The organism is Streptomyces atratus, from assembly GCF_900119365.1.
In the GTDB taxonomy this organism is placed as follows: domain Bacteria; phylum Actinomycetota; class Actinomycetes; order Streptomycetales; family Streptomycetaceae; genus Streptomyces; species Streptomyces atratus_B.
Genome location: NZ_FPJO01000017.1, coordinates 117181 through 164390, shown reverse-complemented (window position 1 = coordinate 164390; position 47210 = coordinate 117181). Strand labels below are relative to the sequence as shown.

Genomic DNA, 47210 nt, shown 5'->3' with positions numbered 1-47210 from the left:
GGCCGGCTACACGATCTACTTCACGACCCTCGACGACATGGTCCGCCAGCTCAAAGCCGCCGACTCCATCGGCCGCCTGGCCAGCAAACTCCGCACCTACCTACGGCCCAACGTCCTCGTGGTCGATGAGGTCGGATACCTCCCACTGGAACGTGACGAGGCGAACCTCGTCTTCCAGATGCTCTCCAAGCGCTACGAAAAGGGCTCCACCTTGCTGACCTCGAACAAAAGTTTCAGCGAGTGGGGTCAGGTCTTCGGCGACGACGTCCTGGCCACCGCCATCATCGACCGCCTCCTCCACCACTGCGAAATCCTCGCCATCAACGGCGCCAGCTACCGCCTGAAGAACCGCCTCACTGCCATCGAAGGCGGCATCACCGCCGTCAGCTGACACAGTCTCAAGCTCTGTACATCAGCCCGTACATACCTCTGCACTACAGCCCGTACGCCGACAGCGGGCCGAAGGAGCCGGACCCAGTCGCGCGGAATATCGGCTTCTGGTTCCTTCTTGCGCCTTGCTCCGGCATGTCGGGCCAGCCCCAGCTGGGGCAACAGTTCGCCCATAGGCGTGTGGAGCCGGTGTGCCATCGCCTCGAACCACGAGTCGAGTGCCTCTCCTGGAAGTGGCATGACCCTGATGGAGAACGTTCGCAAAGCGGGACGGCTCATGATGCTTTGCATCGCTGCAGTTTGGGGAGGCTGGTCAGCTTGCTGGTCTCGAAGGCCAGTTGCAGCTCTCGGCGTGCCTCGTCGGATGCGGCGTCGTTCTTCACTTGGTCCAGCAGTTCCCTCTCCAGCCGTTCGACGCCGACGCGTACCGCTCTCTGGCAGCTGCGGTTGATCAGCGTCATGAGCGAGCCGATGTGTCCGGTGCTGCGGGCGAAGAGGTAGTCGGACAGGTCGTCCGCGAGCATGCCGGGGTACTTGTTCGCGAGGATGACGCGTTCCTCGATCGCGAGAAGGGTGTCGCGCCATCCACGGCGCCCCTGCTCGGTCCTGATATCGAACGGTTCCATGCCCAGCCGGGTCGTGCGGCGTCCGGTCTGGGCGAGGACTCCGTCCTCGTAGGTTGCTCCCTCGCTGAACAGGCCCCGCTTCTCCAGCCCGACTCCGACCATCAAGAGGGTCACCGGGAATTCGTTGGCGATGTATTTGAAGTGGTTGCTGACCTCGATCCCGCTCTTGTTCCGCCACTTCAGGAAGTGCAGAACAAGACGGAGTCGAGAGCGCGATAACCGAAGTCCGCGGTGGTACCGCGGAAGCGGCCGGGGTGCCCGAAGTACTCCAAGATGGCCCGGTTGAAGTCGCGCATCCCGGTGTTACTGGTCAGACCGACTCGGCAGACGGGCCAGCGCTCATGTCCGTCGTCGGTGTACTGGCCTTCCTCCCGCATGACGCGGCGGTGGAGCTTGCGGGCGAAGGCCAGCACGGCAGTGGTCTTGCCCAGCCCGGGAAAGGCGTCGAGGGCGATCCCGCCCTTGACCTTGTCGCTGTCCTGGTCATTGCTGTCGAAGATGTCCCAGAGGTCTTCGTGCAGGGCCTTCATTTGCGGGGTTCCCAGCGGGCCGAGGTTCGCGTGCCATTTGCGGCGGGCCCGGTTGTACTCGGTCAGCGCTTCGTCGCACAGCTTCTTCAGCTGCCGGTGGGACAAGAGCTCCGGACGGATCCGGCGTGGGGCGCCCGCGAGGCGGGCGAAGCCTTCCTTGCGGGACAGCGTGAGGTGATCCAGCCGGGACCGCAGATCGGCTCCCTCGGCCTGGGCGCAGGTCGGCTTACTCGTCATCGATGTCCTTCAAGGCGGTGGCGTAGAAGTCGAGTTCCTCTTTCAGCTCCTCCAGGCCGTCGGCGTCGTCATCGCCCGCCTCCGGCGCCTGAACCTGGGTGGCCTCGATCGCCGGAGGCGCAGGCTGCTCGGGAAGGGACAGCACCCGGGCAACCGACGGCAGCGAACTGACGGCGTCGGCGCGGGTATTGGGGAGTTCCAGGGCCGCCTGTTCCCGGGAGAGCCGCAGGGCCATCCGCCGCTCGACCAGGGAAGTGCCCAGGCCGAGGTTCCACCGCTTCAGCAGCAAGGCGATGGCGAGCCGGTCGTCAGGATAGGTGTACTCCTTCGCCACCAGGCGCCGGGCGAACTGCAGCGCTTCCTCGCTCAGTGGCATGTCCAGGCTGGGCGCGTGCTCCCACTCAAGGGTGTGCCAGACGCGTTCGTGATCGCGGAAATGAATCCGGGTGGCGTCGTCGGGATCAGCGAAGAACTCCAGCCGCCGCTTGTCCAGGTCAATGTCGGAGCCAGCCATGTCGCGCAGCCCATCGAGACAGTCACCGTTGTAGCGGCGGCCGTTGATCTCGACGCCGTAGGGCTGGACCGTGCGCATCGTGACGTTGAGGAACTCGAAGGCGAGATGCGGGTCGCGGGGCACCTCGATGTAGCCCGCCCGGGCGAGCCCGTGCTCGAACATCCTCGCTGGAGACAGTTCCACCTTCGGCAGGTAGGGGTCGAGCAGTCCTTCATGTGGCGTGCGGTGATAGTCCACTGCGATCCACTCGCGGATGATCGCCTCAAGCTCGTGGTGGAAGAAGAAGGCGTCCTTCTCCGGGTTCAAGCCACGCGAGTGGATGTTGGGGCCCTTGTAGCCGGGCAGCCGCTGTAGCAGGTCCTCCCGCAGGGTTCGGAAAAACCGCTCCACCGGGCCCTTGTCCCGGCCCGTGCGTAGCCTCGCTGGCTGCACCGAGATCCCCATCCGATGACAGACGCTGGTCAGATGCGCTGACAAGTAGATCTTGCCGTGGTCGACGATCAACGTCTCCGGCGCAATCTTCGGCCCCCAGACCCCGGTGACGGACCCGTGGACGGCCTCGGCCTCCACCAGTACCCCGCGGGGAATCCCGTGTTCGGGCCAGGCCGCGTCTTTCGGCCAGCTCTCCGGAGCCGGCTGGGGACGGTAGGCCTGATAGAGCACGGCCGCCGCGTCGATGGCCTTCGTCGACACTGGGGTCACCCGCAGACCGATGATGCAGCGGGTGTACCAGTCCATCGCGACGGTCAGCTCCGCCTGCATCCACCGCAGCGTAACCGGGTCGAGCGCGAACACGTCCAGCCGCGTGGTGTCCATCAGCACGTACTCGCCCGGCCGCGTTGGCCGCAGCTTCCCGTAGACCCCTTTCGGGCGGGAGGCGATATCCCGATTGCGTTGGGTACTGAGCCGGAAGGTCGGATAGCGCCGTTCCAGCTCCTTCATCAACCGATAGCCCGTCGCCTGCGATGGCACAGGCACCTTGACCAGCTTGAACTTCGTCTTGACGCGGGCCTCGACCTCCTCCAGCACTACCTTCACCGAGGGCCGCGACTCTTCCTCGTACTCCTGCAGCACCTCCACCGCCGCTTCGATCCAACGCGGATCAGCACCGCCAAGTCCGTAGTCCGCCTGCGCAGTCTTCGGCACCAGTCCCGCCTCGCCCAGCTCACGGAACGCGCGTGCCCATCGGCGCACCGTCCGCTCGGTCACCCCCAGTTCCGCGGCCTTGGCCTCATACCGGGCCTTCAGAGGCAAGGCAGGGGCGTACTGAGGGCGCGGCTCATCCGGCCGCGCAAGATCCTCGCTGCCGGAGCGGTATCCCGTCACCATCTCCCGGACGTGCTCGGCACGTTCCAGAACCTCCTTCTTCTCATGCTTGGCCAGCCGGTTCAGCACCACGGCCGCGACGTCTTCGTCATCGGCAGAAGACGGGCCCGATCTGTCATGGATCAGTTCGGCTCGATCCGAGGTCAGCAGCTCACGCACCGACATCCGGGCCAGCCGGTCCCGCCCGTCCTTGAGAACGACCTCCATGCCCGTGGCCAGGATGGCGAAATCCAAAACTTCGACCGTCTCACCGTCCAGGCGGAAGTGTGTCCCGACCCCCAGCTTCGTCCCCGCACCACTCATGCAGCCCTCCGCAGCACGTGCCCCGCACTCAGCGGCCGGTCCAACACGGTCGTCACATGACCGGACCACAACAGGTGCAGCACCGCCGACTTCACCAGTGGGCGAGGACAGCCAGGCAGCAGCCGGAAGGCATCTCCCAGCAACATCCCATCCAGATCCGTGGCTCTCAAAGCGCCGATCAGGTCAGGGTCGAACAGCCAATCGCGGCGGTAGCCGGCGAGAAATCTGATGTTCTCCAGCACGGCTGGGTCCTGCTCGCTCCATACCTCGTACCGCCACCCCCGCGAAGTGACCGCCTCCTGTGTCCAAGAGAACGTGAAGGCGACCTCCGGCTTCTTCAACCGGTGGCGCGGCTTGACGTCCACGACCAGTGGACCGGCATCGGTCAGCAGCAGGTAGTCCGGGATGTGTTTGCGGACCTTGCCATCGATGTCGGCCTTGAGCAGGAACGGCTGGGCGACGATGTGCCGCACCTCCGGGGCGAAGTCAGCGAACAACAGCCGACCCAGCTCCAGCCGGGACTCGTAGATCACATGGCCGCGCACGGTCGCCGACCAGTACGTGCCTGAGTAGTGCTGCTGCCCCTTGTACCAGCGAAACGTCCGCCACGGCCGGGCCTCCCGCAGCAGTCCGAGCGGCACCGACTGCCACTCCAGGTTCTCCACCACGGCCTCGTCACCACGCCGGACACTCAGCCGTACCGGCGTGGCCACAGCTGTACTCATCGGACCGACCCCATGTCTTCCGAAGCGGCCCCGCCGGCCGCCGAACACTGGGGTCCTGCCCTAGTCACGCACGCGGAAGACAACGGGGGCAGTCCCGTACACGAAGAGGGGAATCACTCGATCAAGAGGCATTGTCCCGTCGAAGTGCATCTGTCAGATGGCGAGCCGCTGACCTGGTGGGCTGTCACGTCGATTGAGAACGCTGACTCTCAGCGTTCTCAACGGACATGGCTTTCACGGAATCGTTCTGACGGATGGGACGGTTGACTCAGCCGTCTTGCTCTTCAGCGAAGCTGCCCATGGTCTCCCTCAGGCGGCGCCGTGCTGCATCCAGACGCTCCGCGTAGTCAGCAGCGGAGATCCCGGGAAGTGCCTTGTCCAGCGTCCCCGCGAGCTTGTGGATCAGGGCCCACGCGGCCGGGGCGTCGACCAGACGCCTGAGGTCGGTCATCTGGACTCGCTCCAGCCAGTCCGAGAGGACGAGGGCTTCGTCGGGGGTGAGCTTGATGGTGATCTCAGTGGTCGTTTGTTGAACCGCGACGCGCTCGGAGGAGCTTGGTGCTTCCGACTGTCAGAAGCACCGCACCGAGCAGTGCGACCCCAGCACAGAACCAGGCAAGTTCGTCCCATCCGACACTGGGCACCAGGACCGCGAGCGACCCGACTCCGCCGATGAGGCAGAGTGCACCGCCAAGAACTGGTCCACCCGGCCCTGGTGTGGGTGTGTGCTCCCAATCGGTCATGGGGCCAGTATCCCAATACGAACGAGAAGCCGTGAGAATCCGACAGCTTCAGTGCGACAGGACAGGCATGATTCTCACCTCCCTGTCCTATTGGCCACGCGGTGGACATCCCGGATGAGAAAAGGACATGGGATCTGAGAACCTACACCTGCAGCCGTCAGGTCTGCGCCATGTCGACGAAGCGCGAGTAGTGGCCCTGGAAGGCCACCGTGATCGTCGCCGTCGGGCCGTTACGGTGCTTGGCCACGATCAGGTCGGCCTCGCCGGCGCGGGGGGACTCCTTCTCGTACGCGTCCTCACGGTGCAGCAGGATCACCATGTCGGCGTCCTGCTCGATGGATCCCGATTCACGCAGGTCGGAGACCATCGGCTTCTTGTCCGTGCGCTGCTCGGGACCACGGTTCAGCTGGGAGAGCGCGATGACCGGGAGCTGCAGCTCCTTCGCCAGCAGCTTGAGGTTTCGGGACATGTCCGAGACTTCCTGCTGGCGGCTCTCGGCGCGCTTCGAGCCGCCGGACTGCATCAGCTGGAGGTAGTCGATGACCACGAGCTTGAGGTCGTTGCGCTGCTTGAGACGGCGGCACTTCGCCCGGATCTCCATCATGGAAAGGTTCGGGGAGTCGTCGATGTAGAGCGGGGCTGCCGAGACATCCGGCATCCGGCGGGCCAGGCGCGTCCAGTCCTCGTCGGTCATGGTGCCGGAGCGCATGTGGTGCAGCGCCACCCGCGCCTCGGCGGAGAGCAGACGCATCGCGATCTCGTTGCGCCCCATTTCAAGGGAGAAGATCACGCTGGGCAGGTTGCTCTTGATCGAACAGGCCCGGGCGAAGTCGAGGGCCAGCGTGGACTTACCCATGGCGGGACGGGCCGCGATGACGACCATCTGGCCCGGGTGCAGGCCGTTCGTCAGAGCGTCGAGGTCGGTGAAGCCGGTCGGCACCCCGGTCATTTCGCCGCTGCGCGAACCGATCGCCTCGATCTCGTCGAGCGCGCCCTCCATGATGTCGCCGAGCGGCAGGTAGTCCTCGCTGGTGCGCTGCTCGGTGACGGCGTAGATCTCGGCCTGCGCGGAGTTCACGATGTCGTCGACATCGCCGTCGGCCGCGTATCCCATCTGCGTGATCTTCGTGCCGGCTTCGACGAGCCGCCTCAGGACCGCCCGCTCGTGGACGATCTCCGCGTAGTACGAAGCATTGGCCGCGGTCGGCACGGACTGGACGAGGGTGTGCAGATACGGTGCCCCGCCCACCTTGGTGATCTCGCCGCGCTTGACCAGCTCGGCCGCCACCGTGATCGGGTCGGCCGGCTCACCCTTGGCATAAAGGTCGAGGATCGCCTGGTAGACGGTCTCGTGCGCGGGACGGTAGAAGTCGTGGCCCTTGATGATCTCCACGACATCGGCGATGGCGTCCTTGGACAGGAGCATGCCGCCCAGTACCGACTGCTCGGCATCGAGGTCCTGGGGCGGCACCCGCTCGAAACCGGGAGAACCGCCGTCCCATCCGCCGCTCTCCCTTCCGCGCTCGTGCTGCTCGCCGCGGTCCCGGCCTTCACCGCGACGCTGCCGGGAGACGGGCAGACGGTCACTGGGACCGGTCTCGGCCCAGGGGTCGTCCAAAGGCTCGGGAATGCTCACCGGGCCACCTCCTCCCGTCCGCTCCGCGGACCTCGCCATGCCACTCTTTCTTACGGCACAGCACCGACAAACAAGACGCCCGACTCCGGTTCCGGCGCGTCGAGTTCTGCGTGGTTCCAGGACGGAAACGGGGTGCGGGCGCCGGTCCACGGTAGGCCGCTCGGCACCGTCAGCCAATCTGGTTATCCACAGGGCATGTGGACGACCGACCAGATGCTGTGGAGAACTCCGCAGAACCTGTGCACGGAGCGGGGGACAGCACTGTGGACAAACTCATAGGGCCTGGGCCATCACCGCGCTGACCTGGACTTTCCCCATCCACGGGCTGTGGGGGAGAAAAACTTTCCACCTCAGCTCAAGATCACGACAAACAACACACAGGAGAACGCTGAACCCCAGCAAACGTAAGGACCACTAAGCCATTGCATCCATTACCTGTGGAAGATTAGATTGACCCCCATGATCCAGGCCCCGGCACCACCGCCGTCCAGTCGCCGACGGCACGACCGCGAGATCATCTCGCTCGCCGTCCCTGCCTTCGGCGCACTCGTCGCCGAGCCGCTCTTCGTGATGGTCGACAGCGCAATCGTCGGCCATCTCGGCACCCCGCAACTGGCCGGCCTGGCCGTCGCCGCCGCCCTGCTGACCACCGCCGTCAGCATCTTCGTCTTCCTCGCGTACGCCACCACCGCGGCGGTGGCACGACGGGTCGGGGCGGGCGATCTGGCCTCCGCGATCCGGCAGGGCATGGACGGCATCTGGCTGGCACTCCTGCTGGGCGTCGTCGTCATCGCCGTCGCTCTCCCCACGGCCCCCTGGCTGGTGGACGTCTTCGGGGCCTCCGACACGGCGGCCCCCTACGCGACCACGTATCTGAGGATCTCCAGCCTCGGCATCCCGGCCATGCTCGTGGTGATGGCCGCGACCGGTGTCCTCCGCGGCCTGCAGGACACCAGGACTCCGCTGTACGTCGCCGTCGGAGGTTTTGCCGCCAACGGAGCCCTCAACGCGGGACTGGTCTACGGTGCCGGTCTCGGTATCGCCGGATCGGCCTGGGGCACCGTGATCGCACAGGTCTCGATGGCCGCCGCCTATCTGATCGTGGTGGTACGGGGAGCGCGACGGCACGGCGCCTCGCTGCGCCCCGATGCCGCGGGTATCAGGGCCAGCGCCCAGGCAGGCGTTCCACTCCTGGTCCGTACGCTGTCGCTGCGCGCCGTCCTGCTGATCGCCACGGCCGTCGCCGCCCGCCTCGGCGACACCGAGATCGCCGCGCACCAGATCATCCTGTCTCTCTGGAGCCTGATGGCTTTCGCCCTCGATGCCATCGCCATCGCCGGCCAGGCGATCATCGGCCGCTACCTGGGAGCCGATGACGCCACGGGCGCACGCGAGGCATGCCGCCGCATGGTGCAGTGGGGCATCGTTTCCGGGGTGGTGTTCGGGGCACTGATCGTCCTCGCCCGCCCGCTGTTCGTGCCCTTGTTCACCGGAGACCGGTCCGTGCAGGACACCCTTGTCCCGGCGCTGCTGGTGGTCGCGCTGTCCCAGCCGATCGCCGGCGTGGTCTTCGTCCTGGACGGAGTCCTGATGGGTGCCGGTGACGGCCCGTACCTGGCCTGGGCCATGCTCGTCACGCTCGTGGTCTTCGCCCCGGTCGCGCTGCTGGTGCCGGTGATCGGTGGCGGCCTGACGGCGCTGTGGTGGGCGATGACCCTGATGATGGTCGTCCGCCTGGTGACGCTCTGGCTGCGCACCCGCTCCGGCAAGTGGATCGTCACCGGGGCCACACGCTGAGCCACCGGCCGTTGCCCCGTTTCACGTGAAACCGTGAATCCGTGAAACCGGGCAAAGGAGGCCGGAGCAACGAGGCAACGAGGCAACGGAGAGGCCATGAAACCCGGCCAGGGCCGCGCGGCCAGAAACGACGAAGGGCCGCACCCCGCGGGGTGCGGCCCTTCAGCTGCTCAGGTGAGCTGTGCCCTTAGGCAGCAACGACCTCGATGCCGAGGTTCGCAGCGACCTCGGGGTGCAGACGCACGGACACCTGGTGTCCGCCGAGCGTCTTGATCGGCGAGCCGAGCTCGACGCGACGCTTGTCGACGTCGGGGCCACCGGCGGCCTTGATCGCCGAGGCGATGTCGGCCGGGGTCACGGAGCCGAAGAGACGGCCGGCGTCGCCGGAGCGAACGGCCAGACGGACCTTCACGGCCTCGAGCTTGGTCTTGATCTCGTTGGCCTGCTCGATCGTGGCGATCTCGTGGATCTTGCGGGCGCGGCGGATCTGCGCCACGTCCTTCTCGCCACCCTTGGTCCAGCGGATGGCAAAGCCACGCGGAACCAGGTAGTTACGGGCGTACCCGTCCTTGACGTCGACGACGTCGCCCGCAGCACCGAGGCCGGAGACCTCGTGGGTGAGGATGATCTTCATGATTCGGTCACCCTTCCCTTATCGCGCGGTGGACGTGTAGGGCAGCAGCGCCATCTCACGGCTGTTCTTGACTGCCGTGGCGACGTCACGCTGGTGCTGCGTGCAGTTGCCGGTCACGCGGCGGGCACGGATCTTGCCGCGGTCGGAAATGAACTTCCGCAGCATGTTCGTGTCCTTGTAGTCCACGTACTGGGTCTTGTCCTTGCAGAACGCGCAGACCTTCTTCTTAGGCTTGCGCACAGGCGGCTTCGCCATGGTGTTTCTCCTGTGTGATCAAGAAGTGGGGGTACGAGCTGCCCTAGAAGGGAGGCTCGTCCGAGTAGCCGCCGCCGGAGCCGCCGGAGCCGCCGGAGCTTCCGCCCCAGCCGCCTCCGCCGCCCTGCTGGCCCCCGCCCTGCTGACCGCCGGACGGCGCACTCGTGGCCCACGGGTCGTCGGCGGGAGCGCCGCCACCACCCTGCTGGCCACCACCGGGACCGCCGCCCCAGTTGCCGCCGCCCTGCTGGCCGCCGCCGTATCCACCCTGGCCGCCCTGGCCACCGCGACCGGTGGTCTTGGTGACCTTGGCCGTGGCGTTCTTCAGGCTGGGGCCGACTTCCTCGACATCCAGCTCGTAGACCGTGCGCTTGACGCCCTCGCGGTCTTCGTACGACCGCTGCTTCAGCCGGCCCTGCACGACGACGCGCATGCCTCGCTGGAGCGACTCGGCGACGTTCTCCGCCGCCTGCCGCCAGACCGAGCAGGTGAGGAACAGGCCTTCGCCGTCCTTCCACTCATTGGTCTGCCGGTCGAAGATGCGGGGAGTGGACGCGACACGGAACTTCGCGACCGCCGCACCGGACGGGGTGAAGCGCAGCTCGGGGTCGTCGACGAGATTGCCGACGACCGTGATGACGGTCTCGCCTGCCATGGATGAACCTCTCGGCGGGGATTGCTTCTGGCTGCTTGCTGCTACTCGAACCCGATGACCACTGAGCTAGATGCTCAGTGGGACTCGGGACGGAGGACCTTGGTCCGGAGGACCGACTCGTTCAGGTTCATCTGGCGGTCGAGCTCCTTGACGACCGCAGGCTCGGCCTGCAGGTCGATGACCGAGTAGATGCCCTCGGGCTTCTTCTTGATCTCGTAAGCGAGACGACGACGGCCCCAGGTGTCGACCTTCTCGACCTTTCCGTTGCCCTCACGGACGACGGAGAGGAAGTTCTCGATCAGCGGGGAGACAGCGCGCTCCTCGAGATCGGGGTCGAGGATGACCATCACCTCGTAGTGACGCATGTGGAACCCACCTCCTTTGGACTCAGCGGCCACGGTCGTTCCGTGGCAGGAGGGTCGTGATGCGTGAGCATCAGTGTCTCCGAGTAGAACAGCCGCCACTGACAACACCCTCCATCGAGAGGGGGCCGACGTGCTGGTCCGGGCAGACACCGGTGCAGACCGTACAGAGTACCCGCACACCCGCTTCCGGTTGAAATCCGGTGCTCAGGAGACGCAATCTGGACACATCGGGTGTGACCGGCGCCACCGCGCGCCCCATTTCGGCCAGGAGGTACTCCATGGCACAGGCAATACGACCCCGTCCCCCCGTCTCCCTTCTCGCCACGGACGGCAAGCCCCATCCCCGCCAGGAGGTCCTGGTGGCGGTGACGCTGATCCTCGGTGCGCTCGCCTTCGTGACAGCGATGTTCCACAACCTGCATCTGATCAGCTCGTGGGCCGGACTCATCGGGATCCTCACGGGTGCGTACGGGCAGTACATCTCGGTGACCACGCGTGAACGGTTCCCGCTGATCATCGGCATGGGCGCAGCCGCCATCGGCTTCTTCCTGGGCATGGCCCACGGCGGCCTCTTCGGCGGCGTGGTGGGCTGACGCACGGCGGACAGCAGGTGATCCCCGTCCGGTAGCAGGACGGACGGAACGGCGCGAGGACCCACACAGGGACCTCGCGCCGTTCCTCGTGCCAGGGACCTCGCGCCCCTGCCCGTGGGGGACACGGAAACCCGGGGCGCGGCGGTGGCCGGGCGGCAAGGTCCCATAGGGCCAGACGGCGTGCTGGTCGGTCACAGTAGGCTTCGGCGCGAGAGCCGGAGCCCCTGGACCGATGGGGACACACCTGCCGAGGAGCGCCCCGCATGAGCCTGACCCTGAGGACCATCAGCCGAGAGCAGCATCTGGCATACATCCAGAGTCTGCCTGCGGCGAGTCACATGCAGGTCCCGGCATGGGCTGATGTGAAGGCGGAGTGGCGCTCGGAGAGCCTCGGCTGGTTCGACAAGAGCGGACAGCTCGTCGGCGCCGGCCTGGTGCTCTACCGGCAGTTGCCCAAGATCAAGCGCTATCTCGCCTATCTGCCCGAGGGCCCGGTCATCAACTGGTTCGCCCCGAACCTGGACGACTGGCTGCGGCCGATGCTGGCGCATCTCAAGCAGCAGGGCGCCTTCTCCGTGAAGATGGGCCCGCCGGTCATCATCCGTCGCTGGGACGCGCCCGCCATCAAGTCGGGCATCCAGGACCCGGAAGTGAAGCGTCTGCGCGACGTCGAGGCCACCCACATCGAGCCGCGCGCCTTCGAAGTGGCGGACCGGCTGCGGAAGATGGGATGGCAGCAGGGCGAGGACGGCGGCGCCGGTTTCGGTGACGTGCAGCCGCGCTACGTCTACCAGGTGCCGCTGGCGAATCGTTCGCTCGAAGACGTCCACAAGGGCTTCAACCAGCTGTGGCGACGCAACATCAAGAAGGCCGAGAAGGCCGGCGTCGAGGTCGTCCAGGGCAGCTACGCCGAGCTCGACGAATGGCAGCGGCTGTATGAGATCACGGCGGAGCGCGACCACTTCCGGCCGCGTCCGCTGGGCTACTTCCAGCGCATGTGGACGGCCCTCAACACCGAGGACCCCAACCGGATGCGGCTGTATTTCGCCCGGCACGAGGGCGAGAACGTCGCGGCCGCGACCATGCTGATCGTCGGCGGGCACGTCTGGTACTCGTACGGCGCGTCCGCCAACCACAAGCGCGAGGTCCGGCCCTCGAACGCGATGCAGTGGCGGATGCTGCGCGACGCGTACGCCATGGGGGCCACCGTCTACGACCTGCGCGGCATCTCCGACTCGCTGGACGAGACCGACCATCTCTTCGGTCTGATCCAGTTCAAGGTCGGCACCGGCGGACAGGCGGCCGAGTACCTCGGCGAGTGGGACTTCCCGCTCAACAAGCTGCTGCACAAGGCGCTCGACATCTACATGTCGCGCCGCTGATACGCCTCGTCCGATACGCGTCGTCCCGGTGACGAAACCGGCTTCATTGGTTTCAATGGGGACTTCGGCTCCACACACCTCCCACACAGCAGCCACCAGAAGGGTTCCGGACCGGCCATGGCGCTCTCCCTCTACGTCGACACCGCGCGCTGGCGGGCGCACCAGAAATCCGTCCTCGACCAGTTCCCGGGCCTCGTCCCGGTCTGCAAGGGCAACGGATACGGCTTCGGCCACGAGCGGCTGGCCGACGAGGCAATCCGCTTCGGCTCCGACATGCTCGCCGTCGGAACCACCTACGAGGCGGCCCGCATCAAGGACTGGTTCAGCGGCGACCTCCTGGTCCTCACCCCGTTCCGCCGGGGCGAGGAGCCGGTGCCGCTGCCCGACCGCGTCATCCGGTCCGTGTCCTCCGTGGACGGCGTGCACGCTCTGGTGGGCGCCCGGGTCGTCATCGAGTGCATGAGCTCGATGAAACGCCACGGCGTCAAGGAGGAGGAGCTCGGGCAGCTGCACGCGGCCATCGAGGACGTACGGCTCGAAGGCTTCGCCCTGCACCTTCCGCTGGACCGCACGGACGGCTCGGACGCGGTCGAGGAGGTCATCGGCTGGATGGACCGGCTGCGCGCGGCCCGGCTGCCGCTGCACACCATGTTCGTCAGCCATCTGCGCGCCGAGGAGCTGGGCCGGCTCCAGCAGCAGTTCCCGCAGACCCGTTTCCGCGCCCGCATCGGGACCCGCCTGTGGCTCGGCGACCACGAGGCGACGGAGTACCGGGGTTCCGTCCTGGACGTCACGCGGGTGGTCAAGGGCGACCGCTTCGGCTACCGCCAGCAGAAGGCCGCCTCGGACGGCTGGCTGGTGGTCGTCGCCGGTGGTACGTCGCACGGCGTGGGCCTGGAGGCCCCGAAGGCCCTGCACGGTGTGATGCCGCGCGCCAAGGGGGTCGCCCGCGCGGGCCTGGCCACCGTCAACCGCAACCTGTCGCCGTTCGTCTGGGCGGGCAAGCAGCGCTGGTTCGCCGAGCCGCCGCACATGCAGGTGTCGATCCTGTTCGTCCCGTCGGATGCCCAGGAGCCGAAGGTCGGCGACGAGCTGGTGGCCCATCTGCGCCACACGACCACCCAGTTCGACCGCCTCGTCGACCGCTAGCCCGTCGACCGCCAGGACGGCGCCGGGTCTCTCCGGACGGGAGGGACCCGGCCCTCAGTCGGCGACCGGGTCGCGCCCCGCGCCCCACTCCACCCGCGGCCCTTCCACCGCGGCGTGGGCGTGGCGCGGCGGATGCGCCGCCCGCCCCAGCACGAACGCGTCCGGGGCCCCGTCGAGCACCCCGCCGGACGGATCGTCCGACCCGTCGCGCCGTACGACGTCCCGCTCCGGCATGAGGATGTCCCGTACGACCACGGCACACAGGTACAGCGTGCCCAGCAGATGCAGGGCGATCGCCAGCTGGTACCCCTCCGTGGGCAGCCCCTGGTGCTTGTCCCCGCTGGTCGTGTACGCGAGGTACATCCAGATCCCCAGGAAGTACATGACCTCGCACGCCTGCCAGATCAGGAAGTCGCGCCAGCGCGGCCGGGCCAGGGCGGCCAGGGGAATCAGCCACAGCACGTACTGCGGCGAGTAGACCTTGTTGACGAGGATGAACGCCGCGACGACGAGAAAGGCCAGCTGGGCGAGGCGCGGTCGGCGCGGCGCCATCAGGGTGAGCGCGCCGATGGCCGCACACAGCAGGACCGTCGTCAGGGTCGAGACGGTGTTGACGGTCGAGACCTCGATGCTCTCGCCGGTGCGCTGGGTGATGATCAGCCAGAAGGAGCCGAAGTCGATGCCCCGTTCCTCGCTGAACGTGTAGAACTTCTTCCAGCCGTCGGGGGCGAGCGCCATCACCGGCAGATTCACCACCAGCCAGGACACCACCGCCCCGAGCGTCGCCATGCCGAACTCCCGCCATTTGCCCGCCCGCCAGCACAGGACGAACACCGGCCCCAGCAGGAACACGGGGTAGAGCTTGGCGGCCGTGGCGAGCCCGATGAGGATGCCGAACGCCAGCACCCGTCCCCGGGACCACATGAGCATCGCGGCGGCCGTCAGCGCAACGGCCAGCAGGTCCCAGTTGATCGTGGCGGTGAGCGCGAAGGCCGGCGCGAGGGCGACCAGCAGCCCGTCCCAGGGGCGGCGCCGGTGGGTGCGGGCGGCACAGACGGCGATGATCACGGCGCAGATCATCAGCATGCCCGCGTTGACCATCCAGTACATCTGCTCGCGGTGCTGGAGGGAGCCGCCGGGCGTCAGCCAGGAGGCGACCTGCATGAACACGCCCGTCAGAACGGGGTACTCCAGGTACTGCATGTCGCCGGCCAGCCGGTCGAAGTACGGCACGAGGCCGTCGGAGAACCCACGTGCGGCGAAGAGGTGCGGAATGTCCGAGTAACAGGCGTGCGTGTACTGCGAACCCGCGCCCCTGAACCAGGCCCAGTTGTAGCAGGGCAGCTTCTGCACCATGCCCAGCGCGAACATCCCGAGAGCCACCAGGGCGACGACGCCCACGGGGGTGAGCGCCGTGCTGCCGAGCCGGGTCCAGCGCCCCGACCGGCCGCCGATCAGCTCGCTGCCGGCCTCGGCGACCTCGTCCTGGTGCGTGGGCCGCACGACGGACCGTTCCTGGTGCTGGTGCACGCTCGTGTCTTCTGCGCTTGGCATGCCGCTCATCCTGCCGTACGGGGCTGTGGAAACGACGAGGGCCGCCGCACCGTGTGGTGCGGCGGCCCTCATGACCGGGTCGGCCCACCGGGCCGTGCGGACGCTATCCGGCCGGCCCGCCGAAGATTGCGCCGCTGCCGTTCCCGCCGTTCCCGTTCCCGTTCCCCCCGTTCCCGTTCCCTCCGGTCGGTGGCTGGGGGGTCGTCGACGGGCTGCTGCCACCACCGGTGGCTCCGCCGTTCGCGCCGGTATTGGTCCCGCCGTTGTTGTGCTGGCAGTCCCAGTCCCACGTACCGCAGGTCTCGGTGGGGGGGCCGGTCGGCGACGGGGTCGTGGGCATCGAGGGCGACTCGGTCACCGACATGGACGGCGACGGGGTCGTCGTGGCGGAGGGCGTCGGCTTGGGGCTCTGCGCACCGCCGCCGTAGACCTTGTCACCGATCGGCCCGGGCTCCGGGAAGGTCAGTGCCGGCTTCCCCTTCAGCGCACCCGCCATGTAGTCGTGCCAGATCTGGGCCGGGAACGACGCACCGTGGATCGTCTGCTCGCCACCCGTGCCGTACATCTTCTCGAACTTGCGGTTTTTGTTCGTCGCATCGTCGTCGAGCCGGTACATGCTGATGGCCGTGGACAGCTGCGGCGTGTAGCCGACGAACCAGGCCGACTTGTTGTCGTCCGTCGTACCGGTCTTGCCGGCCACGTCCCGGCCGGGGAGCTGGGCGGGGGTACCGGTCCCCTTCTCGACGACGTTCTTCAGGACGTCGGTGACGTTGTCCGCGATCGCGGCATCGAAGGCGCGCTTGGGGGCTTCCTTGTGCCGGTAGATCAACTTGCCCTCGTGCTTCACCTGGGAGACCGAGTAGGGCTCGCGCCGCATACCGCTGTCGGCGAAGGTCGCGTACGCGCCGGCCATGCGGATCGCACTGGGCGAGGACGTACCGATGGAGAACGACGGCACATGCGAATCCGCCATGTTGTTGTCGTCCTTCAGCCCCGCGGCGATGGCGATGTCCTTCACCTTGTCGGTGCCGACGTCCATGCCGAGCTGTACGTACGGGGAGTTGGCGGACCACTGCATCGCCTCGCGAAGGGTGATGTTGCCCCGCGACTCATTGCCGTCGTTGGCCTGCAGCCACTCCTTGCCGTTCTCGTCGGTCCAGATCTCGCCGTTGTACTTCTTGATCTTCAGCTTGTCATCGGCGTTGTAGATGCTGAGCGGCGAGACCTTCGTACGCCCAGACAGGCCCTGGTCCTCCGGGAGTTCGGGGTTCCGCTTGCCGTACTCCATCGCCGCCGCCAGTACGAACGGCTTGAAGGTCGAACCGACCTGCGCACCGGTGGGGTCGGCGTTGTTGGTGAAGTGCTTGGTCGCGTCCTGACCGCCGTAGATCGCCACGATGGCCCCGGTCTTGGGATCCACCGAGCCGCCGCCGAACTGGACGTGGGTGTCCGTCTTCGGCCGCTGCTTCGGCTTGATCTTGCTGTCGTAGACCTTTTGGACCGCGTCGTTGAGCTCCTGGACCTTCTTCTCGTTGAAGGTGGTCTTGATCTGGTAGCCGCCCTGGGCCAGCATCTCCGCCGTGACGCCCTCGGTGTTGTTGGCAAGGAAGTACTTCTTGGCCAGGTCGACCAGGTAACCGGTCTGACCGCCCAGCTGAGCGTTCTTCTTCAGCGGGAGGGGGTCCGGGAACTTGGTGTACTTGTCCCGCTCCGCCTTCGTGAGGCGCCCGTCCTTCACCTCTTCGTCGAGGATCCACTTCCAGCGCTTCTCGGCCCGCTCGGCGTTCAGCTTCGCCGTCGCCTGCTCGGGATCGACGTCGGGGGCGCCCGCCGGGTCGTAGTAGGACGCGCCCTTGAGCAGCGTGGCCAGGAACGCGCACTCGCTCGGATCCAGGTCGACGGCGTCCTTGCCGTAGTACGTACGGGCCGCCGCCTGGATCCCCGAAGCACCTCGCCCGTAGTACGAGACGTTGAGGTAGTCGGTGATGATGTCGTTCTTCTTCATCTTGTTGGTGACCTTGAGCGTGATGAAGAGTTCCTGGAACTTCCGGCTCAAGGTCTGTTCCTGCGACAGACGCGAGTTCTTCACATACTGCTGGGTGATCGTCGAACCGCCCTGGGTCTCACCACCGGTGGCCATGTTGAACAGGGCCCGGGCGATGCCCATGGGGTCGATGCCCTTGTCGTGCTCGAAGGTCTTGTTCTCGGCGGAGATGACGGCGTTCCGCATCGCATCGGGAATCTGCGCATAGGTGATGAGCTGGCGGTTCACCTCGCCACCGGTGGCGACCATCTGCGAGCCGTCGTCCCACAGGTAGACGTTGTTCTGCGCCTTTGCGGCTTTCTGCACGTCGGGCAGGCCGACCGTCGCGTACGCGATGCCGCCGATGCCCATCAGCAGGCCGAGGAAGCCGATACAGAGGCCGGAGACCAGCTTCCACGACGGCATCCAGCGCCGCACGCCGTACTTCCCGGCGCGCGGGTAGTCGATGAAGCGTTTCTTGGCAGGGTGCTGGCCTGCGCGGCCACGTCCCCTGCCGGGGCCCTCGTGGCCGCCGTCGCCACCGCCACCGCGGCGGCGTCCACCGCCACCACCACCGCGGCCCGCGCCGCCGCGCTGAGCGGCTCGTCGCGCCGCCGCGCGCCCGCCGTACGGGCTGTCCCCACCATTCGAATCAGAAGGTGATTCGGAAGTTACTCCATGTGACGGAGCAGCGCGGCGTCCTGAGGACTGCTGGGCGGCTCGTCTGGTCGCTGCACGCCCGCCACCTTGCGGTTGCGGCGTTTTGCGACGGTGCTCGCTCATCGAACGACTACTCCTCGGGCAGGCGAAAACGCCTGGAAGCGGCAGTTGAGATCCGGTCCCCCCGAATTACGGACCAGCCCTGCGACAGGCTCGTCCGCCATGCCTCCGGCTGGTCCGCGAAGACTGACGCGCGCGGGCGTCACGCGGTTCCCGGTGGTCTGCATGCCGCACAGACTACGCACGGTCAAAACCCTCCTAGGGCCGAACTTCACCTCAAACAACGCAAGTCGGTGCCTATGAATTCACGATGTGACGCCGTTCACGATGGCCCCTCTTGTCGCATCGCTGCGACCGATCTATCGTCATGATGTATCGAGTCGATACATCAGCTCGGTACATCAGCCCGGCACAGGGCTCCGCAGGAGCCCTTGGACGCACTCGGACGCACTCGGAGAAGGAGGGGGCGAAGTTGAGCAGACGCTCCGGCATCCTCGAATTCGCCGTTCTCGGCCTGCTCCGCGAGTCCCCGATGCACGGCTACGAGCTGCGCAAGCGCCTCAACACCTCGTTGGGGATCTTCCGCGCCTTCAGCTACGGCACCCTCTATCCCTGCCTCAAGACGCTGGTCGCCAACGGCTGGTTGATCGAGGAGCCGGGGGCCGCCCCTGCCGACCTTCCGCCCACCACCGGCCGTGCCGTCGCCCCCGCCTCGTCGCTGGCCGGGCGCCGCGCCAAAATCGTCTACCGGCTGACGGCGGAAGGTAAGGAGCACTTCGAGGAGCTGCTCTCGCACACCGGCCCCGACTCCTGGGAGGACGAGCACTTCGCAGCCCGTTTCGCCTTCTTCGGGCAGACGGAGCACGAGGTGCGGATGCGAGTGCTGGAAGGCCGGCGCAGCCGGCTGGAGGAGCGGCTGGAGAAGATGCGGGCCTCTCTGGCCCGCACCCGCGAGCGCCTCGACGACTACACGCTTGAGCTGCAGCGACACGGCATGGAGTCCGTGGAGCGCGAAGTGCGCTGGCTGAACGAGCTCATCGAGAGCGAGCGGTCGGGACGGGATCAGCAACGGTCCTCGCCCGGGGGCGAAGCTCAGCAGAACACAGCAGGAGAGACGGGCGGCCTGCCCCGGCGCCGGGGTGACACCCCGCCGGATCCGTCCGACGACACCGCAAAGTGAGGTCCCCGCAGATCCGCGGGGCCTTCGGGAACATCCAAAACACACAGGGAGCAACCGGAATGGGTTCGGTTCGCGTAGCCATCGTCGGCGTGGGCAACTGCGCCGCCTCGCTGGTCCAGGGCGTCGAGTACTACAAGGACGCCGATCCGGCCGGCAGGGTGCCCGGTCTGATGCACGTCCAGTTCGGCGACTACCACGTGCGGGACGTCGAGTTCGTCGCCGCCTTCGACGTCGACGCGAAGAAGGTCGGTCTCGACCTCGCGGACGCCATCGGTGCCAGCGAGAACAACACCATCAAGCTCTGCGACGTGCCGAACTCCGGCGTCACCGTCCAGCGCGGCCACACCCACGATGGTCTCGGCAAGTACTACCGCCAGACCATCGAGGAGTCGACCGAGGCCCCGGTAGACATCGTCCAGGTCCTCAAGGACCGCAAGGTCGACGTTCTCGTCTGCTACCTGCCCGTCGGCTCCGAGGTCGCCGCGAAGTTCTACGCGCAGTGCGCCATCGACGCCAAGGTCGCGTTCGTCAACGCTCTCCCGGTCTTCATCGCCGGCACCAAGGAGTGGGCGGACAAGTTCACCGAGGCCGGTGTCCCGATCGTCGGCGACGACATCAAGTCGCAGGTCGGCGCCACCATCACGCACCGTGTGATGGCGAAGCTCTTCGAGGACCGGGGTGTCATCCTGGACCGCACGATGCAGCTGAACGTCGGCGGCAACATGGACTTCAAGAACATGCTCGAGCGTGAGCGCCTGGAGTCCAAGAAGATCTCCAAGACGCAGGCCGTCACCTCCCAGATCCGGGACCGCGAGCTCGGCGAGAACAACGTCCACATCGGCCCGTCGGACTACGTCGCGTGGCTGGACGACCGCAAGTGGGCGTACGTGCGCCTCGAGGGCCGCGCCTTCGGTGACGTTCCGCTGAACCTGGAGTACAAGCTCGAGGTCTGGGACTCCCCGAACTCTGCCGGTGTCATCATCGACGCCCTGCGCGCCGCGAAGATCGCCAAGGACCGTGGCATCGGTGGCCCGATCCTCTCCGCGTCCTCGTACTTCATGAAGTCCCCGCCGGTCCAGTACTTCGACGACGAGGCCCGCGAGAACGTCGAGAAGTTCATCCGCGGCGAGGTCGCCAACTGACGCAGCCGGACACGGCACGTCCATGCGGCCTGGTGCCGAGCGGTAACGCTCTTCCCCTTCCGCACTGTTGAGGGTCCCCGGGCAACCTGCCCGGGGACCCTCAACGTATGTGACTCTTGATCGTATGGCCGTCGTGGGTGATCTGCGCGTTCTTCTGCGCCTTCGGAACTTCCGTCGTCTGCTGGCCGTACGACTCCTCTCCCAGTCGGCCGACGGTGTCTTCCAGGTGGCGCTGGCGGCTCACGTCGTCTTCTCGCCGGAGAAGCAGGCTTCGGCAGGGGCCATCGCCTCCGCGATGGCGGTGCTGCTGCTGCCCTACTCGCTCATCGGGCCCTTTGCCGGCGTCCTGCTGGACCGCTGGCCGCGCCGCCAGGTCTTTCTGTACGGGAACCTGCTGCGCGCCGCGTTCGCCTGCTGCACGGCGCTCCTCATCCTCGGCTCCGTACCCGACTGGCTCTTCTACGCCTCGGCGCTGTGCGTCACCGCGGTCAACCGCTTCGTCCTGGCCGGTCTCTCGGCCGCGCTGCCGCGTGTCGTCGACAGCGACCGGCTGGTCCTGGCCAACTCGCTCTCACCGACCGCCGGAACGCTCGCGGCCACGGCGGGCGGCGGCCTCGCCTTCGTCGTACGGCTGCTGCTCGCGGACTCCGATGCCGCGGTGGTACTGCTGAGCGCGGCGCTCTATCTCGCTTCGGCACTGGCCTCCCTGGCCCTTGCCACCGGACTCCTGGGGCCGGATCGGGACGGAGACCGGATCGAGCTGAGAAGAGCCCTGGCCATCACCGCACGGGGGCTGACCGAAGGGTTGCGTCATCTGGCCGAGCGGAAGCAGGCCACCCGGGTGCTGGTTGCCATGACCGTGATGCGCTTCTGCTACGGAGCGCTGACCGTGATGGTGCTGATGCTGTGCCGGTACGCCTGGTCCGACAGCGAGTTCGAGGGCCTGGCGCTCCTCGGGCTGGCCGTGGCGGTCTCAGGTGCGGGGTTCTTCGCTGCGGCCGTACTGACGCCCTGGGCGGTGGGCCTGCTCGGCCGGTTCCGCTGGATGGCGGTGTGCGCGGCGGGGGCCGCCGTCCTCGAACCCGCGCTGGGGCTGTGGTTCGTCCCCCTACCGATACTGGTTGCGGCGTTCGTCCTCGGGCTGGTCACCCAGGGGGCGAAGATCGCGACCGACACGGTGGTGCAGACCGCGGTGAAGGACTCCTTCCGTGGCCGCGCCTTCTCCCTCTACGACGTGCTGTTCAACGTTGCTTTCGTGGGAGCCGCCGCAGTCTCCGCCCTGATGCTGCCTCCTGATGGGCGATCGGTCGTGGTGGTGATCGGGGTGGCGGTTCTCTACGCGGTCGTCGCAGTGCTGATGTTCCGGTGGGAGCGCACCGGAGAGACTCACTAGCGTCCCGGGCACGGCAGAGCGAAGGGCGCTGTTTCACGTGAAACAGCGCCCTTCGCCGGAGCGGGGTGAGGAACGGGGTCATGTTTCACGTGAAACATGACCCCGTTCCTCATGCCGGCAGACCGGGCTCCAGCGGCCTCAGCCCTGCGCGGCCCACCACTCCTTGAGCTTCTTCACCGCCATGTCGTGCTCCATCGGGCCGTGCTCCAGGCGCAGCTCCAGCAGGAACGCGTACGCCTTGCCGATCACCGGCCCGGGACCGACACCCAGGGTCTTCATGATCTCGTTGCCGTCCAGGTCGGGGCGGATGGCATCCAGCTCCTCCTGCTCCTGCAACTGCGCGATGCGCTCCTCGAGCCCGTCGTAGGTCCGCGAGAGGGCGGCGGCCTTGCGCTTGTTCCGCGTGGTGCAGTCCGAGCGGGTCAGCTTGTGCAGCCGCTCCAGCAGGGGGCCGGCGTCGCGCACGTAGCGGCGGACCGCGGAGTCCGTCCACTCACCGTCGCCGTAGCCATGGAAGCGCAGATGAAGCTCCACCAGCTTCGAGACGTCCTTGACCATGTCATTGGAGTACTTGAGCGCGGTCATCCGCTTCTTGACCATCTTGGCGCCCACCACTTCATGGTGATGGAACGAGACGCGCCCGTCCTTCTCGAAGCGTCGCGTCCTCGGCTTCCCGATGTCATGGAGGAGAGCGGCAAGGCGCAGCACCAGATCGGGGCCGTCCTGCTCCAGGTCGATCGCCTGCTCCAGGACGGTCAGCGAATGCTCGTAGACGTCCTTGTGACGGTGATGCTCGTCACTTTCCAGACACAGCGCGGGGAGCTCCGGCAGCACCTGCTGCGCCAGCCCGGTGTCGACGAGCAGCGCCAGACCCTTGCGGGGGTGGGTGGAGAGCAGCAGCTTGTTGAGCTCCTCCCTGACCCGCTCGGCGGAGACGATCTCGATGCGTCCGGCCATCTCCGTCATCGCGGAGACCACGTCCGGAGCGACATCGAAGTCCAGCTGAGCCGCGAAGCGGGCGGCGCGCAGCATGCGCAGCGGATCGTCGGAGAACGACTCCTCGGGTGTTCCGGGGGTACGCAGAACGCGCTCCGCCAGGTCCTCGAGACCACCGTGCGGATCGATGAACTCCTTCTGCGGAAGCGCGACGGCCATCGCGTTGACCGTGAAGTCACGGCGGACGAGGTCTTCCTCGATGGAGTCGCCGTAGGACACCTCCGGCTTTCGCGAGGTCCTGTCGTACGCCTCCGACCTGTATGTGGTGACCTCGATCTGATAGCCGTCCTTCTGAGCCCCCACGGTGCCGAAGGCGATTCCTACCTCCCACACCGAGTCGGCCCACGGCCGGACGATCTTCAGTACGGCCTCGGGTCGGGCGTCGGTCGTGAAGTCCAGGTCGTTCCCGAGCCGGCCAAGAAGCGCGTCCCGGACCGAGCCGCCGACCAGGGCGAGACCGAACCCGGCGTTCTGGAAACGGCGAGCGAGGTCGTCGGCGACCGGGGACACCCGCAGCAGTTCGCTGACTGCGCGGTGCTGCACCTGGGTCAGGGCACGGGAGCTGTCTTCATTGGCGTTCGACACAACAGAAAAGGGTACGTGCCCGGACCGGCCCGGTCGCCCTGGTTTCTTCCTGCCCTGCAAGACTCTTCCGATCATGTAGAGAGCTCCCCAGCACTTGGCACCCGCGCACATCGTTACCATGCGTGGACGCAACAACCGACAACCATCGACACCAGCTGACGACGACGAGGGACGGGTAAGCGCGTGGCCGAGGCGGCAGACATTCAGGGGATCGGTCCCTCTCCTGCCCGCCGGTGGCTGCGGCGCACAGCCGCCCTGATCATCGGGGCGCCACTCGTCGCGGCGCTGCTGGCCGGACCGACCGCACCCGCGGCGCAGGCCGGCGGGACCGGTAAGGCCCCCACCAGGTCCGAGACGGTCGACGTGTCCCTGAACAGCCTGGCTCCCAGCGCGCCGGTCAAGGGGGACACCCTGACCGTCTCCGGCACCGTGACCAACAGGGGCAAGGACACGATCACGGGAGCCACGGTCGACCTGCGGGTGGGCCCGAAGCTCCTCAGCAGGACGGAGATCGACACCGCCGCCAAGCGCACCGGATACGTGCCCGGCAGCGGCCCCGCCCCGCTCGGCGGCAAGTACACGGTGAAGTTCGCGAAGCTCCCTTCCGGGATCAGCCAGGACTTCACGCTGTCCGTCCCGGTCAACAAACTGGGGCTCGGCGACGACGGCGTCTACCAGCTCGGTGTCTCGCTGTCCGGGCAGACCTCCCGGGTCCGGTACGACCAGGTGCTGGGGATCGAGCGCACCTTCCTGCCCTGGCAGGAGGACGAGCGTGACTCCAGGACGAAGGTCACCTATCTCTGGCCGCTGATCGCATCGGCCCATGTCACCGCCGAGACGGGCACCGACGACCAGCAGACACCGGTGTTCGCGGACGACGACCTGGCCGCCGAGCTGGCGCCGGGCGGACGGCTCGAACAGCTGGTCTCACTGGGCAGCCAGCTGCCGGTGACCTGGGTGATCGACCCGGACCTGCTGGCCAGTGTCGACGCGATGACGGGGAACTACCGCGTCAAGTCCGGCGACACCACGGTCGCCGGGAAGAACCAGGACGTCGCCAAGAAGTGGCTCACCTCGCTCGAGGCCGCGGTCTCGGACGGAAAGGTCGTCGCGCTGCCGTTCGCCGACCCCGATCTGGCGTCCATCGCGCACCGCGGCAAGAACGTCTCCGGCACCCTCAGCCACCTGCAGACCGCCACCGAAGCGGCCGGGAAGACGGTGCAGACCGTTCTCCACGTGAAGCCGTCGACCGACTTCGCGTGGCCCGTCGACGGGGCGATCGACCCGTCGGTCGTCGATGTCGCCACCTCCGCCGGGGCCCACAAGGTGATCGCCCGCAGCGACAGCCTCCAGGAGACCGGCGATCTGCAGTACACGCCGACCGCCGCCCGGCCGATCGGCGGCGGCACCACCGCTGTCGTCGCCGACGCCCGGCTCTCCACGGCCTTCCAGGGCGATATGTCGAAGGCGGGGAACTCCACCCTCGCCGTACAGAAGTTCCTCGCTCTGACTCTCGCCTTGACCGAACAGGACACGGACATCGAGCGGAGCATCGTCGTCGCTCCGCAGCGGATGCCCACCGTTGCCCAGGCCCAGTCGATGGCGCGTGCCCTGCACGGACTCGGCGACGAACGCTGGACGCAGCCTCTCGGGCTGGTGGAAGCGGCCGCCGCGAAACCCGACGCGGACGCGACGACCAGCGTCCCCAAGGCCTCCCAGTACCCGAAGAAGCTCCGCAAGCAGGAGCTGCCCACCCAGGCCTTCCAGGACATCAAGTCCACCCAGGTCTCGCTGAACAACTTCCAGGTCATCCTCACCCAGCCCGAGCGGGTGGTGACCCCCTTCGGCAATGCGCTCAACCGGTCCATGTCGACGTCGTGGCGCGGCAGGCCGCTGGAGGCCCAGCAGTACCGGGACTCGGTCCGCGGCTATCTTCAGGACCTCGTCGGCGAGGTCCAGCTCATCTCGAAGTCGGACGTCACCCTGTCCGGCCGCAGCGCCACGATCCCGGTGACGGTGCAGAACAGGCTGTTGCAGGGCGTGGACCATCTCGTCCTCCGGCTGAAGTCGGAGAACGCGACACGTCTCAAGCTGAACGACGGCGGGGCCGTGGCGGAGCAGCCGATCCGGATCGGCGCCGGCCACAGCCAGTCCGTGAAGTTCGACGCGGCGGCCAACGTCAATGGCCAGGTACAGATGACGGCGCAGCTCTACACGGAGGACGGCACGCCGTACGGCGAAGAGATGACCTTCACCGTGAAGGTCTCCGAGCTCACGCCGACCGTGCTGCTGGTCATCGCCGGCGGGCTGCTGCTCCTGGTCCTCGCGGGCATCAGGATGTACACCCACCGCAAGCGCACCAACGCGGGCGGCGCGCCCGGGGACGACGGCGGTGAACCCGAGCAGCCGAGTGACCCGACTCCGGACACCGGCCCGGAAAGCGGGGAGCCGTCGGCCTCGGGTGAGAAAGTGGAACGTTGAGCGATGTCTGTCGTGGCCGGTCGGCCGGGGACGATGAGGTGGGGTTTCGATGAACGCGCCGTACGACGGTGACCGCGGTCAGGGTGCGGGCGGAGCCGGGCCTTCCGGCGGGCCCCCGATGCCTCCAGGACCGGGCCAGGTCCCGCAGACGCCCGATCCGTACCTGCAGGACGCCTACGACCGCGATCCCTACCGCGCCCAGGATCTGTCCGTCCAGGACCCGGTGACCGAGGCGCTGTACGACCGTGCCGCGCACCCGCCGCCGCCCCCGGGCACCTACCAGCAGCCCCAGCCGCTGTACCAGCAGCCGCCCGCTGCCCAGTACCCGCCCGATCCCCGCATCTGGGCGCAGACCCCGCCCCCCGAGCCCGACGGCCCGTCGCGGCACCTGCCGTACGGCGACAATCCGGCGACCACCCAGTTCGTCGGGGTGGACGACCTCGTCAGTCAGGCTTCCCGTGACGACGAGCAGCCGGATGCCTTCGCCCACCTCTTCCGGGACCAGGAGGGTCCGGCGGGATCCGCGCCCGTCCCTCCGGAGCCCGAGCCGGCCCCGGCACCCGCGCCGCCCAAGGCCGGCGGCCGGGCCGCCGGGATACTGAAGTCCAGCGCACTGATGGCGGCCGGCACGCTCGTGTCCCGCCTCACCGGATTCGTGCGCAGTCTCGTGATCACCGCCGCGCTCGGTGCGGCGCTGCTCGGCGACAGCTTCACCATTGCCTACACCCTGCCCACGATGATCTACATCCTCACCGTGGGCGGCGGCCTGAACTCGGTCTTCGTGCCTCAGCTCGTCCGTTCCATGAAGGACGACGAGGACGGCGGCGAGGCCTACGCCAACCGGTTGCTGACTCTCGTCATGGTCGCGCTCGGCGTGATCGTCGCGATCGCGGTCTTCGCCGCTCCGTTGCTGATCCACATGATGTCGCCGACGATCGCCAACGACACGGCGGCCAACAGCGTCGCCGTGACCTTCGCCCGGTACTGCCTGCCGACCATCTTCTTCATGGGCGTGCACGTCGTGATGGGCCAGATCCTGAACGCCCGCGGCAAGTTCGGCGCGATGATGTGGACCCCGGTCCTCAACAACATCGTCATGATCTTCACGTTCGGCATGTTCATCTGGGTCTACGGCACGTCCGCCGAGTCCCAGATGGGCGTCCAGACCATTCCGCCGGAGGGCGTCCGGCTCCTGGGCATCGGCACGCTGCTCGGTCTGGTCGTACAGGCCCTGGCCATGATCCCGTACCTGCGCGAGGCCGGTTTCCGTTTCCGCCCGCGCTTCGACTGGAAGGGGCACGGGCTCGGCAAGACGGTCAAGCTGGCCAAGTGGACCGTCCTGTTCGTGCTGGCCAACCAGGCGGGCGTGCTCGTCGTCACCCAGCTCGCGACATCAGCGGGCAAGCTGTCCGGCAAGGACGGCGCCGGCTTCCTCGCCTACTCCAACGCCCAGCTCATCTGGGGCATGCCGCAGGCGATCATCACCGTCTCCGTCATGGCGGCCCTGCTGCCCCGTATCTCCCGCGCCGCCCACGACGACGACCCGGGCGCCGTCCGCGACGACATCTCTCAGGGACTACGGAACTCGGCCGTGGCGATCGTGCCGGTGGCCTTCATGTTCCTCGCCCTCGGCCTGCCGATGTGCACCCTGCTGTACGCCTCTGCGGGCACCGAAGCGGCCCGGTCCATGGGCTTCATCCTCATGGCCTTCGGTCTCGGCCTGATCCCGTACTCCGTGCAGTACGTCGTGCTGCGCGGCTTCTACGCGTACGAGGACACCCGCACGCCCTTCTACAACACGGTCATCGTCGCCGCGGTCAACGCGGCCGCCTCGGCCCTCTGCTACGTCGTTCTGCCCGCCCGCTGGGCGGTGGTCGGCATGGCCGCCTCGTACGGGCTCGCCTACGCCGTCGGCGTGGGCATCGCCTGGCGACGGCTGCGCAACCGCCTGGGCGGAGATCTGGACGGTGCCCATGTCGTGCGCACCTACGCCCGGCTGTGCCTGGCCGCGACCCCGGCAGCGGTGCTCGGCGGTGGCGTGGGCTTCGCAGTTCTCCAGGGCCTCGGCGAGGGCGCCTTCGGTTCACTCGCCGCTCTGATCTGCGGTGGGGCCGTGCTGCTGGGCGTCTTCTTCGTCGCCGCCAAGAGAATGCGGATCGAGGAGATCAACGGCATGGTCGGCATGGTCCGAGGGCGACTCGGTCGCTGAGGTTCATCCGCCGCACAACCATCACCGCCCCTCGCGTGTCGTGCATAGCGCCGGAGTATGGGCACAATTGGCGTGACTGTGCAGAGCTGGCTGGCATCGCGCAACGGATGGGGAGGCAGGAACGACGGTGGCGGAACGTAGCACGGCTGCCGTCGACGTGGCCGACAACAGCGGTGATGAACCGCTGGCCGCCAAGGCGGACGAGGGCACGACCGACGGGACGGCAGAAGCTCAGGACACCACGGGCACGAAGCCGCAGGACACGGATGGTGAACACATCGGTTCCGAGGCCACCCTGCCGACCCCGGATCTGCACAGCGGGCACAAACTTGCCAGACGCTACCGGCTGGAGGAGTGCGTCACCCGTCTGGACGGCTTCAGCAGCTGGCGCGCTGTCGACGAGAAGCTGCGCCGCGCGGTGGGCGTCCATCTGCTTCCGGCCGACCACCCTCGTGCCCGCTCCGTGCTGGCCGCGGCCCGGTCCTCCGCACTGCTCGGTGACCCACGCTTCGTGCAGGTGCTCGACGCGGTGGAGGAGGACGACCTCGTCTACGTCGTCCACGAATGGCTCCCCGACGCCACCGAGCTCACCTCCTTGCTGGCCTCGGGGCCGATGGACTCGCACGACGCTTACCAGCTCGTCAGCCAGGTCTCCCAGGCCATGGCGGCAGCACACCGAGAAGGCCTCGCCCATCTGAGACTCACCCCGGGGGCGGTGCTGCGCAGCTCGACCGGGCAGTACAGGATCCGCGGCCTCGCCGTGAACGCCGCCCTGCGCGGCATCACCGCCGACAGCCCCCAGCGGGCGGACACCGAGGCGGTCGGGGCCCTGCTCTACGCCGCGCTGACCCAGCGCTGGCCGTACGAGAACGACGCGTACGGCCTGGCCGGGCTGCCCAAGGGCGTGGGGCTGATCGCCCCCGACCAGGTGCGGGCCGGCGTCCACCGCGGCCTCGCCGAGCTCGCCATGCGCGCGCTCGCCAACGACGGCGCCACCGCCTCCCGGCAGGAACAGCCGTGCACCACGCCGGACGAGCTGGCCAAGGCCGTTGCCGCGATGCCCCGCATCCGTCCTCCAGAGCCTGTCTTCACGGCGCCGCCGGAGTATCAGCGCACGACCTACCAGCAGGGCTCCTACGGGCGCCCGTCCGCCCGTCCCGGCGTATCCGTGACCACGCCCATGATGGCCGCACCCCCGGCGCCGCTCCAGAGCCGCACCGGCAAGGCCCTCAAGTGGGCCGTTTCCGCATTGCTGATCGCGGCCCTGGGCCTCGGCAGCTGGCAGCTCGCCGAGACGCTGCTCAACAACGAGTCGAGTGACCCCGGCAGCACACAGACCGACCCGAAAAGCGGTGACGACGGCAAGAAGAAGCCCACGGGCCAACTGCTCACGGTCAAGGACGCGGTCGAGTACTTTCCGGATGGAAAGGCACAGCACCCCGACGACGTCCACCTGACGTATGACGGCGACAGCTCGACGTACTGGCGGTCCAAGAGCTTCATAGGCGGACCCAAATTGGCTCCCTTCAAACAGGGCGTCGGCATCGTGTATGAACTCGACTCTGCTCAGTTCATTTCGTCAGCCTCCGTAAGCCTTCAATTCGGTGGCGATCACACCACCGCCTCGCTCTACGCGGCCGACTCCCTCAACTCATCAACGCCGCTGACGTCGATGAAGAGAATCGCAACGACCGAGACGACCGGCACAGAAGCGAAACTGCAAACGAAGAACCCGGTAAAGACCCGGTTCGTTCTCGTATGGCTTACGGACATGCCGAAGTCACCCGCCGATCGCTACAGTGACGCAGGCTACAAACAGTCCATCACCGAAGTTAAATTCATGGGCTGACCGCCTGCTCGCGGGTCATCACACTCGCCCCCCTGTTCACCGATGCCGCATATTGCGAAGGTGAGGCCGATCGTGTCGGTGAGGATGCCCCGCTTCCCGCCGACGATCGTCTTCCCGGCGTCTGCTCCCTGGCTGGCCAGGGGCACGTTGCTCGGGGTCTTCGTGCCCCTCCCCGACAACCTGCGGGACAAGGACGCCGAGCTCCGGCGGCACCTCACCGCCGCCTGCCCCGAGATGGCCGAACTCGCCCACCTGATGCAGGAGTTCGCCGAACTCCTCACGACGAGCCCGGCGGCTTCCACAACCCCCGCCGCATCCAGAAACGGCTCGGCCACCTCAGCCCGCTCGAGTACGAAGAGAAGCACTGCGCCAACCAGGCAGCCATCGAACCAACGAACCTGAAGCCATGCCAACCCGCCGTGACCAGGGCTCTGCTCAGTTGCTGAGGCGCTTGATGACCTCATCGGCATTGCTCATCTTGCGCTTCTGGAAGGAGCGCAGCCTGTTCAGCGTCGAGGATTTGTTCTTGACCATGCGTGTCTGAATCTCGGTCTCGACCGCGCCCCAGGTCTTCAGCAGACCCACCTCGGTCTTGCAGTCCATGTCCGCCAGGGCCACGGCCCTCTCCCGCTGGGTCGGTTCCTCGGTGTCGAAAGCCCGATCGCTCACGGACGCCATGGGGTCTTGGTACCGGTAGCCGTGGCGCTCCACGCACGTCGACCACTCACGGAAAGCCTGTCCGACTCTCTTGTCGTCCAGGGAGCGTTTGAAGCTCTCCTTGTCGATGGTCGCCGCGACGGCAATGTCTGACTCGGGGAGCGGTCCGCCGTTCAGCTGGACCTCGGCATCCCCGTAACAGCCGCCGGGTGGAATCGTGCGGCCGTCGGAACTTGTCGTCTGTTGCTCTCCCTCGCGATTCGTTCCGAACAGGATCGCCTTCTGTGCCTCGGTGGGCTGCTTGGCAGCGTCTGCCTGTCCGGCCTGTGGGGGCAGGTGGTATCCATGGTCGTGGGCGACCTCACGGTCCGCTATCCCGTAGCGCCTGCTGGATTCGACAACCAGCGGTGAAGGCTCCGGTATCCGGTAGTCGAGACCGAACCCTCGCAGACACTCGTTGGCCAGGAGCACCTTGGCACGCTCGACCGTGTGGGACTCCTGGGCAGTGAGAGCGAACTTCTCAATCGGCAGGGAAGCACTGGCAGAGGGTGCTGCCGAGGAGCGAGTGTCCATGTCTTGACCACCGGACTTGCCGCCGGTACCTACTTGAGGGGCCGAGCAGGCGGTCGTCGCCATGAGCACGGTCGCCACGAGCGCAAGAGCACGTGACGTCACGACCGGCAAGTCCTGTCTCGCCATGGACACTGCACACTCCTCCACAAGAATGGGGCGGCCGTTTGGAACACGTCCGCCCCGAATCCATGACCCTGGTCAGCTGAAGTTGACGCAGCCCTGGCTGACCTTCGCGCTCCGGAAGAGCACCGACGCGTTGTTGTTGTACGTCTTCGAGAGCTTGTAGGCAGCCGGCCGTTCGTTCGTGTGGAGCTTGTCGCAAGGGCCTGCGTAGCCGCTGTTGTAGTAGATCGTCACGCTGGAGTCGACACTCCAGATACGCGCCTTCGCCGAGGCCGCGTGGTTCTTCAGGCTCATTCCCTGCCCGGAACCGGAGCTCAGGAAGGTGTACGCGGCCAAGTCGCGGATTCCCTCGCTGCCGGTACCGGTGGAGCTGAACCTCGTGTGCGAGCCCGCGTATCCGGTGTTGTAGAAGAGAACCAGGCACTGGGAGTCACAGCTGGTGCTGCTGGATGAGTCGGTCCAGACCGATGCGCTCGCCGGGGAAGCCGCGACAAAGGCGCTGGCAACGGCCGATATCGCTACTGAAGCAGTGACAAGTGCCTTACGGACAAAAAGCATTGACTCCCCATTTCAAGATCGTTTTCGGCGCTCGTCAGCGTACACCCGAGTGTGAACAGACCCCATGATGCAGTCCCGTTTCCATGCTCGTACCCGCGTCCGCCCCGAGTGAGCGAACGCGGGAGGTGTGTCAGAGCGGCCGAAGGGAACAGCCTTTGGACCGTCGTTGCGGCGGCGTCACTGCTTAGCGTCAATACCGGTGGCTGAAGGACGTGAGGTCGGCGCGCTTGCGGTCCTTCGTGACGACGATCTCCGACAGGTAAGAGCTGTCGGGAAGTTCCTCGCGCGCCGGCAGGATCTGATGCGAGCAAGTCCGCCGCAGCAGGTCCGCGTCGCCGGCCGAGCCCGCCCGCCACAGCTCCACCCCCGGTGAACCCACGGTCGTCCAGCAACGGATCCCCCTCGCCGAGATGACCGAACAGCCCACGAGCCAGGGCCGGTTCGGAGGACGACAGCGGTCCCAGGGCTGCGGTGACGACGTGGGTGCCACACTCGGGCCAGCGCCACCACCCGCGGCGTCAGTAGCCGAGCGCGCAGGCCAGAACGGCCGCACTCAGCGGCCACCCGGTCCACCAACTCCGGTGAAACGTGCCTGCCAGCAGTCATTGGTATGGTGTTCAGCCTCGGTATCGGCACCCACTTCCACAACCTCGACCCGGGCCGCAAGAGCCGCGGCCTCGCCCGCCGGCTCAAGGCCCTCGGCCACGGCGTCACCCCAGTCCCGGCAGCCGCCCGACAGCACACGCCACCGGCGGCTGCTTGGCAAGGCCCACCTGACCATGGAGTTTTCCGATCAGGGGCACCTTCCGCTTTCCTGATCAAGCCTTGGACGACCCACTTCGCGAAAGCCCGAGGTGAAGTTACTTTTAGGCATTTAGGGGTATCGCGTGGCTGCTGAATCCTTAGAACGCGACTCTAGCGACTCAGACCTCCTCGCTCGCCATGTGGCCGGTGAACCGGACGCCTTCGGTGAGCTCGTACGGCGCCACCGCGACCGGCTGTGGGCCGTGGCGATACGGACCCTGGGAGACCGAGAGGAAGCCGCGGACGCCGTCCAGGACGCCTTTGTCTCCGCCTTCAGGGCCGCCCATACCTTCCGCGGTCAGTCCGCCGTCACCACCTGGCTGCACCGCATCACGGTCAACGCCTGCCTCGACCGGGTCCGCAAGGCGGCCACTCGCAGGACCGCGCCGATCGATGACACCGAACGGTTCGAGCAACTCCTGGAACCGCACGAATCCGCGGAGGCACCGGCGGAGCGCCAGGACCTCCACCGCGAGCTCCTGGCCGCCCTCGCCACTCTGCCCGCCGAGCAGCGGGCCGCACTCGTCCTCGTGGACATGCAGGGCTACCCGGTGGCCGAGGCGGCACGCATCCTCGACGTACCGACAGGCACCGTGAAGAGCCGCTGTGCGCGGGGACGGGCCCGGCTGGCGCCACTGCTCATCCACCTGCGCGGCGAGGTCGCAGGAGTCGACGAGAGGGCCGGAAGGAACCGGACGCCGCGTGCATCCGTCCCACCGGCATCGGGGCCGAGAGATGCGGGCACAAGCGATCCCGCTGCAGTGAAGGGCGGAGGTGGGCGCACATGACATCAACGACCGGCACGACCCAGCATCCGGATGTCACGGAGATCTCCGAGCTGGCGGAGGAGCTGCTCCCACCGTCACGTGCGGCAGAGGTACGTGACCATGTGGACGGCTGCGAACTCTGCGGTGAGGTCCATGCCTCTCTCGTGGAGATCCGCGAGCTGCTCGGTACCGTGCCCATGCCGCAGCGCATGCCTGACGACATCGCGGACCGGATCGATGCCGCACTCCTCGCCGAAGCGGCTCTCGGCATCACGAAGCCATCCGGCTCGGCGCATGTTTCACGTGAAACAGAGCGGCCGGCAGCAGAGAAGCCGAACACGGAACCCAGTCCTTCGGACCGTCCCGCAGGACGTCCCCGGGCGACCACCGGCCCCGGCCGCCGGTCGGTCCGGCGCCGCCGTCGCACAGCCGTGCTCGGAGCCGCTCTCGGTGCGGCCGTGGTCGGCGTGAGTGTCTTCATGCTGCAGAGCCTCCAGCCGTCCCAGGAGTCCGGGAGCCTCAAGGCAGCGGACCGCAGCTCCACCGCCGGGGAGAACAGCGGAGGAGCGTTCTCGGACTCCACCCTCGGGGACCGGGTGCACACGCTTCTTCTGAGTGCCGGCTCGAAGCCGTCGAAGTCGGCGGACGGTATGGAGGCCGAGAAGCAGGCGCCGTCCGTCGAGGCGCAGTCGACGCCCAGGAGCAGCTCCGCCGGATCCGAGTCGCCCCAGACGCCATTGCGCGCACCCACCGTGGCCGTCCCGCCATGTGTGCAGCAGGGCACCGGACGCGATGCTGCCGCCCTCGCCGTGGAACAAGGCACCTACGAGGGCACGGATGCGTTCCTCGTCGTCCTTCCGCACCCGTCTGACGCGACCCGTGTACAGGCGTACGTCGTCGATGCGGCCTGCATCCAGACCGCGCCCGCGGGCAAGGGTGAACTCCTGCTGACCCACTCCTACCCGCGCCCCTGAGAATCCGGCCGGATGCCGCCTCGGCACGTCGGGGAATGCATCCCCCGTAGGATCCGTTGGGTGGGGTGAGAGTCGTTGAACCGGCCCCAGTAGGCGTGGACAGTAGGCAGTCTGCAGAGACGAGGAAGAAACCCGTGAGCGACGTCCGTAATGTGATCATCATCGGCTCCGGCCCCGCGGGCTACACGGCCGCCCTTTACACCGCACGCGCCTCTCTGAAGCCGCTGGTGTTCGAGGGCGCCGTCACCGCCGGTGGCGCGCTGATGAACACCACCGACGTGGAGAACTTCCCGGGCTTCCAGGACGGGATCATGGGCCCCGAGCTCATGGACAACATGCGCGCCCAGGCCGAACGCTTCGGTGCTGAACTCGTCCCCGACGATGTCATCTCCGTGGACCTCACTGGAGACATCAAGACGGTCACCGACACGGCCGGCACGGTGCACCGTGCCAAGGCCGTCATCGTGACGACCGGCTCCCAGCACCGCAAGCTCGGCCTGCCCAACGAGGACGCCCTCTCCGGACGCGGCGTCTCCTGGTGCGCCACCTGTGACGGCTTCTTCTTCAAGGACCAGGACATCGCCGTGGTTGGCGGCGGCGACACCGCGATGGAAGAAGCGACCTTCCTCTCCCGCTTCGCCAAGTCGGTCACCATCGTCCACCGCCGTGACACGCTGCGCGCCTCCAAGGCGATGCAGGAGCGCGCCTTCGCCGACCCGAAGATCAAGTTCGCCTGGGACAGCGAGGTCGCCGGGGTGCACGGCGACCAGAAGCTGTCCGGTCTGACCCTTCGGAACACCAAGACCGGCGAGACGTCCGAGCTCGCCGTGACCGGCCTGTTCATCGCAGTGGGCCACGACCCGCGCACCGAACTCTTCAAGGGCCAGCTCGACCTCGACGACGAGGGCTACCTCAAGGTCGATGCTCCCTCGACGCGTACCAACCTGACCGGTGTCTTCGGCGCCGGTGACGTCGTCGACCACACCTACCGGCAGGCCATCACCGCTGCCGGCACCGGCTGCTCGGCCGCACTCGACGCCGAGCGCTTCCTCGCCGCGCTCGCTGACGACGAGAAGGCCGCTGCGGCCGCCGTCTGACTCACGCCTCTCACCCCACACACCCCAAGAAGTTAAGGAGACCGCCGTGGCCGGCGCCCTGAAGAACGTGACCGACGACTCCTTCGACGAGGTCGTCCTGAAGAGCGGGAAGCCCGTACTGGTGGACTTCTGGGCCGCCTGGTGCGGCCCGTGCCGTCAGATCGCCCCGTCGCTGGAGGCCATCGCTGCCGAGCACGGCGACCAGATCGAGATCGTCAAGCTCAACATCGACGAGAACCCGGCCACGGCCGCCAAGTACGGCGTCATGTCCATCCCGACGCTGAACGTCTACAAGGGCGGCGAAGTCGCGAAGACCATCGTCGGCGCCAAGCCGAAGGCCGCGATCCTCCGCGACCTCGAAGACTTCCTCGGCTGAGCAGGACCGCAACTCGCTGTTTCACGTGAAACGGGCCCATCCCTCGCGGGATGGGCCCGTTTCATGTTTTCATGGGCTCTCGGATCACAGCGGCCTCAGCGCCGGCTCCTTTTGCACCGCTCCCAGCAGCCGGTCCAGTGCCAGCTCGACATCTTCCTTCCAGGACAGCGTCGTACGCAGTTCCAGTCTCAGCCGCGGATGAACGGGATGCGGTCGTACGGTCTTGAACCCGACCGCCAGCAGATGATCTGCGGGAAGCACACAGGCGGGCTCCTTCCACCTGGCATCACCGAATGCCTCGATCGCCTTGAACCCGCGGCGCAGCAGATCCTTGGCGACCGTCTGCACCATGACTCGGCCCAGCCCCTGCCCCTGGTAGCCCGGCACGATCCAGGCCGTCATCAGCTGCACGGCATCGGGGGAGACCGGGCTGGTGGGAAACGCGGTCGAACGCGGCACATAGGCCGGCGGCGCATAGAGAACAAAGCCCACCGGCACATCGTCGACATAGACCACGCGGCCGCACGACCCCCACTCCAGGAGAACGGCCGAGATCCAGGCCTCCTTCTCCAGCCCGGGTGTTCCCGCCTTTACCGCAGCTTCCCCACTGACTGGATCAAGTTCCCAGAAAACACACGAGCGGCAGCGTCTGGGGAGATCGGAAAGGTTGTCCAGTGTGAGCGGTACGAGCCGACGCCCCATGAAGGCTGTTCCTCGCTTCCTTCGCCCGTCGCGTCGCATACGACAGTCAGTGCACTCCATTCGAGGAGCAGGCTGCCGACGAGCCCTCAGACAGCCCCAGGCCCAGCCCCACTGACATCAGTCGGCTGTGGCTCACTGATCGCATGGCCCTCCCTACCGAAGGTGGCTCAAGCCGGATGTGCCATACCAGAACGAATCGTATCCACCCAGGGATGAAGCCGACACCGAGAGGAAGCAAAGGGCGGGCTGTGTTCCGGTAACCACCGGAACACAGCCCGCCCCACAACCCCATCGGCAGGTCAGCCCTCGTCGTCCTCAGCGGAGTCCTCGGAGGGTTCCCGGTCCAGCACACGCCCCTCGCCCGGAGCCAGGCTGCCGAGAATGCGGTCCAGATCCTCCATCGACGCGAACTCGACGACGATCTTCCCCTTCTTCTGACCGAGGTCGACCTTCACCCTGGTCTCGAAGCGGTCCGAGAGCCGGGTGGCGAGGTCGGACAGCGCAGGCGACACCCGGCCGCCGGCTCGCGGCCCCTTGGACTTGGCAGGGCTCTTGGGATCGGAGCCCATGAGGGTCACGATCTCCTCGACCGCACGCACCGACAGCCCCTCGGCCACAATGCGATGAGCCAGCTTGTCCTGCTCCTCCGTGTCGTCCACGGACAGCAGCGCCCGCGCATGACCGGCGGAGAGCACCCCGGCCGCCACCCTTCGCTGCACCGGAGCCGACAGCCTCAGCAGACGCAGCGTGTTCGACACCTGCGGCCGGGAACGCCCGATCCGGTCGGCCAGCTGGTCATGCGTGCACTTGAAGTCCTTCAGGAGCTGGTCGTACGCAGCCGCCTCTTCCAGCGGATTCAGCTGAGCCCGGTGAAGGTTCTCCAGAAGCGCGTCCAGGAGAAGCTTCTCGTCATCCGTGGCCCGGACGATAGCCGGAATCCGCTCCAGACCCACCTTCTGGCAAGCCCTCCAGCGCCGCTCGCCCATGATGAGCTCATAGCGCTCCGGCCCCACCTTTCGCACGACAACGGGCTGGAGAAGGCCCACCTCCTTGATGGAGGTCACCAATTCCGCGAGCGCGTCCTCGTCAAACACCTCCCGCGGCTGGCGGGGGTTCGGGGTGATGGAACCGAGAGGAACCTCGGCAAAATACGCCCCGGCAGGTCCCGCCGATTCGGCGACCGCTCCGGACTCCGCAACCGGCGCGCTCGGCTCCGGCACCACCGGAGTACCCGTGAGACCGGCCACCTTTGCCGCAGCCACCCCCCGCTCCACTGTCATCACAGCATCCGCCCCAGCAGAGGTCGGTCCCATCCTCGTGGACGTAACCTGCTTCTCCTGCGGAGCGGCGGGGATCAAGGCACCCAGCCCACGCCCCAACCCTCTTCGACGCTCGCTCACTGAATCCCCTCCGAAATGCTCTGCTGGCTGTTCCCGCTGCCCGTCTGGGCATGCTGGGGCTCGTAATGGACCCCGACACCCCTCAGGGCGATCTCACGCGCCGCTTCGAGGTACGACAGCGACCCACTGGAACCCGGGTCGTAGGTCAGCACGGTCTGCCCATAACTGGGCGCCTCCGAAATCCGCACCGATCGCGGAATGTTCGTCCGCAGCACCTCCTTGCCGAAGTGGCTGCGCACCTCCTCCGCAACCTGCGAAGCAAGCCTGGTCCTGCCGTCGTACATGGTGAGCAGAATCGTCGACACATGAAGATCGGGGTTGAGATGCCCCCGCACCAGGTCCACATTGCGCAGTAGCTGCCCCAGCCCTTCCAGCGCGTAGTACTCGCACTGGATAGGGATCAGCACCTCGGCGCCGGCGACCAGGGCATTGACCGTCAGCAGGCCCAGCGAAGGCGGGCAGTCGATGAGGATGTAGTCCAACGGCTGCTCATACGCCTGGATCGCTCGCTGCAGTCGACTCTCCCGCGCCACCAGCGACACCAGTTCGATCTCCGCACCGGCGAGATCGATGGTGGCGGGAGCGCAGAAGAGGCCTTCGACGTCCGGTACGGGCTGGACCACCTCGGAGAGCGGCCTGCTGTCCACCAGGACGTCATAGATGGAGGGGACTTCGGCATGGTGATCGATCCCCAGAGCCGTAGAGGCGTTCCCCTGCGGGTCGAGATCGACCACCAGAACCCGCGCGCCATGAAGCGCTAGCGAGGCAGCAAGATTGACCGTCGTGGTCGTCTTGCCCACTCCGCCCTTCTGATTGGCCACCACCATGACGCGCGTCCGGTCAGGGCGAGGCAGGCCCTCGCCGGCGCGGCCGAGGGCCTCAACCGCCAGCTGGGCCGCGCGACCGATGGGGGTGTCGTCCATCGGCGGCGGTGTTTCACGTGAAACACCCTCCCCCGCCGATTCGGTTCGGGGACCGGGGACCGGATCGGTCATCGGTCCCGCGATGTTGGCGTCGGACCGCAAGGATTCACTCTCCTCGACTTCAGGCTCGCAATGAACAGAGCCTGCCATGCTTTCGGGGTCGTGAACCAGCGAGGCCCGCTCTTCTGTGGATGAATCCACTTCTGTGGACAACTCCGTAGCCCTAACGGGCCTGCGATGCCGCGGCGCGGCAGCCGCGCGACCGCGGCTGATGATTCCATGCAGCAGAGAGCGACGTTTCACGTGAAACACGATGCCCCTGCAGCCTAGCTACAGGGGCACGACACTCCGCATAGGGACATACGGCTACGTACCGGAAGCGCGGTCGGTAGACGGCGCATACCGTACGCAGCACTCAGCCCCGTAGCGCGTCCGGAGGCGTCAGCGACGGCGCCTCGTACGACTCGTTCTGGCAGCCTTGGCCCTCTTCGCGGCAAACCTCACACCACCCGGACTCTCACCGACCACCACACGCACCACTGTGGACATCGGGTCGACAACTCCCTCCCCGACATGCAGCACCTCGGTCTCGACCACACCGAGCTTGCCCAGAGCCGCACGTGCCCCGGCGATCTCCTCCTCGGCGGTGTCCCCCTTGAGCGCCAGCATCTCTCCGTACGGGCGCAGCAGCGGAACGCCCCAACCGGCCAGCCGGTCCAGCGGGGCCACCGCTCGAGCCGTCACCACATGCACTGGCTGAAGCGAGCCCAGCACCTCCTCGGCCCGGCCACGCACCACCGTCACATGGTCCAGGCCCAGCAGCTCCACGACTTCCTGGAGGAAATTCGTGCGCCGGAGCAGGGGCTCCAGCAAAGTGATCTTGAGGTCCGGACGCACCAGTGCCAGTGGAATACCGGGAAGGCCCGCACCCGAACCCACATCGCAGACCGTGACCCCCTCGGGCACGACCTCGGAGAGCACCGCACAGTTCAGCAGATGCCGCTCCCACAGCCGCGGCACCTCACGCGGGCCGATCAGCCCCCGCTTCACCCCGGCGTCCGCCAGCAGCTCCGCGTAGCGGACAGCCTCCGGGAAGAACTCGCCGAAAACCGCCCGCGCCCCTTCGGGCGCCTGGGGAAGCTCTACTTCCGCCGTCACGGGAACCGTCCTTCCGTACCGCACTACCGCACTGTGGGTGGCTGACTATCAGGCTGACAAAGATCGGCCCCGCCTGTGAACAGACGGGGCCGACAGAACTCGGGTCCGGTCAGGCCGGGAGGACGACGACGAAGCGCTCCGGCTCCTCGCCCTCGGACTCGCTGCGCAGACCGGCGGCCGCTACTGCATCGTGCACGACCTTGCGCTCGAACGGCGTCATCGGGGCCAGCTTCACCGGCTCGCCGGTGCTCTTGACCTCATCCGCGGCCTTGGCGCCCAGCTCGGCGAGCTCCGCCCGCTTCTTGGCCCGGAAGCCCGCGATGTCCAGCATCAGCCGGCTGCGGTCCCCGGTCTCCCGGTGAACAGCGAGCCGCGTCAGCTCCTGGAGCGCCTCCAGCACCTCACCGTCGCGGCCCACGAGCTTCTGCAGATCACGTGCCGAGTCGCTGATGATCGAGACCGCGGCCCGGTCCGCCTCGACATCCATGTCGATGTCGCCGTCGAGGTCGGCGATGTCGAGCAGACCCTCAAGGTAGTCCGCTGCGATCTCGCCCTCCTGCTCAAGGCGGGTCAAGGTGTCGCTGCCCTCAACGGCCGTGGAGGTGGTGCCTTCCGTCACGGATGGACTCCTTCTTACTTCTTGGACGGGTGCTTGGGCCGCTGCGGACCCTTGCGCTGTCCGGACTTGGCTTGGCGTGAGGAGCCGGACGCGGGCTTGCCCGCCGGCTTGGGCTGTGCGTCCTGCGCGTCCCGCTTCTGCAGGGAGGTCTTGGAGCCCGATTCGGTGGAATCGGCCTCCTTGGCCCCTGCCTGCGCGGCACCGGTCTGGCGCTGGGCCTTGGTCTGGCGCTTGGGCTGCTGACGCCGCTGCGCGGCTCCGCCCTCGGCCTCGGCGACAGCGGTCTCGCTCTTGATCACGGTGCCGTCCTCCTGGGCGGCGAGGCCCAGCTTGGCCAGCCCCGTGACGAACTTCCGCTCGATGTCATTGCGGTCCGGGCCCTTGGCCACGATCCGCTTGACGGTGTTGCGTCGGGTCCTGCCGCGGACCTCACCGTGAGCGGTGACGCTCTTCAGTAGACGTCCCAGGTACTGGTCCTGCGCCTTGCTGCCCGGGGTCGGGTTCTGGTTGATCACGTACATCTGCTGACCCATGGTCCAGACGTTGGTGGTCAGCCAGTAGACGAGGACACCGACAGGGAAGTTGATACCCATGACGGCGAAGATCACCGGGAAGATGTACATCAGCATCTTCTGCTGCTGCATGTACGGCGTCTTGACCGTGAGGTCGACGTTCTTCGTCATCAGCTGGCGCTGGGTGAAGAACTGCGACGCCGACATCATCACGATCATGACCGCGGTGACGACCCGGACATCCATCAGAGAGGCGCCGAGAGCCTGGACCTTCTCCTGGCTGTCCATGAACTTGGCAGCGAGCGGAGCACCGAAGATGTGTGCCTGACGAGCGCTGTCGAGCAGCGACTGGTCGATGACACCGATCTTCTTGTTCGAGGCGATGGCCGACAGCACGTGATACAGGGCGAAGAAGAACGGCGACTGCGCCAGGATGGGAAGGCACGAGGAGAGCGGGTTGGTGCCCGTCTCCTTGTACAGCTTCATCATCTCTTCGGACTGACGCTGCTTGTCGCTCTTGTAGCGCTCCTGGATCGCCTTCATCTTCGGCTGGAGCACCTGCATGTTGCGGGTCGACTTGATCTGCTTGACGAAAAGCGGGATCAGGCAGATCCGGATCAGCACCACCAGGGACACGATGGACAGACCCCAGGCCCAGCCCGTGTCGGGTCCGAAGATCGCCCCGTACAACGTGTGGAACTGGACGATGACCCATGAGACGGGCCAGGTGATAAAGCTGAACAGACTGGCAATCGTGTCCACTAATCAGGCTCCTTGAGCATTGGGCGAAGTCTCTGCGGCCCGGTTCGGGGGTTCGGTGACCGATCCCCGGACAGGCACATCAGCGGCGGAGTCCCCGCCCTTGCCACCGCGCATGGCATTACGCAGGAGCTCATGCCAACGCGGACGTTTGCGTGGTGGAACGTAATCCACGCCACCGGGTGACCACGGATTGCACCGCAGGATGCGCCAGGCTGTCAGCGCGGTTCCCTTGATCGCTCCGTGCCGGTCGATCGCCGTATATCCATAGTGGGAACACGACGGGTAGTAACGGCAGACAGGCCCGAGAAGTGGGCTGATCGTCCACTGGTACAGCTTGATAAGAGCCAGCAGCGGGTACTTCATCGCGCGCCCCCTCCCAGCAGCCGCTGGAGAGCGGCGTCCAGGTCTCGGGCCAGCTGTTCATGGTCGGCGTCGCCCGCACCGGGCAGCGCTCGTACGACAACCAGGCTACCGGGGGGCAGCAGGGCAAGCCGTTCGCAGACCAGGTGGCGAAGCTTCCGCTTCACCGCTGTGCGCACAACCGCTCCACCCACGGCTTTGCTGACAACGAAACCCGCACGCGGCGGGGGAGCATTCTCCCCAGTCACGTGCGGGTCCGTTGCACCGCTGCGTAGATGAACGACGAGTAGCGGGCGGCCGGCCCGGCGTCCTCGACGTACTGCGGTCGCGAAGTCCTCGCGCCGCCTCAGCCGATTCTCGGTAGGCAGCACGTCATGACCTGTAAGCGATCAGGCGGACAGGTTGGCGCGACCCTTGCCACGGCGGGACGCGAGGATCGCGCGGCCGGCACGGGTGCGCATACGCAGCCGGAAACCGTGGGTCTTCGCGCGGCGACGGTTGTTCGGCTGGAAGGTGCGCTTGCTCACTAGGGGGCTCCAGAAATGACTCGTGTGTTGGCGGGACATCGCCTGGCTGTCACCGTGCGCCCACGAGAGACTCGCGTAAACGCTCTAGTGCACCGCTTCACGATCACAGATCGTGATCTTTGCCCATCGGAGGCAGGCGGCAGCAGCCATCGACAACTCGACCTGGTCACGGTACGCGCGGCTACGCCATCCGGTCAAACCGGCTCCACAACACCCCCCACTGTGCACAGGCTGTGGACAACAACTTGAACCACGCGGGTCGCCCTGACTACCGTGGCTGAGTTACCGGCCTTTTCTTCCTGCCTGCCGGTCCCCACCCATCCCGTCCCGAGAACCACACATTCGTGGGACCAGCGAGAGAGCGTGCCCTGTGGCTGACGTACCTGCCGATCTTGCCGCAGTGTGGCCACGAGTGTTGGAGCAACTCCTCGGGGAGGGCCAACAGGGCATCGAGCCGAAGGACAGACAGTGGGTCGAGCGCTGCCAGCCGCTTGCCCTGGTCGCCGACACCGCACTGCTCGCCGTCCCCAATGAATGGGGCAAGCGCGTCCTGGAAGGCCGGCTCGCGCCGCTCATCAGCGAGGCGCTGAGCCGTGAATGCGGCCGACCGATCCGCATCGCGATCACGGTCGACGACTCCGCGGGCGAGCCTCCGAGCCCGCCCGCGCCTCCGATGCACCAGCCCCAGCAGCACCGCTACCAGGGGCCGCAGCACGACGAGCGGCAGCACAACGACGCGTACGACGGCTACGGGCACCGGCCCTCCGACGACGGCATGCCGACCGCCCGGCCGGCCTACCCCGACTACCAGCAGCAGCGCCCCGACCCCGGCGCGTGGCCGCGCACCCAGGAGGACCTCTCCTGGCAGCAGCCCCGGCTCGGCGGATTCCAGGACCGGGAGGCCCCCGCGGAGCAGTGGCGAGAGCCGTACCCCGGCGGCCGCCCCCAGCAGCCGCAGCACGACTACCGTCCGCAGCCGCCCGAGCGCCAGGCTTACGAACAGCAGCGCCCCGAGCACCCCGACATGCAGGAGCCCCAGCCGCAGCACCGGCAGGGCGGCGCCGGCACCGGACGGCCCGGTGGCGCCTCCGGGCCGATGGGCTCGCAGCCCGCTCCCACGCCCGGCCCCGGCGAACCGGCGGCCCGGCTGAATCCGAAGTACCTCTTCGACACCTTCGTCATCGGCGCGTCCAACCGGTTCGCGCACGCCGCGGCGGTCGCGGTCGCCGAGGCCCCCGCCAAGGCGTACAACCCGCTCTTCATCTACGGGGAGTCCGGGCTCGGCAAGACCCATCTGCTGCACGCCATCGGGCACTACGCCCGCAGCCTCTACCCGGGCACCCGGGTGCGGTACGTGAGCTCCGAGGAGTTCACCAACGAGTTCATCAACTCGATCCGCGACGGCAAGGGCGACGCCTTCCGCAAGCGTTACCGCGATGTGGACATCCTGCTCGTCGACGACATCCAGTTCCTCGCGAGCAAGGAGTCGACGCAGGAGGAGTTCTTCCACACCTTCAATACGCTGCACAACGCCAACAAGCAGATCGTGCTCTCCTCCGACCGGCCGCCCAAGCAGCTGGTGACCCTGGAGGACCGGTTGCGGAACCGTTTCGAGTGGGGTCTGACCACCGATGTGCAGCCGCCGGAGCTGGAGACGCGGATCGCGATCCTGCGCAAGAAGGCGGTGCAGGAGCAGCTCAACGCCCCGCCGGAGGTGCTGGAGTTCATCGCCTCCCGTATCTCCCGGAACATCAGGGAGCTGGAGGGGGCGCTGATCCGGGTCACGGCCTTCGCCAGCCTCAACCGTCAGCCGGTGGACCTCGGACTGACCGAACACGTACTGAAGGACCTGATCCCGGGCGGCGAGGACTCGGCTCCAGAGATCACGGCGACGGCCATCATGGCCTCGACCGCGGACTACTTCGGTCTCACGGTGGACGATCTCTGCGGAACCTCGCGCAGCCGCGTGCTGGTGACGGCCCGCCAGATCGCCATGTACCTCTGCCGGGAGCTCACCGATCTCTCCCTGCCCAAGATCGGTGCGCAGTTCGGCGGCCGCGACCATACGACGGTGATGCACGCGGACCGGAAGATCCGCGCGCTGATGGCGGAGCGCCGCTCCATCTACAACCAGGTCACCGAGCTCACCAACCGCATCAAGAACGGCTGACGGGACCGCCGCCGCACGCGCCTCAAGGGCGCTCGAAGGGCCTCACAGGGCTCCTCGGGCGCCCTTTTCGTTGCCCGGAGACCCGCCCAGAGGCTGTCCGGAAGCTGCCTGGAGACCGCCCGGGGGCCCATCGGAGACCGTCCGAAGGCCCCTCGGGGACCACCCGAAGCCCGTCCGAAGCCCGCCCCGACCCCCACACCCAACACTCCGACGCCGCCGCGTTGTTCGAATACCTGCCGCCGGCCGCCCGTTCTCCACAGATCTGGGGAGTTTTCCCCCTCCACAGCCTGGGGATCCGGAAGTTGTCCATATTGCTTCCACAGGGGCGACTGCCGATACTCCATCAGGCCAGGTCAAGAGCCTGGGGATTTGTGGTCAACAGTGATCCACAGCCTGTGGACAAAATATTCGTCCACAGGCGGCGGATGATGTTGTCCACCGGCAGCCCACAGCCCGGACCGTGTTGTCCCCAGCTTCCTGCTGCTTCTCCACACCTCTGTCCACTGTTCGGCAACGCGGGACCGCCTTTCACCGCGCCGAGTGAAAGGCGTCACACCAAGAGGGTCGGTTGGGCTGTGGGGAACCTGGGTAAAGCTGGGGACAGCCCTGGGGAGAAACCCCCCTGTCCTGTGCATCGGGTGTGCAGAACTTTCCCGTGTCCACAGAAGAGCCGTGTTGTCCACCGGTGCCACCCACAGGGGCGGTGGACAAAAAACCGGACTTGACCTGCGGAAACGACGTTATCCACGGTTTCCACAGGCCCTACTACTACTGCCACATAGAGTTAGCCCGGAATCCGCTTCGAAGTGGGGCCTGTGCACAACTCGGCGCCGGAGCTCTCCGAACCTCTTGTCGCGACTTGACCCCGAGCAGCACCGAGTGTCGGTGCCGTACGTCAGACTGGTCCCCGGCGTCCTTCCTGCCTCGTCGGCGGGAGACGCGATCAGACGACGAAGGCCAGCAGGGCGAGCGAGCAACAGCAGGAGGCGGTTCCGGTGAAGATCCGGGTGGAGCGCGATGTACTCGCGGAGGCTGTGGCCTGGGTGGCCCGTAGCCTCCCGGCCCGTCCGCCGGCGCCCGTTCTTGCGGGCCTTCTGCTGAAGGCTGAGGACGGGGCCCTCAGCTTCTCCAGCTTCGACTACGAGGTCTCGGCCCGGGTCTCGGTGGACGCCGAGGTCGAGGAGGACGGCACGGTGCTGGTCTCCGGCCGGCTGCTCGCCGACATCTGCCGCGCCCTCCCCAACCGCCCGGTGGAGATTTCCACAGACGGTGTACGGGCGACCGTGGTCTGCGGCTCCTCGAGATTCACACTCCACACCCTTCCTGTGGAGGAGTACCCGGCGCTCCCCGAGATGCCGACCGCCACGGGCACCGTCCCCGGCGAGGTCTTCGCCTCGGCCGCCGCCCAGGTCGCCATCGCCGCGGGCCGTGACGACACGCTGCCGGTGCTCACCGGTGTACGGATCGAGATCGAGGGCGACACCGTCACCCTGGCCTCGACCGACCGCTACCGCTTCGCGGTCCGCGAGTTCCTCTGGAAGCCGGAGAACCCCGACGCCTCAGCCGTCGCCCTGGTGCCCGCCAAGACGCTCCTGGACACCGCCAAGGCCCTGACCAGCGGTGACACGGTGACCCTGGCGCTCTCCGGCTCGGGTGCCGGTGAGGGGCTGATCGGTTTCGAGGGCGCGGGCCGGCGTACGACCACGCGGCTGCTCGAAGGTGATCTGCCGAAATACCGCACGCTTTTCCCCACGGAGTTCAACTCGGTCGCGGTCATCGAGACCGCCCCGTTCGTCGAGGCCGTCAAGCGTGTGGCTCTCGTCGCCGAGCGGAACACCCCGGTGCGGCTCAGCTTCGAGCAGGGCGTGCTGATCCTGGAGGCGGGTTCCAGCGACGACGCACAGGCTGTGGAGCGGGTCGACGCGGTGCTGGAGGGCGACGACATCTCGATCGCCTTCAACCCGACCTTCCTGCTGGACGGGCTGAGCGCGATCGACTCCCCGGTCGCCCAGCTCTCCTTCACTACGTCCACCAAGCCCGCGCTGCTCAGCGGCCGCCCGGCTGTGGACGCCGAGGCGGACGACGCGTACAAGTACCTGATCATGCCGGTCCGCCTCTCCGGCTGACCCGCTCATCGGTGCTGTCACGACGGATTC

44 protein-coding genes are annotated in these 47210 nt (G+C 67.1%); 19 read left to right on the top strand and 25 right to left on the bottom strand.

What is annotated here, in order from left to right:
• Positions 1 to 391, top strand: a 391-nt coding sequence (locus BT364_RS25740; RefSeq protein WP_177328221.1) for an ATP-binding protein, incomplete at its 5' end; no start/stop codon positions are given.
• A gap of 274 nt (positions 392 to 665) precedes the next feature.
• On the opposite strand, the gene BT364_RS43260 is transcribed toward BT364_RS25740, so the two are convergent.
• The 6 genes from BT364_RS43260 to dnaB form a co-directional block, all read right to left on the bottom strand.
• Positions 666 to 1130, bottom strand: a complete 465-nt coding sequence (locus BT364_RS43260) for a hypothetical protein (RefSeq protein WP_256260218.1) — start codon at positions 1128 to 1130, stop codon at positions 666 to 668.
• 65 nt (positions 1131 to 1195) lie between these two features.
• Positions 1196 to 1783, bottom strand: a complete 588-nt coding sequence (locus BT364_RS43255) for a P-loop NTPase family protein (RefSeq protein ID WP_079179624.1) — start codon at positions 1781 to 1783, stop codon at positions 1196 to 1198.
• Positions 1773 to 3926 (bottom strand): helix-turn-helix domain-containing protein, encoded by a 2154-nt coding sequence (locus BT364_RS25730; RefSeq protein ID WP_072487616.1) that lies wholly within the window; start codon positions 3924 to 3926, stop codon positions 1773 to 1775. Before BT364_RS25730 ends, BT364_RS43255 begins: the two co-directional genes overlap by 11 nt.
• Positions 3923 to 4651: a TnsA-like heteromeric transposase endonuclease subunit gene (locus BT364_RS25725; RefSeq protein ID WP_256260217.1), complete on the bottom strand. Its 729-nt coding sequence runs from the start codon at positions 4649 to 4651 to the stop codon at positions 3923 to 3925. Before BT364_RS25725 ends, BT364_RS25730 begins: the two co-directional genes overlap by 4 nt.
• Before the next feature lie 268 nt (positions 4652 to 4919).
• Positions 4920 to 5102, bottom strand: a complete 183-nt coding sequence (locus BT364_RS25720; RefSeq protein ID WP_371268646.1) for a hypothetical protein — start codon at positions 5100 to 5102, stop codon at positions 4920 to 4922.
• 449 nt (positions 5103 to 5551) lie between these two features.
• Complete coding sequence (dnaB, locus tag BT364_RS25715; protein WP_177328225.1) at positions 5552 to 7012, bottom strand: replicative DNA helicase; 1461 nt, start codon at positions 7010 to 7012, stop codon at positions 5552 to 5554.
• Positions 7013 to 7489: 477 nt separating this feature from the next.
• Between dnaB and BT364_RS25710 the strand changes: the two genes are divergently transcribed.
• A complete protein-coding gene (locus BT364_RS25710; RefSeq protein ID WP_072487613.1) occupies positions 7490 to 8827 on the top strand; it encodes an MATE family efflux transporter in 1338 nt (445 codons plus the stop codon).
• A gap of 187 nt (positions 8828 to 9014) precedes the next feature.
• Here BT364_RS25710 and rplI read toward each other — a convergent pair whose 3' ends face one another.
• The 4 genes from rplI to rpsF all read right to left on the bottom strand — a co-directional run bounded on the left by rplI (position 9015) and on the right by rpsF (position 10736).
• Entirely contained in the window at positions 9015 to 9461 is a 447-nt protein-coding gene (gene rplI, locus BT364_RS25705) for a 50S ribosomal protein L9 (RefSeq protein WP_072487612.1), read from the bottom strand.
• A gap of 18 nt (positions 9462 to 9479) precedes the next feature.
• Positions 9480 to 9716 carry a 30S ribosomal protein S18 gene (gene rpsR, locus BT364_RS25700; RefSeq protein WP_003967857.1) on the bottom strand — a complete coding sequence of 79 codons (237 nt, stop codon included), beginning with the start codon at positions 9714 to 9716 and terminating at the stop codon, positions 9480 to 9482.
• Between the two features lie 43 nt (positions 9717 to 9759).
• Positions 9760 to 10371 carry a single-stranded DNA-binding protein gene (locus tag BT364_RS25695; protein WP_072487611.1) on the bottom strand — a complete coding sequence of 204 codons (612 nt, stop codon included), beginning with the start codon at positions 10369 to 10371 and terminating at the stop codon, positions 9760 to 9762.
• Between the two features lie 74 nt (positions 10372 to 10445).
• Positions 10446 to 10736, bottom strand: a complete 291-nt coding sequence (rpsF, locus tag BT364_RS25690; RefSeq protein ID WP_072487610.1) for a 30S ribosomal protein S6 — start codon at positions 10734 to 10736, stop codon at positions 10446 to 10448.
• Positions 10737 to 11014: 278 nt separating this feature from the next.
• Between rpsF and BT364_RS25685 the strand changes: the two genes are divergently transcribed.
• From BT364_RS25685 to BT364_RS25675, 3 genes are all read left to right on the top strand, one after another.
• Positions 11015 to 11329, top strand: a complete 315-nt coding sequence (locus tag BT364_RS25685; RefSeq protein ID WP_072487609.1) for a hypothetical protein — start codon at positions 11015 to 11017, stop codon at positions 11327 to 11329.
• A 263-nt stretch (positions 11330 to 11592) separates the two neighbouring features.
• Positions 11593 to 12711 (top strand): lipid II:glycine glycyltransferase FemX, encoded by a 1119-nt coding sequence (locus BT364_RS25680; protein WP_072487608.1) that lies wholly within the window; start codon positions 11593 to 11595, stop codon positions 12709 to 12711.
• A 117-nt stretch (positions 12712 to 12828) separates the two neighbouring features.
• Positions 12829 to 13860, top strand: coding sequence for an alanine racemase (locus tag BT364_RS25675; RefSeq protein ID WP_072487607.1), 1032 nt, complete (start codon positions 12829 to 12831; stop codon positions 13858 to 13860).
• Between the two features lie 54 nt (positions 13861 to 13914).
• Here BT364_RS25675 and BT364_RS25670 read toward each other — a convergent pair whose 3' ends face one another.
• A complete protein-coding gene (locus tag BT364_RS25670) occupies positions 13915 to 15414 on the bottom strand; it encodes a glycosyltransferase family 87 protein (RefSeq protein ID WP_072487606.1) in 1500 nt (499 codons plus the stop codon).
• Between the two features lie 103 nt (positions 15415 to 15517).
• Positions 15518 to 17863, bottom strand: a complete 2346-nt coding sequence (locus tag BT364_RS25665) for a transglycosylase domain-containing protein (protein ID WP_256260222.1) — start codon at positions 17861 to 17863, stop codon at positions 15518 to 15520.
• Positions 17864 to 17923: 60 nt separating this feature from the next.
• Between BT364_RS25665 and BT364_RS43250 the strand changes: the two genes are divergently transcribed.
• The 4 genes from BT364_RS43250 to BT364_RS25650 all read left to right on the top strand — a co-directional run bounded on the left by BT364_RS43250 (position 17924) and on the right by BT364_RS25650 (position 21872).
• Positions 17924 to 18100 (top strand): hypothetical protein, encoded by a 177-nt coding sequence (locus BT364_RS43250; protein WP_256260216.1) that lies wholly within the window; start codon positions 17924 to 17926, stop codon positions 18098 to 18100.
• 529 nt (positions 18101 to 18629) lie between these two features.
• Positions 18630 to 19337, top strand: a complete 708-nt coding sequence (locus tag BT364_RS25660) for a PadR family transcriptional regulator (RefSeq protein ID WP_072487604.1) — start codon at positions 18630 to 18632, stop codon at positions 19335 to 19337.
• A 59-nt stretch (positions 19338 to 19396) separates the two neighbouring features.
• Positions 19397 to 20479, top strand: a complete 1083-nt coding sequence (locus BT364_RS25655) for an inositol-3-phosphate synthase (RefSeq protein ID WP_072487603.1) — start codon at positions 19397 to 19399, stop codon at positions 20477 to 20479.
• Between the two features lie 124 nt (positions 20480 to 20603).
• Positions 20604 to 21872: an MFS transporter gene (locus BT364_RS25650; RefSeq protein WP_072487602.1), complete on the top strand. Its 1269-nt coding sequence runs from the start codon at positions 20604 to 20606 to the stop codon at positions 21870 to 21872.
• A 138-nt stretch (positions 21873 to 22010) separates the two neighbouring features.
• On the opposite strand, the gene BT364_RS25645 is transcribed toward BT364_RS25650, so the two are convergent.
• Positions 22011 to 23453, bottom strand: coding sequence for a CCA tRNA nucleotidyltransferase (locus BT364_RS25645; protein ID WP_072487601.1), 1443 nt, complete (start codon positions 23451 to 23453; stop codon positions 22011 to 22013).
• Positions 23454 to 23636: 183 nt separating this feature from the next.
• On the opposite strand from BT364_RS25645, the gene BT364_RS25640 reads away from it, so the two are divergent.
• From BT364_RS25640 to BT364_RS44310, 4 genes are all read left to right on the top strand, one after another.
• Positions 23637 to 25934, top strand: coding sequence for a DUF6049 family protein (locus BT364_RS25640; RefSeq protein ID WP_072487600.1), 2298 nt, complete (start codon positions 23637 to 23639; stop codon positions 25932 to 25934).
• 49 nt (positions 25935 to 25983) lie between these two features.
• On the top strand, positions 25984 to 28143 hold the full coding sequence (murJ, locus tag BT364_RS25635; RefSeq protein ID WP_072487599.1) for a murein biosynthesis integral membrane protein MurJ: 2160 nt from the start codon (positions 25984 to 25986) through the stop codon (positions 28141 to 28143).
• 127 nt (positions 28144 to 28270) lie between these two features.
• Positions 28271 to 29992 (top strand): protein kinase family protein, encoded by a 1722-nt coding sequence (locus BT364_RS25630; protein WP_072487598.1) that lies wholly within the window; start codon positions 28271 to 28273, stop codon positions 29990 to 29992.
• Positions 29993 to 30064: 72 nt separating this feature from the next.
• Positions 30065 to 30394 carry a hypothetical protein gene (locus BT364_RS44310; RefSeq protein WP_371268645.1) on the top strand — a complete coding sequence of 110 codons (330 nt, stop codon included), beginning with the start codon at positions 30065 to 30067 and terminating at the stop codon, positions 30392 to 30394.
• Positions 30395 to 30427: 33 nt separating this feature from the next.
• Here the strand turns inward: BT364_RS44310 and BT364_RS25620 are convergent, their stop codons facing one another.
• From BT364_RS25620 to BT364_RS41675, 3 genes are all read right to left on the bottom strand, one after another.
• Positions 30428 to 31348: a hypothetical protein gene (locus BT364_RS25620; RefSeq protein ID WP_143166546.1), complete on the bottom strand. Its 921-nt coding sequence runs from the start codon at positions 31346 to 31348 to the stop codon at positions 30428 to 30430.
• Positions 31349 to 31420: 72 nt separating this feature from the next.
• Positions 31421 to 31681 carry a hypothetical protein gene (locus tag BT364_RS39335; protein ID WP_079179622.1) on the bottom strand — a complete coding sequence of 87 codons (261 nt, stop codon included), beginning with the start codon at positions 31679 to 31681 and terminating at the stop codon, positions 31421 to 31423.
• A 412-nt stretch (positions 31682 to 32093) separates the two neighbouring features.
• Entirely contained in the window at positions 32094 to 32267 is a 174-nt protein-coding gene (locus BT364_RS41675; protein WP_177328220.1) for a hypothetical protein, read from the bottom strand.
• A gap of 523 nt (positions 32268 to 32790) precedes the next feature.
• Here BT364_RS41675 and sigM point away from each other — a divergent pair.
• From sigM to trxA, 4 genes are all read left to right on the top strand, one after another.
• On the top strand, positions 32791 to 33495 hold the full coding sequence (sigM, locus tag BT364_RS25610; RefSeq protein WP_072487595.1) for an RNA polymerase sigma factor SigM: 705 nt from the start codon (positions 32791 to 32793) through the stop codon (positions 33493 to 33495).
• On the top strand, positions 33492 to 34448 hold the full coding sequence (locus tag BT364_RS25605) for an anti-sigma factor (protein ID WP_072487594.1): 957 nt from the start codon (positions 33492 to 33494) through the stop codon (positions 34446 to 34448). The genes sigM and BT364_RS25605 overlap by 4 nt, the downstream gene beginning before the upstream one ends.
• Positions 34449 to 34582: 134 nt before the next feature.
• Entirely contained in the window at positions 34583 to 35545 is a 963-nt protein-coding gene (gene trxB / locus BT364_RS25600) for a thioredoxin-disulfide reductase (RefSeq protein WP_072487593.1), read from the top strand.
• Positions 35546 to 35591: 46 nt separating this feature from the next.
• Entirely contained in the window at positions 35592 to 35921 is a 330-nt protein-coding gene (gene trxA / locus BT364_RS25595; protein ID WP_072487592.1) for a thioredoxin, read from the top strand.
• Between the two features lie 84 nt (positions 35922 to 36005).
• Here trxA and BT364_RS25590 read toward each other — a convergent pair whose 3' ends face one another.
• The 9 genes from BT364_RS25590 to rpmH form a co-directional block, all read right to left on the bottom strand.
• Entirely contained in the window at positions 36006 to 36623 is a 618-nt protein-coding gene (locus BT364_RS25590; protein WP_072487591.1) for a GNAT family N-acetyltransferase, read from the bottom strand.
• Between the two features lie 299 nt (positions 36624 to 36922).
• Positions 36923 to 38023, bottom strand: a complete 1101-nt coding sequence (locus BT364_RS25585) for a ParB/RepB/Spo0J family partition protein (protein WP_072487590.1) — start codon at positions 38021 to 38023, stop codon at positions 36923 to 36925.
• Positions 38020 to 39096, bottom strand: a complete 1077-nt coding sequence (locus tag BT364_RS25580; RefSeq protein ID WP_072487589.1) for a ParA family protein — start codon at positions 39094 to 39096, stop codon at positions 38020 to 38022. Before BT364_RS25580 ends, BT364_RS25585 begins: the two co-directional genes overlap by 4 nt.
• Before the next feature lie 291 nt (positions 39097 to 39387).
• A complete protein-coding gene (gene rsmG, locus BT364_RS25575; RefSeq protein WP_072487588.1) occupies positions 39388 to 40104 on the bottom strand; it encodes a 16S rRNA (guanine(527)-N(7))-methyltransferase RsmG in 717 nt (238 codons plus the stop codon).
• Between the two features lie 109 nt (positions 40105 to 40213).
• Positions 40214 to 40723: a Jag family protein gene (locus BT364_RS25570; protein WP_072487587.1), complete on the bottom strand. Its 510-nt coding sequence runs from the start codon at positions 40721 to 40723 to the stop codon at positions 40214 to 40216.
• A 14-nt stretch (positions 40724 to 40737) separates the two neighbouring features.
• On the bottom strand, positions 40738 to 41997 hold the full coding sequence (gene yidC / locus BT364_RS25565; protein ID WP_072487586.1) for a membrane protein insertase YidC: 1260 nt from the start codon (positions 41995 to 41997) through the stop codon (positions 40738 to 40740).
• Between the two features lie 3 nt (positions 41998 to 42000).
• Positions 42001 to 42360 (bottom strand): membrane protein insertion efficiency factor YidD, encoded by a 360-nt coding sequence (yidD, locus tag BT364_RS25560; RefSeq protein WP_072487585.1) that lies wholly within the window; start codon positions 42358 to 42360, stop codon positions 42001 to 42003.
• Complete coding sequence (rnpA, locus tag BT364_RS25555) at positions 42357 to 42728, bottom strand: ribonuclease P protein component (RefSeq protein ID WP_072487584.1); 372 nt, start codon at positions 42726 to 42728, stop codon at positions 42357 to 42359. Before rnpA ends, yidD begins: the two co-directional genes overlap by 4 nt.
• An 18-nt stretch (positions 42729 to 42746) precedes the next feature.
• Positions 42747 to 42884: a 50S ribosomal protein L34 gene (gene rpmH, locus BT364_RS25550; RefSeq protein WP_030930485.1), complete on the bottom strand. Its 138-nt coding sequence runs from the start codon at positions 42882 to 42884 to the stop codon at positions 42747 to 42749.
• Between the two features lie 370 nt (positions 42885 to 43254).
• Between rpmH and dnaA the strand changes: the two genes are divergently transcribed.
• Positions 43255 to 45054 carry a chromosomal replication initiator protein DnaA gene (dnaA, locus tag BT364_RS25545; protein WP_072487583.1) on the top strand — a complete coding sequence of 600 codons (1800 nt, stop codon included), beginning with the start codon at positions 43255 to 43257 and terminating at the stop codon, positions 45052 to 45054.
• Positions 45055 to 46049: 995 nt separating this feature from the next.
• A complete protein-coding gene (dnaN, locus tag BT364_RS25535; RefSeq protein WP_072487582.1) occupies positions 46050 to 47180 on the top strand; it encodes a DNA polymerase III subunit beta in 1131 nt (376 codons plus the stop codon).
• Positions 47181 to 47210: the final 30 nt, after the last annotated feature.

Coding starts and splice junctions, on each gene's coding strand:
- BT364_RS25725 (WP_256260217.1), bottom strand. CDS start 4,651: ATGAGTACAGCTGTGGCCACGCCGGTACGGCTGAGTGTCCGGCGTGGT.
- BT364_RS25670 (WP_072487606.1), bottom strand. CDS start 15,414: ATGCCAAGCGCAGAAGACACGAGCGTGCACCAGCACCAGGAACGGTCC.
- BT364_RS25730 (WP_072487616.1), bottom strand. CDS start 3,926: ATGAGTGGTGCGGGGACGAAGCTGGGGGTCGGGACACACTTCCGCCTG.
- BT364_RS25720 (WP_371268646.1), bottom strand. CDS start 5,102: ATGACCGACCTCAGGCGTCTGGTCGACGCCCCGGCCGCGTGGGCCCTG.
- BT364_RS25680 (WP_072487608.1), top strand. CDS start 11,593: ATGAGCCTGACCCTGAGGACCATCAGCCGAGAGCAGCATCTGGCATAC.
- BT364_RS25605 (WP_072487594.1), top strand. CDS start 33,492: ATGACATCAACGACCGGCACGACCCAGCATCCGGATGTCACGGAGATC.
- BT364_RS25675 (WP_072487607.1), top strand. CDS start 12,829: ATGGCGCTCTCCCTCTACGTCGACACCGCGCGCTGGCGGGCGCACCAG.
- BT364_RS25710 (WP_072487613.1), top strand. CDS start 7,490: ATGATCCAGGCCCCGGCACCACCGCCGTCCAGTCGCCGACGGCACGAC.
- BT364_RS25580 (WP_072487589.1), bottom strand. CDS start 39,096: ATGGCAGGCTCTGTTCATTGCGAGCCTGAAGTCGAGGAGAGTGAATCC.
- murJ (WP_072487599.1), top strand. CDS start 25,984: ATGAACGCGCCGTACGACGGTGACCGCGGTCAGGGTGCGGGCGGAGCC.
- rpsR (WP_003967857.1), bottom strand. CDS start 9,716: ATGGCGAAGCCGCCTGTGCGCAAGCCTAAGAAGAAGGTCTGCGCGTTC.
- BT364_RS25655 (WP_072487603.1), top strand. CDS start 19,397: ATGGGTTCGGTTCGCGTAGCCATCGTCGGCGTGGGCAACTGCGCCGCC.
- BT364_RS25665 (WP_256260222.1), bottom strand. CDS start 17,863: ATGCCGTCGTGGAAGCTGGTCTCCGGCCTCTGTATCGGCTTCCTCGGC.
- BT364_RS43255 (WP_079179624.1), bottom strand. CDS start 1,783: ATGACGAGTAAGCCGACCTGCGCCCAGGCCGAGGGAGCCGATCTGCGG.
- yidD (WP_072487585.1), bottom strand. CDS start 42,360: ATGAAGTACCCGCTGCTGGCTCTTATCAAGCTGTACCAGTGGACGATC.
- BT364_RS25620 (WP_143166546.1), bottom strand. CDS start 31,348: ATGGCGAGACAGGACTTGCCGGTCGTGACGTCACGTGCTCTTGCGCTC.
- BT364_RS25685 (WP_072487609.1), top strand. CDS start 11,015: ATGGCACAGGCAATACGACCCCGTCCCCCCGTCTCCCTTCTCGCCACG.
- rplI (WP_072487612.1), bottom strand. CDS start 9,461: ATGAAGATCATCCTCACCCACGAGGTCTCCGGCCTCGGTGCTGCGGGC.
- BT364_RS25650 (WP_072487602.1), top strand. CDS start 20,604: ATGGCCGTCGTGGGTGATCTGCGCGTTCTTCTGCGCCTTCGGAACTTC.
- rpsF (WP_072487610.1), bottom strand. CDS start 10,736: ATGCGTCACTACGAGGTGATGGTCATCCTCGACCCCGATCTCGAGGAG.
- BT364_RS25590 (WP_072487591.1), bottom strand. CDS start 36,623: ATGGGGCGTCGGCTCGTACCGCTCACACTGGACAACCTTTCCGATCTC.
- BT364_RS25695 (WP_072487611.1), bottom strand. CDS start 10,371: ATGGCAGGCGAGACCGTCATCACGGTCGTCGGCAATCTCGTCGACGAC.